Raw genomic sequence first — 54828 nt, 5'->3', positions numbered from 1 at the left:
GCAGTTCCACGCAGCGGTCGAGGTTCTCCCGGTAACGGCCGTCCGGGATGCGGTACATGCGGTGCATCAGCCGGTAGGAGTCGATCAGCGGCAGGTCCCACCACAGGGTGGTGCGCTGCCCGAAGACCACGCCGATGCGGTGCGCCAGGCGCCTGCGCTCACGGGACGGATCGACGCCGGCGACCCGCAGCCGGCCTCCGCTCGGCGTCAGGATCCCCGTCAGCATCTTGATCGTCGTCGACTTGCCCGCGCCGTTCGGCCCGATGTACCCGACCATCTCACCCCGCGCCACCGTGAAGGAGACCGAGTCCACCGCCCGCACCTGGCGCCGCTCCCGTTTCAGGAACCCGGTCTTCCTGCGCACGTCGAAGACCTTCTCGACACCGTCCACCTCAATGAACACGCACCCTCAACTCCCCGTACTCCGATACGCCCGAAGCCCCGCCCGCCAGGCCCAGCCCGCCAGCACCCCGAACCCGCCCGCCACCAGCGGCGGCGCGAACGCGGCCCACTCCGGCAGCCCCAGCGGATAGGGCCGCCCCAGCACATAGGACGCCGGTACCCAGTTGACGAAGGCGAGCGGCAGCACAAAGGTCACCCCGCGCACCAGATCCGTCCCGAACACCGTCGGCGGATACTGCAGCAGCGTGCCCCCGCCGTAGGTGAACGCGTTCTGCACCTCGGCCGCGTCCTGCGCCACGAACTGGAAGGCCGCCCCCGCCACGAACAGCGACCCGAAGATCACCGCCCCGCAGACCACCATCACCGGCACCAGCAGCACCTTCGCCGCCGTCCACTCCACGTCGACGGCCGCCAGCGCCCACCCCAGCACCAGCAGGCCCTGGGTGATCCGGCCCAGCCGGCGCAGCGCGAACCGGTCCGCGCCGACCTGGGCGAGCACCGGCGCCGGCCGCACCAGCAGCGTGTCGAAGGAACCGTCCCGGATCCGGCCGCCCAGCACGTCCATCGAGCCGAGCAGCAGATCGGCGAAGCCGAACGCGGTCGCCGACAGCCCGTACAGCAGGGCCACCTCGGGCAGCGTCCAGCCGCCGAGCGAGTCGACCTGCGAGAACATCAGCAGGATCGCGGCGAAGTCCAGCCCCGTGATCAGCAGATTCCCCACCACCGTGAGCGCGAAGGAGGTGCGGTAGGTCATCGTCGCGCGGATCCACATCCCGGCGATCAGCCCGTAGGCCCGCAGCCCCTCCCCCATCCGGGACGCCTCAGCCACCCTGCACCACCACCCGCCGCGTCGCCGCCGACTGCAGCAGCCTCCCCGCCGCCAGCAGCACCACCGCCCAGCCGGCCTGGAAGGCGTACGCGGACCAGGGCGAGACCTCCCCCATCAGCACATCCGCCGGCATCTGCAGCTGCGCCGCCCACGGCAGCGCCTGCACGATGTCCCCGAACGGGTCCGGGAAGGCGTTCAGCGGCAGCGTCATGCCGGAGCAGAAGATCCCGGCGATCATCATGGTCTGGGTGATGCCCCGGTCGTCCATGAGCCAGAACATCATCAGCGCCGCGAGATAGCGGATCCCGAAGCTCACGATCATCGCCAGCACCACCGCGGCCAGGAAGGCCGCCCAGGTGGTGACGTCCCCCGGCAGCGCCATCGGGAAGAACAGCGCACCGAAGGCGAACGGGATCACCCCGCGGCCCAGCAACTGGAACACCGACCGGCCCAAGTCGCTCGCCAGCCACCACAGTTGAAGATCGGCGGGCCGGTACAGATCGACCGCGATCTCCCCGGTGCGGATCCGCGCCATCAGGTCCTTCTCCGCGCCGCCGCCCTGGATCGCCAGAGTCGAGTACAGGGCCTGACCGAGCCACGCGTAGGTGACGGCCTGGGTCTGGTCGTACCCCCCGAGGTGGGGTCTCTCGTCCCACAGCGCCAGGTAGGTGTACACCAGGATGATCCCGAAGACCGTGTTGGTGAACACCCCGGCCGCGGTGGCCGCCCGATAGGTCGCGTACCGTCTGAATCCCCCCGCCGCGACGGCCGCGTACAACCGTCCGGAACCCACAGCCTCAGCCCTCCTCGGCCCGCCGCACACCAAAGCGCAGGAGCCTAGTGCGCAGGTGGTGACGCACGCCACGCATTTTCCGGTGCCGAAGCGTGCCGCGATCAGGGAACGGAACCCTTGGTGCGAGAGTCTTCAACAGGGGGCGCAGAACGCGTACGAGGTCGTACGGGAACGTACAACGCGAAACAGGAGTCCGTGCACGAGATGAGCGACGAGCCACAGCCGCAGCAAGACCAGCCGACCGAGCGGCCCAAGCGGCCCAAGCGCACCGGCTGGCGCCGGCTGATCCCGACCTGGCGGATGGTGCTCGGGACGTTCGTCGTCGGCGTACTGCTGCTGGCCGGCCTGTTCTTCCTCGGCTACTCCCTGGTCAAGATCCCGCCGGCCAACGCGCTCGCCATCAAGCAGAGCAACATCTTCCTGTACGCCGACGGCACCCAGCTCGCCCGCGACGGCGAGGTCAACCGGGAGAACGTCAACCTCGCGCAGATCTCCAAGGACGCCCGCAACGCCGTACTGGCCGCCGAGGACCGCGACTTCTACAGCGAGTCCGCGATCGACCCCAAGGCCATGCTGCGGGCCGGCTGGAACACCGCCACCGGCAAGGGCAAGCAGTCCGGCTCCACGATCACCCAGCAGTACGTGAAGAACTACTACCTGGCCCAGGAGCAGACCGTCACCCGCAAGGTGAAGGAGTTCTTCATCTCGGTCAAGCTGGACCGCACCGAGTCCAAGGACCAGATCCTCGAGGGATACCTCAACACCAGCTACTTCGGCCGCAACGCCTACGGCGTCCAGGCCGCCGCCCATGCCTACTACGGCGTCGACGCCGCCGAACTCACCGCCGCCCAGGGCGCCTACCTGGCCGCCCTGCTCAACGCGCCCAGCGAGTTCGACGTCGTCGCCCACCCCGAGAACAAGGCGGCGGCGCAGGCCCGCTGGACCTACGTCCTGGACGGCATGGTCAAGGAGGGCTGGCTCGGCGCGTCCGAGCGGGCGGGCCTGAAGTTCCCGATGCCCAAGGAGGCCACGGTCTCCACCAGCCTCTCCGGGCAGCGCGGTTACCTCGTGCGGATCGTCACGGACTACCTCATCGCCAACCGGATCGTCGGCGAGGACGAGCTCAACGCCGGCGGCTACCGCATCACCACCACCCTGGACAAGGCCAAGCAGGACGCCTTCGTCAAGGCCGTCGACGAGCAGCTGATGGACAAGCTCGACCCCAAGGCCCGCAAGGTCGACTCCTACGTCCGCGCGGGCGGCGCCTCCGTCGACCCCAGGACGGGCAAGGTCGTCGCGATGTACAACGGCATCGACTACGTCAAGCAGTACACCCCCAACGCCACCCGCCGCGACTTCCAGGTCGGCTCCACCTTCAAGCCGTTCGTGTTCACCTCGGCCGTCGAGAACGGCTCCACCACCCAGGACGGCCGGCCCATCACCCCCTACACCGTCTACGACGGCACCAACGAGCGCCCCGTCGAGGGCTGGACCGGCGAGACCTACGCCCCGGAGAACGAGGATTACGTCTCCTACGGCGACATCAGCGTCCGCGAGGCCACCGACAAGTCGGTGAACTCGGTGTACGCGCAGATGGCCGTGGACGTCGGCCCCGAGAAGATCGAGCAGACCGCGATCGACCTCGGCCTGCCCGAGGGCACCCCCGACCTGGAGCCCTACCCGTCGATCGCGCTCGGCACCGCCACCGCCAGCGTCCTCGACATGGCCGAGGCCTACGCCACGCTCGCCAACCACGGCAAGCACGGCACGTACACCATGATCGAGCGGATCACCAAGGACGGCGCCGACGTCATCGACCTGCCCGAGCGCAAGACCTCGCAGGCCGTCAGCCGGCAGGCCGCCGACACCACCACCTCGGTGCTGCAGAGCGTCGTCGAGTCCGGCACCGCCACCGCCGCCCAGGCCGCGGGCCGGCCGGCCGCCGGCAAGACCGGCACCGCGGAGGAGGACCGGGCCGCCTGGTTCGCCGGCTACACACCCGAACTCGCCACCGTCGTCGCCGTGATGGGCCAGGACCCGGTCACCGCCGAGCACAAGTCGCTCTACAACGTGATGGGCCTGCCCCGCGTCAACGGCGGCGGGGCGCCCACGGAGATCTGGGCGCAGTTCACCAAGGACGCCCTGAAGGGCGAGCCGGTCACCGACTTCGACCTGGAGCTCCAGGACGGCGCCGACGCCGTCCAGCCGCCGCCCGCGGAGCCGTCCGGCGATCCGACCACGGACGGGACGGAGAGCGACGGCCCGACACCGGGCGGCGAGACGCCGACGACCGGCGGCACCACGGGCGGGACGACCACCGGCGGTACCCCGACCACCGGGGGCGGCACGACCACCGGCGGCGGGACGACCGACGGCGGGACGACCACCGACGGGGGGACGACGGACGGCGGCACCACCGGCGACGACACCACGACCGGCGGCACCGCGGACGGCGGCACCACCGGTGACCCGACCGAGGGCGGTACGGCGGACGGCGGCACCACCGACGGGACGACGGCAGGCGCGATGTACTGGCCCCGGCGCAGCGACTGATCAGTGCCCGCTGGTCGCCTTGAGCCCCACCACGGCGACCAGCAGCAGACAGACGAAGAAGATCCGGGCGGCGGTCGCCGGCTCACCCAGCGCCACCATGCCGACCACCGCCGCACCGGCCGCCCCGATACCGACCCACACGCCGTAGGCGGTGCCGATGGGCAGGGAACGGGCCGCGTAGGACAGCAGCAGCATGCTGGCGACGATGCCGGCGCCGGTGAACAGGCTGGGCACGAGACGGGTGAACCCGTCGGTGTACTTCATCCCGACCGACCAGCCGACCTCGAGCAGACCGGCGACGACGAGCAGAACCCAGGCCATGGGGAAACCTCCGGGAGACGGAAACGGACGGACGTCGGTGCGTCGTCTTTTCCTTGGCCCGGTACGGCGCGTCTCGTCGGGGTTGCCTTCCAAGCTAGCAAAGGAACGGTGAAAGGGGCCGGTGACGATGGTCACCGGCCCCTTTCACCTGCGTAACTACAGGTACAGACCCGTCGAGTCCTCCGACCCCTCGAACCGGTCGGCGGCCACCGCGTGCAGATCGCGCTCGCGCATCAGCACATAGGCGATGCCCCGCACCTCCACCTCGGCCCGGTCCTCCGGGTCGAACAGGACCCGGTCACCCGGCTCCACCGTCCGTACGTTCTGACCCACCGCGACGACCTCGGCCCAGGCCAGCCGACGGCCGACCGCCGCGGTGGCCGGAATCAGGATCCCGCCACCGGAACGCCGCTCGCCCTCGCTGGTGTCCTGCCGCACGAGCACACGGTCGTGCAGCATCCGGATGGGCAGCTTGTCGTCATGGGGGGTGTCGTTTCTGTTGGCGCTCACGCCTCGAACCTACCTGCCTTCACCGCCTCCGTACGCCGCCGGGTCAGCGCTTGCGGCGCCGGGTGCCGACGGCGAGCAGGCCCACGACGCCGACGAGCAGCACCGCGACCGGCACCACCCGCTCCAGCCGGGGCGCGCCCTCCTCGTCGACGAACTGCGCCTTGACGTCACTGACGACCCGGTTGGCCTGGACATAGGCCCGCCCGAGGGTGTGGTCGATGTTGGAGACCACCTTGGCCTTGGCATCCCCGACGATGGTCTTCGGGTGGACCCGAACCCCGATCTCGTCGAGCGTTTCGGCCAGCACTTCGCGGCGGCGCCTGATGTCCGCCTCGATCTGCGCCGGGGTTCTCGTGTCCGACGTTTCCGCCACCGTACGGCCTCCGAAGTCCGCTGATACTGTTCCGGACAGTCTGTCAGCTCTCCGGGCCATCGCACTGTCAGGACCCCCGGTTACGCTAGCGAGATGAGCGAGCGACTCCAGCCCGGGGACGTGGCCCCCGCCTTCACCCTCCCCGACGCCGACGGCAACGAGATCTCCTTGTCGGACCACGAGGGACGCAAGGTGATCGTCTACTTCTACCCGGCGGCCCTGACTCCCGGCTGCACCAAGCAGGCCTGCGACTTCACCGACAACCTCGACGTCCTGGCCGGAGCCGGCTACGACGTCATCGGCATCTCCCCCGACTCCCCGGAGAAGCTGGCGAAGTTCCGCGACAAGGAGTCGTTGAAGGTGACGCTCCTGGCAGACCCGGAGAAGTCGGTCACCGAGTCCTACGGCGCCTACGGCGAGAAGAAGAACTACGGCAAGACGTACCTGGGCGTCATCCGCTCCACGATCGTCGTGGACGAGGAGGGCAAGGTCGAACGGGCCCTGTACAACGTCCGGGCGACGGGCCACGTGGCCAAGATCATCAAGGACCTGGGCGTCTGACCGCACTGCCCGGCCAGTAGCATGGCCGGGCAGTCTCCGGCGGCCGTGGTGGAATTGGCAGTCACGCTGGGTTTAGGTCCCAGTGGGGTAACTCCCGTGAGGGTTCGAGTCCCTCCGGCCGCACCGGTCCCTAACCGAGCAACTCGCGTACGACGGGCACCAGGCCCCGGAACGCCTTCCCCCGGTGGCTGATCGCGTTCTTCTCCTCCGGGGTCAGTTCCGCGCACGTGCGGGTCTCGCCCTCCGGCTGGAGGATCGGGTCGTAGCCGAAGCCGTTCGTGCCGGTCGGGGTGTGCCGCAGGACGCCCTTCAGCCGGCCTTCCACCACCCGCTCCCGCCCGTCCGGCAGCGCCAGCGCCGCCGCGCACGCGAAGTGGGCGCCCCGGTGTTCGTCGGCGATGTCGGACAGCTGGGCCAGCAGCAGCTCCAGGTTGGCCCGGTCGTCCCCGTGGCGGCCGGCCCAGCGGGCGGAGAAGATGCCCGGGGCGCCGTTCAGGACGTCGACGCAGAGGCCGGAGTCGTCGGCCACCGCGGGCAGGCCGGTGGCCTGCGCCAGGGCGTGGGCCTTGAGGAGGGCGTTCTCGGCGAACGTCACTCCTGTTTCCTTGACATCCGGAATGTCCGGGAAGGCGTCCGCGCCGACGAGGTCGTGGGGCAGACCTGCGTCGGCGAGGATGGCCTTCAGCTCGGTGATCTTTCCGGCGTTGCGCGTGGCGAGGATCAGGCGGGTCATGCCCCCAGTATCAGGGTGTGCAGACCTTGGTCAGTTCGCCGGCCGCGTCGGTGACCGGGGTGAGGTCGGGGGTCTCGTCGCCGTTGTTGATGGCCGTACGGACGTTGTCGACCGCGGCGGCGAGGTCGTCGACGGCCTTGTCGACGTCGGCGTTGTCGGTCTTGTCGCCGATGTCGTTGAGGTTCTGGTCGATGGAGTCGAGGGACTCGTCGACCTGCGTCGGGTCGTTCGCCGCGCTCTCGACGGCCTGCTGGAGGTCGGTCACGCTGTCGGCGACGGCCTCGGCGGTCTGGACGCAGTCCAGGGCCTTGCTGACGGCGTCGCAGCCGGTGGTCAGTCCGGTGGTCAGCCCGACCGCCGCCACCGCGGCGACCATGGCGATACGGCTCCGTCTGCGTCGGCTCGCGCCCATGCTGGTGTCCTCCCGTGCTCAGGCCTTCCACAGGCCCCCGTGCCTGGCCGGACGCACGACGGTGTGTCGTGCGCCCGTACCCCTAGTGACGCGGGGGCGGTCGGCGTGGTTGCCCGTGCCGGACGCCCTGCTTGGTGCGTCCTTTACTTTTCGAGGACGGTATCAAGGGCCTTGCGCTGCAGGACAGCGAGTTCGGTGCAGCCCAGGACCGCCAGGTCCAGCAGGGAGTTGAGCTCGGCGCGGTCGAAGGGCTGTGCCTCCGCGGTGCCCTGGACCTCGACGAAGCGGCCGTCGCCGGTGCAGACGACGTTCATGTCGGTCTCGGCCTTCACGTCCTCCTCGTAGCGGAGGTCGAGGAGCGGGACGCCGCCGACGATGCCCACCGAGACCGCCGCGACGGTTCCGGTCAGGGGCTTGCGGCCGGCCTTGATCAGCTTCTTGCCCTGGGCCCATGCCACGGCGTCGGCGAGGGCCACGTAGGCGCCGGTGATGGCCGCGGTGCGGGTGCCGCCGTCGGCCTGGAGGACGTCGCAGTCCAGGACGATGGTGTTCTCGCCCAGCGCCTTGTAGTCGATCACCGCGCGCAGGGAGCGGCCGATGAGGCGGCTGATCTCGTGCGTGCGGCCGCCGATCTTGCCGCGGACGGATTCGCGGTCGCCGCGGGTGTTGGTGGCGCGGGGCAGCATGGAGTACTCGGCGGTGACCCAGCCCTCGCCGCTGCCCTTGCGCCAGCGCGGGACGCCTTCGGTGACGGAGGCGGTGCAGAAGACCTTGGTGTCGCCGAAGGAGACGAGGACGGAGCCCTCGGCGTGCTTGCTCCAGCCGCGTTCGATGGTGACGGGGCGGAGCTGTTCGGGGGTGCGGCCGTCGATGCGTGACATGGCGATGAGCCTAGCGGGACATGCGGAAGGGGCCCCTCCCGCGGGGGGAGGGGCCCCTTCCGGGGTGAGCGGTGTGCTCACATCATGTCTTCGATCTCCGCCGCGATCGGGTCGGCGTCGGTGCCGATGACCACCTGGATCGCCGTGCCCATCTTGACGACTCCGTGGGCGCCGGCCGCCTTGAGGGCCGCCTCGTCGACGAGGGAGGCGTCGCCGACCTCGGTGCGCAGACGCGTGATGCAGCCCTCGACTTCCTCGATGTTCTCGATACCGCCGAGTCCGGCAACGATCTTCTCAGCCTTGCTGGCCATTTCGGTCTCCTCACGCACAGTTGGCCCAACTTTACGAGCGATTGCGCCGTACGTACCGAAAGATGACGTCACAGCAACCCAATCGTCGATAACTGGTCTACACCACCTGACAGGCGGTCGCCAACTGATGAATGCCCCCACCGAGATCTCTCCAGCACGTCGGCGGTGGCAGTCGGCGTTCCAGGGCCTGCAGAAGATGGGCCGCAGTCTTCAGCTCCCGATCGCCGTGCTGCCGGCCGCGGGCATCCTGAACCGGCTGGGCCAGCCCGATGTGTTCGGCGACGAGGGCCTCGGCTGGAACAACGTCTCCCGGGTGATGGCCGGGGCGGGCGGCGCACTGCTCGACGGCTCGCTGGGGCTGCCGCTGCTGTTCTGCATCGGTGTCGCGATCGGCATGGCGAAGAAGGCGGACGGCTCGACCGCGCTGGCGGCGGTGGCGGGCTTCCTCGTCTACTACAACGTGCTGCGCCAGTTCCCGGAGGACTGCCCGGACGGCACGGAGGCGGTCCCGAACGTCGGCTGCCGGGGGACCGTCGACGGCACGGTGCAGGCGTTCACCTACCAGAACCCCGGGGTGTTCGGCGGCATCGTCATCGGTCTGCTGGCGGCCTTCTTCTGGGCCCGCTACCACCGCACCAGGCTGGTGGACTGGCTGGGCTTCTTCAACGGCCGCCGGCTGGTGCCGATCATCATGGCGTTCGTCGCCATCGCCTTCGCCGCGCTGTGCCTGTGGGTGTGGCCGCCGATCGGTGACGCGCTGGAGAGTTTCAGCGACTGGCTGAGCGACGCGGGCGCCTGGGGTGCGGGCATCTTCGGCATCGCGAACCGGGCCCTGCTGGTGATCGGCCTGCACCAGTTCCTGAACGTGCCCATCTGGTTCCAGTTCGGCACGTACACCAAGCCGGACGGCACCGAGGTGCACGGCGACATCAACATGTTCCTGGCGGGCGACCCGGACGCGGGCCAGTTCACCTCGGGGTTCTTCCCGATCATGATGTTCGCGCTGCCGGCCGCGGCCCTGGCCATCACGCACTGCGCGAAGCCGCACCGCCGCAAGGAGGTCGGCGGTCTGATGCTCTCGGTGGCGCTGACCTCGTTCGTCACCGGGATCACCGAGCCGATCGAGTACTCGTTCCTGTTCATCGCGCCGCTGCTGTACGTGGTGCACGCGCTGCTGACGGGTGTGTCGATGGCGGTGACGTGGGGGCTCGGGGTGCACGACGGCTTCAGCTTCTCCGCCGGGCTCATCGACTACGTCATCAACTGGAATCTGGCCACCAGGCCGTGGGCGATCATTCCGATCGGCCTGGTCTTCGCCGTCGTGTATTACGTGATCTTCCGGTTCGCGATCACGAGATTCGATCTGAAGACGCCGGGACGGGAGCCGGAGGACGAGGTGGAGGACGTCACAAAGGTCTGACGAAAGCCTCGAATAACGGTTGCGCAACCCGCGGTTCCGGTGACGGAATCGCGGGTTCCTTATGTGCCCTTCATCGTGCTAGAACAGGTCTACACCACTGAGTGGTGTAGACCACCACCCGATGGAGGAAGTCTATGAGCACCGCCACCGCATCGGCGGCCCCCACAAAGAAGTGGGGATCCGGTCTGTTCCAGGGCCTGCAGAAGGTCGGCCGCAGCCTCCAGCTCCCGATCGCCGTCCTGCCCGCGGCGGGCATTCTGCTGCGCCTGGGTCAGGCCGACGTTCAGGAGAAGCTGAACCTGCCCGACAAGGTCACGGCGGTCTTCGCCACGGCCGGTGGCGCGATCTTCGACAACCTGCCGCTGCTGTTCTGCATCGGCGTCGCGATCGGCTTCGCGAAGAAGGCCGACGGCTCGACCGCGCTGGCCGCGCTGGTGGGCTTCCTGGTCTACAGCAATGTCCTCAAGGCGTTCCCGGTCACCGAGGCAAAGGTGCAGAAGGGCGCGGACATAGCCGCGACCTACAACAATCCGGGTGTCCTGGGCGGCATCCTCATGGGTCTGCTCTCCGCCGTGCTGTGGCAGCGCTTCCACCGCACCAAGCTGGTGGACTGGCTCGGCTTCTTCAACGGCCGCCGTCTCGTGCCGATCATCATGGCCTTCGTCGGCACCGTCATGGGTGTCTTCTTCGGCCTGGTCTGGGAGCCGATCGGTGAGGGCATCTCGGAAGTCGGCGAGTGGATCACCGGTCTGGGCGCCGCGGGTGCCGGTCTGTTCGGTCTGATCAACCGCGCGCTGATCCCGATCGGCATGCACCAGTTCGTCAACACCGTCTCCTGGTTCCAGATCGGTGACTTCACCAACGCCGCCGGCGAGGTCGTGCACGGTGACCTGAACCGCTTCTTCGCGGGCGACCCGGACGCCGGTCAGTTCATGTCGGGCTTCTTCCCGATCATGATGTTCGGTCTGCCGGCCGCCGCGATCGCGATCGCGCACGCCGCCCGCCCCGAGCGCCGCAAGGCCGTGATGGGCATGATGGTCTCGCTCGCGCTGACCTCCTTCGTGACCGGTGTCACCGAGCCGATCGAGTTCTCGTTCATGTTCATCGCGCCGGTGCTCTACGCGATCCACGCGGTGCTCACCGCCCTGTCCATGGCGATCACCTGGGCGCTCGGCGTCCACGCGGGCTTCACCTTCTCCGCGGGTGCCATCGACTACGGACTCAACTGGTCGCTGTCCACCAAGCCCTGGCTGATCATCCCGATCGGCCTGGTCTTCGCGGCGGTCTACTACGTCCTCTTCCGCTTCGCGATCACCAAGTTCAACCTTCCGACGCCGGGCCGAGAGTCCGACGAGGAGCTGGCGGAGCTGCAGAAGGCCGAGGCCAAGTAGCCCGTACGACAGGACGAAGGCCCCGGAACCGAGCCGGTTCCGGGGCCTTCGTGCACGTGGCCTTCAGATCTCGTACGTCCGCCGCGGCGCCGCCAGTTCCACCGGACCGTCGTAGACCGCGCGCGCGTCGGCCAGGTTGGCCTGGGGGTCGGTCCACGGGGGAATGTGGGTCAGCACCAGGCGGCGGGCGCCCGCCCGGGCCGCCGTCTCACCCGCCTCGCGGCCGTTGAGGTGCAGGTCGGGGATGGTCTCCTTGCCGTGCGTGAAGGCCGCCTCGCACAGGAACAGATCGGTGTCGCGGGCGAGTTCGTCGAGCGTGGCGGTGACACCGGTGTCACCGGAGTACGTCAGGGACCGCCCGCCGTGCTCGACGCGGATGCCGTACGCCTCCACCGGATGGGCCACCCGCTCGGTGTGCACCGTGAACGGGCCGAGCTCGAAGGTGGAGGGCTTGACGGTGTGGAAGTCGAAGACCTCGCTCATCGAGGAGGCCGAGGGGGTGTCGGCGTAGGCCGTGGTCAGCCGGTGCTCGGTGCCTTCGGGTCCGTAGACCGGGATGGGGGCGCAGCGGCCGCCGTCGTGCCGGTAGTACCGCGCGACGAAGTAGGCGCACATGTCGATGCAGTGGTCGACGTGCAGATGGCTCAGGAAGATCGCGTCGAGGTCGTAGAGACCGCAGTGGCGCTGCAGCTCGCCGAGGGCGCCATTGCCCATGTCGAGGAGCAGCCGGAAGCCGTCGGCCTCGACGAGGTAGCTCGAGCAGGCCGAATCCGCGGACGGGAACGACCCCGAGCAGCCGACGACGGTGAGCTTCATGAAGCAGAAACCTCCGCGGGCGGGGATGTCCGGACAGGGGGCGACGGGGGTCGTGCGGTTCGTCGAGCGTAAGGCGCGAAAGGGCCGGTCGCTCCTCCGCCAAGGGCTGTTGTGGGCGAACTCACCTGTGGTGTCACGCGTTCGGCTGGCAGTGGGGCGCCTGAGGCGCGGGAAGGGCGCGCGCAGGTGAGCGCGCGCCGGTAACGTCGTCGTATGGACACGTCATGGTGGCTGGCGCTCGCCGCGGTGGTGCTGCTCGCGCTCGTCGCCGCACTCGTGGACGGCTGGGGGCGCAGGACCTCCGGGCGGCTGGACCGGCGTGGGCCGGCCGTGCGGCCGCGGCCCACGGAGATCTGGTGGGCGAGCGTGCCGTTCGAGGACCGGCCGGGGGCGAAGGACCGGCCGTGTCTGGTGCTGGCGGTGCACGGCAGGCGGGTGCGCGTCGCGAAGATCACCAGCCAGTACCACGACGAGCGGTCGGGGGTGATCCCGCTGCCGCCGGGTGCGGTGAGCGACGCTCAGGGGCGGGCGAGCTTCCTGGAGACGGACGAGCTGCGCGAGGTGCCGGTGCGGGACTTCCGCCGCAAGGCGGGGGTGGTGGACCCGGTCCTGTGGGACCAGGTCCGACACCTGGCGGGCTGAGCGGCTACGCCCAGAGCTGTCCTTGCAGCGTCTCGATCGCTTCCTCGGTGGTGGCCGCCGTGTAGACGCCGGTCGACAGGTACTTCCAGCCGCCGTCGGCCACGACGAACACGATGTCGGCGGACTCCCCCGCCTTCAGCGCCTTGTTGCCGACGCCGATCGCGGCGTGCAGGGCCGCGCCCGTGGAGACGCCCGCGAAGATGCCCTCCTGCTGGAGCAGCTCCCGGGTGCGGGTGACCGCGTCCGCCGAGCCGACGGAGAAGCGGGTGGTCAGCACCGACGCGTCGTACAGCTCGGGCACGAAGCCCTCGTCGAGGTTGCGCAGGCCGTACACCAGGTCGTCGTAGCGCGGCTCCGCGGCGACGATCTTCACGTCGGGCTTGTTCTCGCGCAGGAAGCGGCCCACGCCCATCAGCGTGCCCGTCGTGCCGAGGCCGGCCACGAAGTGGGTGATGGACGGCAGGTCGGAGAGGATCTCGGGGCCGGTGCCGGCGTAGTGGGCGCCCGCGTTGTCCGGGTTGCCGTACTGGTAGAGCATCACCCAGTCCGGGTGCTCGGCCGACAGCTCCTTGGCCACGCGTACGGCCGTGTTGGAGCCGCCCGCCGCCGGGGAGGAGATGATCTGCGCGCCCCACATGCCGAGCAGGTCCCGGCGCTCCTGGGAGGTGTTCTCGGGCATCACGCAGACCATGCGGTAGCCCTTGAGCTTGGCCGCCATGGCGAGGGAGATGCCGGTGTTGCCGGAGGTGGGCTCCAGGATGGTGCAGCCCGGGGTGAGCCGGCCGTCCTTCTCCGCCTGCTCGATCATGTGCAGGGCCGGACGGTCCTTGATCGAGCCGGTGGGGTTGCGGTCCTCCAGCTTGGCCCAGATCCGGACGTCGGCGGACGGCGACAGCCGCGGCAGGCGCACCAGAGGGGTGTTGCCCACCGCGGCCAGCGGGGAGTCGTAGCGCATACGGGATCAGACCATGCCGCCGGCCACGGCCGGCAGGATCGTGACGCTGTCGCCGTCGGTGAGCTTGGTGTTGATGCCCTCGAGGAAGCGGACGTCCTCGTCGTTGAGGTACACGTTCACGAAGCGGCGCAGCTGCTCGCCGTTCGCCTGGTCGATGAGCCGGGCCTGGATGCCCGCATGACGGGTCTCGAGGTCGGTGAACAGGTCGGCGAGGGTGTCACCGCTGCCCTCCACCGCCTTCTGACCGTCGGTGTACTGGCGGAGGATGGTGGGGATGCGGACCTCGATGGCCATGGCAAGGGGCTCCTGTCGGAAAAGTGGTCTGGTCTCAGTGGGCGCGCGCGTCGACGGCGCGCCGCGGCGGCACGGCCGTACGGCTACAGCGGGACGGTCAACAGATGGCGCTGTTCAGCCTGCACAGGTCGACGTGCAGCCGCGCAACGAGCAGCGTGCCCGGCGCCTTGTCGCTCACGTCGAGAAGAACCATGGGCTCATCGTATCGATTCCCGGACCGGCTCCAGGAGTGTGATCTCACCATACGGACGTAAATCATCCACGATCCGAGATTGGCGGGATTCAGTAGGCCTCCACGACCCTGACCTCCTCCTCCGTGACCTCGCCCTCCAGGATCCGGAAGGAGCGGAACTGGAACTCCCCGAGGCCGTCGGTGTCGGCGGTGGAGACCAGGACGTAGTGCGCGCCGGGCTCGTTGGCGTAGGAGATGTCGGTGCGGGAGGGGTAGGCCTCGGTGGCCGTGTGCGAGTGGTAGATGACCACCGGTTCCTCGTCCCGGTCGTCCATCTCGCGGTAGAGCTTGAGCAGGTCGCCGGAGTCGAACTCGTAGAACGTGGGCGACATGGCGGCGTTCAGCATCGGGATGAAGCGCTCGGGGCGGTCGGCGCCGGCCGGCCCCGCGATGACGCCGCACGCCTCGTCGGGATGGTCCTTGCGCGCGTGCGCGACGATCTGGTCGACGAGGGCCTGGGTGATGGTCAGCATGCCCGCCAGGATAAGCAGAAGGGCGACTCCGTACCGAAGAGTGGTACGAAGCCGCCCACATGCTAGGACGGTGCTGGTCAGCCCACCTTCTCGAACTCCGCCTCACGGCGCCGCGTGACCTCGGGATTCCGGGACTTCAGCACGAGCCAGCCGATGCCCAGCGCCGCCGCCCAGCCCGCCATCACGTACAGGCAGACGCGGGAGTCGGGGTCCTTGGCGATGATGCCGGTGACGAAGAGCAGGAAGGCGATGGCGACCCAGCTGCACTTCGCGCCGCCGGGGGCCGGGAAGGACGAGGCCGGCAGCCGGCCCGCGTCGACCGCGCGGCGGTAGCGGACGTGGCTGACCAGGATCATCAGCCAGGTCCAGATGCCGGCCGCGGTGGCGACGGAGACGACGTAGCCGAAGGCCTTCTCCGGGACGATGTAGTTCAGGATCACGCCGATGCCCATGAAGAGCACGGAGATGGTGATGCCGAAGGCCGGGGTCTTGGTCGAGGAGAGCTTCTTGAAGACCGCGGGGGCCTCACCGCTGTCGGCCAGGTTCCGCAGCATGCGGCCCGTGGAGTACATGCCCGAGTTGCAGGAGGACAGGGCGGCGGTCAGCACCACGAAGTTGACGATGGCCGCGCCCGCCGGGATGCCGATCTTCGCGAAGGCCGCGACGAAGGGGCTGACGCCCTCGCCGAACTCGGTCCACTTGACCACGCACAGGATGACGGTGAGGGCACCGACGTAGAACAGGGCGATCCGCCAGGGCAGGGTGTTGATCGCCTTGGGGAGGGTCTTCTCCGGGTTCTCGGACTCGCCCGCGGTGACACCGACGAGCTCGACGGCGAGGTAGGCGAACATGACGCCCTGAAGGGTCATCAGGGACGAGCCGACGCCCTTGGGGAAGAACCCGTCGAAGGCCCAGAGGTTGGAGACCGCGGCGGTGTCACCGGCGGAGCTGAAGCCGAAGGTGAGCACCCCGAGACCGATCACGATCATGCCGATCAGGGCGGTGACCTTGACCATCGAGAACCAGAACTCGATCTCGCCGAACAGCTTCACCGAGATCAGGTTGGCGGCGAACAGCACCAGCAGGAAGACCAGGGCCGTGACCCACTGCGGGATCTCCGGGAACCAGTAGTTGACGTAGATCGCGGCGGCCGTCAGCTCGGCCATGCCGGTGACGACCCACATCAGCCAGTACGTCCAGCCGGTGAAGTAACCGAAGAACGGGCCGAGGAACTCGCGGGAGTACTCCGCGAAGGAACCCGAGACCGGGCGGTAGAGGAGCAGCTCACCGAGCGCCCGCATGATGAAGAAGATGATGACGCCGGCGAGGGCGTACATGAGGATGAGGCTGGGACCGGCCTTGGCGATGTTCGCCCCGGCGCCCAGGAAGAGGCCGACGCCGATGGCGCCGCCGATCGCGATCATCTGGACCTGGCGGCTGCCGAGGCCGCGCTCGTAGCCCTCTTCCGGAGCCTTCTCCGTGTCGACCTGGACGGAGGTCATGTGATTGGTGCGCCTTTCTCCACACCGACCCGGGCCTGACGTCGGCCGCGGACCGGATCTCGATCCCCCCCGGATTGACTGGAGCGTTCTGCCTGACCGGCGGTCTGCCGGTCGGTGGCGCACCCGGACGGAACATGGGTGGTGTTCGCCGGGCGGTCGTGAAGATCTATCACGGCCGCCATCGTGATCAGCGAGGCGATTTGTGGCGCATTGCACACGGAGAAGTGGGCAAAGAGGGCGCGAAAGGGACACAGTCGGCCGGGAGGGTGATGTGATCGTTATCCGGATTTGAGCGTCCGCTGAGCGAACACATCACCTGGGCGCGACCGTCACGATCAGGGCATGAGGGTGGAGACGAGGGTCTCCTGGAGCCCGCCCAGCCAGAGGTAGGCCATCACCATCGGCTTGCGCGGGTCCTCGTCCGGCAGCCGGTAGAGCAGGTCGGTGTCGTCCTCGTCGACGATGTCGAGGCGGGAGCCGATCGCCAGGCGCAGGTCGTTGAGGGCGCTCAGCCACTGGCGGGACTCCTCCGCCGACAGCTTCAGGACCGCCCCGCCCTCGCCCGCGGCGCTCAGCTCGTCCAGGGAGCGGATCACCGCGAGGGCGTTGTCCCGCTTGCCGGCGCGCAGGTCGTTCTCGGTGTAGCGGCGGAACTCCGCGGAGTACGCGCGCTGCTCCTCGGCCTGCTCGGGGCCGGGCGTGCCCTCGGGGTCGCCGTAGGCGTCCGGGAAGAGCCGGCGCAGCACGGGGTCGGCGGGCGGTTCGCTCGGGCCGTCGGCGAAGAGTTCGGCGAGCGGGTCCTCGGTGGTCTCCGCGCCGGGTCCGGGTCCGATCAGCTCCAGGAGCTGGACGGCCAGGGACCGGATGATGGAGATCTCGACGTCGTCGAGGGCGACGGCCGCGCCGCCGCCGGGGAGCGGTTCGAAGGTTCCTGGCATCAGCGGTCGTCGCTACTTCCGGTCCTGCTGGAGGGTGGCCCACAAGCCGTAGCCGTGCATGGCCTGCACATCGCGTTCCATCTCCTCGCGGCTGCCGCTGGAGACGACCGCACGGCCCTTGTGGTGGACGTCGAGCATGAGCTTGGTGGCCTTGTCCTTGGAGTAGCCGAAGTACGTCTGGAAGACGTACGTCACATAGCTCATGAGGTTGACCGGGTCATTGTGGACGATCGTGACCCAGGGGACGTCGGGCTCGGGAACGGCGGAAACCTCTTCCGCCGACTCGGTGCGTTCGATCTCTACGGGAGCGGGTGACGTCACATGGCCCATGCTGCCACGGGCACCAGAAATCGTCACACTGACGCGAAGTAGGGTAGAGTCCTCGTCATGAACACAGCGGACCTTGGGCTGCCGGTGGATGTTCCCTCGACGGCGCTCTTCACGGACCAGTACGAGCTGACGATGCTCCGGGCCGCCCTGAAAGCGGGCACGGCCGAGCGGCGGAGCGTCTTCGAGGTCTTCTCCCGCCGGCTGCCGGAGGGGCGCCGCTACGGCGTGGTCGCGGGCACCGGCCGGGTGCTGGACGCCGTGGAGAACTTCCGTTTCGACCCGGGCGTCCTCGGCTTCCTGCGCGAGCGGGCCATCGTCGACGAGGAGACCCTGGACTGGCTCGCCGGCTACCGCTTCAGCGGCGACATCTGGGGCTATCCCGAGGGCGAGGTGTACTTCCCGGGCTCGCCGATCATGCGGGTGGAGGGCTCCTTCGCCGAGTGCGTGCTGCTGGAGACGGTGATCCTGTCGATCCTCAACCACGACTCGGCCATCGCCGCGGCCGCCTCCCGGATGTCCTCGGCGGCCGGGGAGAGGCCGCTGATCGAGATGGGCGCCCGGCGCACCCATGAGCTCGCCGCGGTCGCCGCCGCGCGCGCCGCGTACGTCGGCGGCTTCACCACCACCTCCGACCTGGCGGCCGGTTTCCGCTACGGCATCCCGACCGTCGGCACCTCCGCGCACGCCTTCACCCTGCTGCACGACAGCGAGCGGGACGCCTTCCGGGCGCAGGTCGACGCGCTCGGCCGGGGCACCACCCTGCTGGTGGACACCTACGACGTCACCGAGGCCGTCCGTACGGCGGTGGAGGTCGCCGGCCCCGGGCTGGGCGCCGTCCGCATCGACTCCGGGGACCTGCTCCTGGTGGCCCACCGGGTGCGCCAGCAGCTGGACGAGCTGGGCGCCCGGGACACGAGGATCATCGTGACCTCGGATCTCGACGAGTACGCCATCGCCTCGCTGGCGGCGGCGCCGGTGGACGCGTACGGCGTCGGCACCCAGCTGGTGACCGGCTCCGGGCATCCGACCTGCTCGATGGTCTACAAGCTGGTCGCCCGCGCCGGGTCCGCCGACCCGCAGGCCCCGCTGGTGCCGGTGGCGAAGAAGTCCTCCGGCGGCAAGACCTCCATCGGCGGCCGCAAGTGGGCGGCGCGCCGCCTCGACCGGTACGGCATCGCGGAGGCCGAGGTCGTCGGCACGGACGCGGTCCCCGCGGAGCTGGCCGACCGCCAGCTGCAGGTGCAGCTGGTCAAGGGCGGCGAGGTGGTGGCCCGGGAGCCGCTGGACGTCGTACGGGACCGGCACATCGCCGCCCGCGCGGGGCTGCCGCTGTCCGCGACCCAGCTGTCCCGAGGGGAACCCGTCCTTCCGACGGAGTACCTCCCGGTGCGGTCGGGTAGCTAACTGCGGTGCCCCTCCCGCAGTGCCGTCCCAGTCTCTAGGCTCGTGAGTTCACCCATAGTCGAAGGACAGCCATCATGCGCCGCGCCTTGATCGTCGTAGACGTGCAGAACGACTTCTGCGAGGGGGGCAGCCTCGCGGTGGCCGGGGGCGCGGATGTCGCCGCCGCCATCACCGAGCTGGTCGGGCAGGCCGCCGGTTCCGGCTACCAGCATGTGGTGGCCACCCGCGACCACCACATCGCGCCCGGCGGCCACTTCGCCGACAACCCGGACTACGTCCACTCCTGGCCGGCGCACTGCGTCGCCGGCACCGAGGGCGTGGGCTTCCACCCGAACTTCGCCCCGGCCGTCGCCTCCGGCGCGATCGACGCCGTCTTCGACAAGGGGGCGTACGCGGCCGCCTACAGCGGGTTCGAGGGGGTCGACGAGAACGGCGTGACGCTCGCCGACTGGCTGCGGGACCGGGAGGTCTCGGAGGTGGACGTGGTGGGCATCGCCACCGACCACTGCGTCCGGGCCACGGCCGTGGACGCGGCCCGGGAAGGGCTCCGTACGCGTGTCCTGCTGGAGCTGACCGCGGGGGTCGCCGAGGAGACCACCGGCCGCGCCCTGGAGGAGATGCGCGAGGCCGGCATCGAACTGACCGGGAAGCCGGTCGTCGCGTAGGCCCGTGCCGGGCTAGGCCTGTGCCGTCGGTCTTCGCAGCAGGGCCCTGATCGGGCGCCACAGCTCCTGGGCGAGGTCCGGGGCCAGGGCGACACCGTTGTCAGGGGCCGTCCGCCATATCAGGCCGTCGGGGTGGTGCAGGACCGCGGTGATCTCGTCCGGGGTCGGCGGGGCGGCGTTGCCGCGCAGGTAGACCGCCCGCAGGCCCAGATTGCGGAGCCTGGTCAGGGCTCGCGCGCGGTTCTGGGCGTGCACCAGGAAACGGACCGAGCCGGTGCCGTGCGGGGTGGGCGTCGGCAGGTTCAGCGCCACCACCACGCTGCCGGTCGGCAGCTTGCAGAAACCTCCTGCGGCCATGCGGTCACATCCCCGGGTGCGTCGGTGTCAATAAGAGAGCCACAGGACGCACCTAAACACGGATCGGCGGCAACCCGCCAGGGGTCACCGCCGATACGCTTCTGACCTGCGAAAATGCCGCCTACTTCACCGCGGGCCCGACCTCGACCGAGATCGTCGAGCCGTTCTTGGCCTCCTTGACGATCTTGATCTTGGTGTTGGTGTCAGTGACGTTGACACCGGCGAGCGGGGTCGTCTCGTCGTAGTAGGTGTGGGTGTGGTCGTTGAAGACCGGCACCCCCTTCGACGAGGGGATCCTGGTCGCGACGTCCGCGTTGTGCAGCGTGATGCCGTCCGTGCGGTACAGGCTGAACGGCGAGTCGTAGGCCTGGATCCGGCTGCGCATCGGCGTGCCGTCGGACCACTTCAGCGCCGTCGGGTGCGAGTCGACCGGCAGGATCAGGCCGACGCCCGGGTGCTTGCTGGTGTTGTTGTCCGCCTGGGAGGTGTCCCACTTCCAGATCAACAGGCCGTTCTGGTACGGGTAGTGCTCCACCCAGCTCGGACGGGTCGTGGAGAAGCCGAAGTTGTACGGGCCGGCCTTCAGCGTCTCGTCGTACGACACGTACTGGCGGTTCTCGGCGATGTAGTACTGCGCGTAGTCCTTGGTGAACGACGCGCCCATGCGCTGGAAGCCGTTGGCCGTCCAGGCGGCGTCCGCCGTCTCGGCGTTGTCGGTGAACAGCGCGGTGCCTCCCCCAGAGGGGGTACCCCCAGCGGTGACCGAGATCCGGTCGGCCGCGAAGCCCTTCTCGGCCACGCCGCCGTCGGTGGCGTAGCGGAAGCGCAGGTCGATCTTCTTGCCGGCGTAGGCGTCCAGCGGGAAGGACAGCTTCTGGTACGTCTCCGAGAAGCCGCTGAGCGCGGGCTTGTCGCTGCCGTCGCGCGGGATGGCCCGGCCGTCCGCGGTGCCGTCCAGGGCGGTCCAGTTGGCGCCGCCGTCGGTGGAGACCTCGGTGTAGAGGTAGTCGTAGCCCGCCTCGATGGCGTACCAGCCGTCGAAGGCCAGCGTCGCCGACGCCTTGCCGGTGAGGTCGACGGAACGGGTCAGCGTGTTCTTGAGGTTGTCGCCGCTGCCGCTCCACCACTGGTGCGTGCCCTCGGCGGGGGCGACGATCTCGGTCGTCACCGCCTTCTTGGGCAGGTCGACGATGAGCGCCTGCTTGTTCTTGGTGTTGTACGCGGCGACGCCCAGCTTGTGCTTCGACTTGGTCGCGGCCTTCGCCTTGGCGTAGTCGAGCCAGCCCAGCTGGAGCTTGTCCCAGGAGGTCATGTCACCGGGCAGGTCGCCGATGGCCTCCTTGCCGGTGCCGAGCCAGGAGCCGGAGGACATGAGGGTCCAGAAGCCGGTGGAGTTCTCGCCGCCGCCGGTGGTGTCGTAGTGGTCCGGCAGACCGAGGTCGTGGCCGTACTCGTGGGCGAAGACGCCGAGTCCGCCGTTCTCCGGCTGGACCGTGTAGTCGCCGACCCAGATGCCGGTGGAGCCGATCTGCGCGCCGCCGAGCCGGTTGTCGTCCGGGCCGGTGGCGCCGGCGTCGGTGCCGAAGGCGTACCAGCGGTGGGCCCAGATCGCGTCCTCGCCCTGGGCGCCGCCGCCCGCGGACTCGTCCTCACCGGCGTGCACGACCTGGAAGTGGTCGATGTAGCCGTCGGACTCGTTGAAGTCGCCGTCGCCGTCGAAGTCGTAGCGGTCCCGCTGGTCGAACTGCTTGACGTCCGCCTGGATCTCGGCGTCGGTCCGCCCCGCTGCCTTCTGCTGGGCGACCCAGGCCGTCACACCGTCGCTGACGATGTTCCACACGCTCGGGCAGTTGGTCTCACCGCACTTGTTGTTGCCGTAACGGGCCTCGTTGTAGGGGACCTTGACCCAGTCGGAGACCTCGCCCTCGATGGAGTAGCGGCCCGAGGACTGCTTCTCGTAGTACTTCTTCATCGACTCGACACCCTTGCCGGTGCCGAAGTAGAGGTCCTCGAAGTGCTTCTGGTCGTAGTCCGCCTGCCAGGCCGTGCTGTTGTCCTGGGTGCGGTCCGGCTCGGCTACCTGGTTGTGCAGCGGGCCGGGGGTGCCGCCGAACTCGGGCTTGGTCTGCTCGCCGAACTCCACCAGGATGGTAAAGATCTTGTCGGTCTTCTCGCGGCCGAGCTCGACGTACTTGCTGTCGCCCTTCCTGCTCTTGAGCTCGACGACCTTCGAGCCCTCGCGCTCGGTCACCTCGGCCTTGCCGGATATGACCTGCTTCAGGGCCTCTTCGCGCTGGGCGTCCTGCGTCTTGCTCAGCGGGCCTTCGAGGTCGTGCTCGTGCTCGTGGTGCACCGGCGCCGGGTCGTGCCGGTCGATGGGGCTCGTGGCCGTGTCGTCGGCCTGGGCCATGGTGAACGCCGAGAGCGTGGCGGTGGCCGCCGCGAGCGCGACAGCCGTCGCGGCCGCTCTGAACGTCCAGGTCCTCTTCGTCACTTGAGATCCTCCCCCGCGTTCGAGCGCGCGCGACGGGAGGGTTCCTGGTCATGGATTTCGCGCGGGCGTGATCAACGCGTGTAGTCAAGTGACGACATTCGACTAGAGGTTCACCGGAAAAGACAGACCTTGACTTGAACAGGTCAACTGCACTATGCGGAGTCGAATTCCGCTTTACGGACACCCGCGCCCCGCTGGACAGGCGCGCGACGCCGTCCACTGGGTGGACGCCATGACTCCGTGCGCCCCCCGTGCACCGGTACTGTTGGTTAGGTCACGCTTACTGTTCGTTCCGCTCGGGCATGCACGCGATTAGAGTCGATTGGCGGAACGCCCGGAAGTTGGCGGAATGCCAGGTCCACACCCCCCGTGTACCCCCGAATCCGAGGACACGATGACCATGCCTCGTCCGACCGCCGCACAGCTCGCCTACGGTTCGTGCACCGTGCTCTTCTCGACCCTCGCCATGCTGCTGCTGTCACAGACGAGTTCGGGTGCGGGCATCGCACTCATCGCCGTCGCGGCACTCGCCCTCGGACTGCTGGTCGCGCTGACCGTGCCGAGGCCAAAGGCACGCGTGATCGCCCTGCGCAGGCCGGCCCAGGTCACCGCGCAGGGCGCGCCCGCCCCCGCCCCGGTACCCGAGCGCGCCGCTTCCTGACGTGCGGGCCTAGCGGGTGCTGACCACCACCGTCTTGGCCGCCTTGTCGTGCAGGCCCTGCTTGTAGGGCTTGTCGAAGAAGCTCCAGCCGCCGCAGATCGCGGTCCAGACGCAGGCGCAGCAGAAGGCGAACGGGATCCACAGCACCAACGAGCGGACCAGCGCGGTCTGCACGGAGGGCGTGGAGCCGTTGTCCAGGTTGGCCACCCGCAGGCCCAGCCACTTCTTGCCCAGCGTCTGCCCGGACTTGGAGATCATGAAGGTGTCGTAGCCGATGTAGAGCAGGGCGGCGATCAGGGACTGCCCGAAGGACTTGCCGTAATCGACGTCGTCGGCGTTCACGTCCAGCTCGCTGACCCGGAACGCCCAGGTGAGCAGCCAGACCACGACGGCCACCATCACCATGTCGATGATCCGCGCCAGCGTGCGCTTGCCGCTGTCGGCGAGCGGGGGCATGCCCGCGAGCGGATCGGCCGGGTAACCGCCGCCGCCGTAGGGGTCACCGCCGTAGGGCCCGCCGTACGGCGGCGGCTGGCCGCCCTGGCCCCCGGGCGGGGCGTCGTAGGGCGAGCCGGCGCCCGCACCGGTGTCCCCGGACGGGGGCTGCTTCCTGAACGGGTCGTCTTCCGGCGGCTGCTGACCGGATCCGGGGGGCGGTTCGCTGCTCATGGCCCGAGTCGACCGCGAACCCGGCGCCCGCGCATCCGGCGAGCGGCCGTCCGGGGTACGGCATCACCCCGGCGGTTCGCCGTGCCCCGTCATCCCGCGACGAACGTACGCGCGGCCTTGTCGTGCCAGCACTGGCGCCACGGCTTGTCGAACAGGCACCACAGGATGCCGACGACCCCGATGACGAGCAGTCCGGGGACGCTGTAGACGAGCCAGCGGCGCAGGGCCCCGCCGAAGGACGGCGGCTCGTGCGCCTCGATGTCGCGCACCTCCAGGCCGAACAGCTTCTTGCCCAGGGTGCGGCCCCACTTGGCGGTGGGCAGCGCCTCGTAGAGAGCGCCGAAGACCAGCAGGACGGCCAGCACGATGCCGAGGTACGCCGACGTCGTGCCGTCCAGCAGCCATACGGTGACGGTCTCGCCGGAGAGCTTGGCCGCCTCGATCTTCTCGTCGACGTGGTCGATCGCCTTGAGGCCGAGCGGTACGGCGGCCACGCCGGTGACGGCCGCGAGGACGACGGTGTCGAGCAGCCGGGCGGCGAACCGCTTGCCGAGGGAGGCGGGCCGCGCGGACGCCTGGCGCCGGGCAGCCGCCTGGAAGACGTCCTCGACCGGCGGCTTCCAGGGCGCGACGGGCTGCTCCTCGCCGGGTGCTCCGGCGAGCCGGTGCACCTGCTGCGCCCAGGAGGGCTGACCGCCGCCGGGGCCGCTGGTGACGGGAGTCGCGGCCTGGGCGCCGCCCTGGGCACCGCCTTGGGCGCCGCCTTGGGCGGGGACTTGGGCGCCGCCTTGGGCGGGGACCTGGGACGCGGGCTGCGGGCCGGGCTGCGGGCCCGACTGCTGGGGCACCGTCGAGGCCGCCTGCGGGCCGGAGAGGGCCGTGGGGGCGGCGACTTGGGCCTGCTGCGCGGCGGCCCGGTCCACGGCGGCCTTGCCCGCGGCGAACCCGGGCCCCTGGGCGGCGGGAGCGCCGAACCCGCCCGCACCGGCCGCGGCCCCCGGGGCACCCCCCGAACCGGCCGCACCCGCCGAGGCCGTACCGCCACCGGGCCGCGAACCGAACCCGCCCGAACCCGCCGCAGCACCCAGGGCACCCCCGGAACCGGCCGCACCCGCCGACGCCCCCGGGGCGCCCCCCGAACCGGCCGCGCCCGCCGACGCCGTGCCGGTGTCTGCTGTAACCGCCGCACCACTCGCCCCCTGGCCCGGAGTCGAGCCCGGTGTGCGCCCCTGGTGTGCCGCGGGCGCTCCGTCCTGGCTCCCCGTGCGCGGGGACACGGCGCGGAACGTCATGGTGCCCTGGTCCGTGTCGGGGGTGCCCTGGGCGGCGGGGCCCGGGGTCGGGCGGCGGAAGACGAAGGTGTTGTTGGAGGCCGCGTCCTCGGCCGGCGGGATCGTGGCCGTGCCGTCCGTGCTCGGGGTGGTGCCGTCGGCCGGGGCCGGGGTGCGCGGGTCGGGGGCGCCCCAGGCGACCCGGCGGTCCTGGTCGCCGCCGAAGCCGGACTGACGGGAGCGGTCGGCGCCCCACGCCACGGCCGGCTCGGGGCGGCTGCCGTGCTGGGACTGGCCCTGGGCCGGGGCGGGTTCGCCGGCCGGGTCCTCGTCGAAGAAGTGCGGGCCCGTCTCCTCGACCGGCGCCGGGGCCGCGCCGGGCGGCGGGGCGAGCGGTTCGCCGTCCGTGGGCGCCGGACGGCTGGTGCCCGGTACCCACGCGGCACCGTTCCAGTACCGGACATATCCAGGAATGGACGGGTCCGGGTAATACCCTTCGCGGGGCCTGTCGTCACCGGGGGCCGGGGTTGGGGCGCTCATGTCCGTCGTCCCGTATCTGCTCGGGGGTCATTTGGGGGGCTCCACATCTATCAGACGCGGGCCACCCCCACCGCCAGTCCCGCGGTACCCACCCCTTTCGGGAGACGGGAAAGAAAGTCCCGCTGACCCGCGTAATGCTCCGGGCCCACCCTTCTCTCCACTCGTACGGGCCCGCCGAAGGACCCGTACGAGAAGTCACCAGAGAGGACACCGGACGCCATGCACCCCACCGTGGTAGAGCGGGAGCTGGAGCTCAAGCTCGTCCTGTCGCCCGAGCGCAGCATCCCGGTCCCGGCCCGGCTGAGCTACCGCAGCGACGACCCGTACGCCGTCCACATCGCCTTCCACATCCACTCCGACCACCCCGTCCACTGGACCTTCGCCCGCGAACTCCTCGTGGAGGGGGTGTTCCGCCCCTGCGGCCACGGGGACGTACGGGTGTGGCCGACGAAGGTCGAGGGCCGCGGCGTCGTGCTGATGGCGCTGAGTTCACCCGACGGGGACGCCCTGCTGGAGGCCCCGGCCGCGCAGCTGTCGGCCTGGCTGGAGCGGACGCTGCGGGTGGTCCCGCCGGGCTCGGAGGCCGAGCAGCTCGGCATCGACGACGGCCTGGCCGAGCTGCTCGCCCCGACCCCGGCTGACGACCTGTGGCTGGGCGACCCCTGGCCGGGCGACGAGTCCGCGGACGGGGAGTGAGCGCCGGGAGGGGGTCAGAAGAGCTTTCCCGGGTTCAGGATGCCGAGGGGGTCGAAGACCTGCTTGATGCCGCGCTGCAGCACCACTCCCACCGGGCCGATCTCGCGCGCCAGCCACTCCTTCTTCAGGACGCCGACGCCGTGCTCGCCGGTGATGGTGCCGCCGAGTTCCAGGCCGAGGGCCATGATCTCGTCGAAGGACTCGCGGGCGCGCCGGGACTCGTCGGGGTCCTGGGCGTCGAAGCAGACCGTGGGGTGGGTGTTGCCGTCGCCCGCGTGCGCGACGACGCCGATGGTCAGCTGGTACTTCTCGGCGATCCGGTCGACGCCCTCCAGCATGTCGCCGAGCCGGGACCGCGGCACGCACACGTCGTCGATCATCGTCACGCCCCGCACGGCCTCCAGCGCGGTGAGGGACAACCGCCGTGCCTGCAGCAGCAGTTCGGACTCGGCGGTGTCCTCGGCGGGGACGACCTGGGTGGCGCCCGCGGCCTCGCACAGGGCGCCCACCGCGGCGAGGTCGGGCGCCGGGTCGGGGGTGTCGAAGGCGGCGAGGAGGAGGGCCTCGGTGGTCTCCGGGAGCCCCATGTGCGCCAGGTCGTTGACGGCCTTGACGGTCGTACGGTCCATCAGTTCGAGGAGGGACGGGACGTGTCCGCCCGCCATGATCCGGCACACCGCGTCGCAGGCCTCGGCCGCGGAGCCGAACTCGGCCGCCAGCACCAACTGCCGCGGCGGCTGCGGCTTCAGCGCCAGGACGGCCCGTACGACGATGCCCAGCGAGCCCTCGGAGCCGACGAACAGCCGGGTCATGTCGTATCCCGCGACCCCCTTCGCCGTACGGCGGCCGGTGGTCATCAGCCGTCCGTCGGCGAGGACGACGTCCAGGCCGAGGACGTACTCGGCCGTCACCCCGTACTTCACGCAGCACAGCCCGCCGGAGGCGGTGCCGATGTTGCCGCCGATCGTGCACTGCTCCCAGCTGGAGGGGTCCGGCGGGTAGTACAGGCCGTGTTCGCCGACCGCGCGGGACAGGGCGGCGTTGACGACGCCCGGTTCGACGACGGCGATGCGGTCGACCGGGTTGATCTCCAGGATCCGGTCCATCCGGGTCAGGGACAGCACGATGCAGCCGTCGCTGGCGTTGGCCGCGCCGGACAGGCCGGTGCGGGCGCCCTGCGGGACGACCGGCACGCGCAGCTCGGTGGCGGTGCGCATGACGTGCTGGACCTGCTCGACCGTCCGCGGCAGGACGACCGCGGCCGGGACGCCCGCCGGGCAGAAGCTGGCCATGTCGTGCGCGTAGGAGCCCGTGATGTCGGGGTCGGTGAGGACCGCCTCGGCGGGCAGCGCGGTGAGCAGACGGTTGACGAGGTCGTGGCTCATGATCACAGCCTGACACCGGGGGCCATCGGTGTGAACCCCGCCAGCGGGGGGCTTTCGGTACGGGAATGTGGTCGTCGTACTGACGCACAGTGAGCGCCATGGAGAACCAACAGGAGGAGCGGCGCCGGTGGGCCGGCCGGCGGGTGCTGGTCGGTTCGGTCGTGGGGTGTGCCGTGCTGGGCGGGGTGCTGACGCTGCTGCCGTGGGGGCCGCGGACGGGTGCGCCGCCCGCTCCGGCGCCGGGTGCGCAGGCGCTGGCCGCGGTCACCAGCGGCGTACCGGCCGCGCTGCCCGACCTGGCGGTGCTGATCGGTGAGCGGGAGGGCCATCTGCGCACGCACCCGAAGGACGCCCGGTCCTGGGCGGTGCTCGGGGCCGCCTATGTGGAGCAGGGGCGGCGGACCGCGGATGCGGCGTACTACCCGAAGGCCGAGCGGGCGCTGCGGACCTCCCTGAAGGTGCGGGCGAAGGGCAATGTGGAAGCGCTCGGCGGTCTTGCCGCGCTGGCCAATGCGCGCCGGGACTTCCCCGCCGCGCGGACGTGGGGCGAGGCCGCGCTGAAGCTGGACTCCAAGCGGTGGACGACGTATCCGCCGCTGATCGACGCCTACACCGGGACGGGCCAGTACAAGGCGGCGAAGCGGACCCTGGACCGGCTGCTGGAGCTGCGCTCCGGGCCCGCGGTGCTGGCCCGGGCCGGGGCCGTGTACCGGGACCACGGCTGGCGCGAGGACGCCGCGGCGGCCCTCTCCGACGCGGCGGCGGGCGCCGAGGCGCCGGCCGAACAGGCCGCGTATCTGGAGCGGGGCGGGCAGCTGGCCTGGGAGCGCGGCGACCGGGAGGGGGCGCTGCGTCACTTCCAGGAGGCGGTACGGCTCGACCCGGACCAGCGGGCCGCGCAGGCCGGGCAGGGCCGGGCGCTGGCGGCCCTCGGCCGCACCACCGAGGCGCTGAACGCCTACCGGGTGGCCCTCGCCAAACAGCCGCTGCCCGAGTACGCCCTGGAACTGGGCGAGTTGTACGAGTCCCTGGGTCTCGGGCAGGCGGCCCGGGTGCAGTACGACGTGCTGCGCGACCAGGTGCGCCGGGCGAGCGCGGGCGGGGCCGACGAGCAGGTGGTGCTCGGCCGGTTCGAGGCGGACCACGGCGATCCGCAGGCGGCGGTACGGCGGCTGCGGGCCGAATGGAAGCGGCAGCCCGGGATCGCGGTGGCGGACGCGCTGGGGTGGGCGCTGCACCGGGCCGGGCAGGACGAGGAGGCGCTGCGGTTCGCGCGGATCGCGACCGACAGGACGAAGGGGGGCGGGGTGCGCAGCGCGCTGTACGCGTACCACCGCGGGATGATCGAGAAGGACCTGGAGCGGTCCGGTCCCGCGCGGCGCCGTCTTCAGGAGGCGCTGCGGATCAACCCGTACTTCTCGACGCTGCACGTGGCGTGGGCTCGCCGGGCCCTGGACGAGCTGGGCGAGCCCGCGCCGGAGGCGCCCTAGAGGTTGCCGCGCTTGGCCTGCTCGCGCTCGATCGCTTCGAAGAGGGCCTTGAAGTTGCCCTTGCCGAAGCCCATCGAGCCGTGCCGTTCGATGATCTCGAAGAAGACGGTCGGACGGTCCTGGACCGGCTTGGTGAAGATCTGCAGCAGATAGCCGTCCTCGTCGCGGTCGGCGAGGATCTTCAGCTCGCGCAGGGTCTCCACCGGGACGCGGGTGTCGCCGACCCACTCGCCGAGGGTGTCGTAGTAGGAGTCCGGGGTGTCGAGGAACTGGACCCCCGCCGCGCGCATGGTGCGGACGGTGGCGACGATGTCGTTGGTGTTCAGCGCGATGTGCTGGACGCCGGCGCCGCCGTAGAACTCCAGGTACTCGTCGATCTGGGACTTCTTCTTGGCGATGGCGGGCTCGTTGATCGGGAACTTGACCTTGAGCGTGCCGTCGGCCACCACCTTCGACATCAGCGCGCTGTACTCGGTGGCGATGTCGTCGCCCACGAACTCCTTCATGTTCGTGAAGCCCATGACCTTGTTGTAGAAGCCGACCCACTCGTTCATGCGGCCGAGTTCCACGTTGCCGACGCAGTGGTCGATCGCCTGGAAGGTGCGCTTCGCGGGCGGCTGGACGAGCGGGGCGGCGGCGGCGTAGCCGGGCAGGTACGGGCCGTCGTAGCCGGTGCGCTCGACGAGGGTGTGGCGGGTCTCGCCGTAGGTGGCGATGGCGGCGAGGACGACCGTGCCGTGCTCGTCCTTCAGCTCGTAGGGCTCGGTGACGGAGCGGGCGCCGTGCTCCAGGGCGTAGGCGTAGGCGGCGCGGGCGTCCGGGACCTCGATGGACAGGTCGATGACGCCGTCGCCGTGCTCGGCCACATGCCGGGCGAGGAAGCGGCCCCAGTCGGTGGCGGGCTTGATCACCGAGGTGAGGACGAAGCGGGCGGAGCCGTTCTCCAGGACGTACGAGGCGGTCTCGCGGGTGCCGTTCTCCGGTCCGGAGTAGGCGACCAGCTTCATGCCGAAGGCGGTGGAGTAGAAGTGCGCCGCCTGCTTGGCGTTGCCCACGGCGAAGACGACCGCGTCCATTCCCTTGACCGGGAAGGGATCGGCCTGCCGGGCGGTGTCGGGAGTGTGGTCTGTGGTCTGCGTCATAGCCGAAGCGTGGCCCCACCTCGCAAGGTGCGCAATAGTTTGCGTATTCGCTGGGCAATGTGCGCAGCGTTACGCCCGTCTCGGCGGGCTTTCTGTACAGGATGACCACTGCCGGGAGGGGCCCATGGGGATCGATCGGCTGGACGGGCGCATCATCGTGCTGCTCGCGCGGGAGCCGCGGATCGGGGTGCTGGAGATGTCCCGGCGGCTGGGCGTGGCCCGCGGGACCGTGCAGGCGCGGCTCGACCGGCTTCAGTCGAACGGAGTCATCCGCGGTTTCGGTCCCCAGGTCGATCCGGCGGCGCTCGGCTATCCGGTCACCGCCTTCGCCACGCTGCAGATCCGCCAGGGCCAAGGGCCCGATGTCCGGGCGCACTTGGCGACGGTTCCGGAGGTGCTGGAGCTGCACACGACCACCGGTAGCGGGGACATGCTGTGCCGGCTCGTGGCCCGCTCGAACGCCGATCTGCAACGGGTCATCGACCGGGTTGTCGGTTTTGATGGGATTGTCCGGGCCTCCACCGCGATCGTGATGGAGAACCCTGTGCCGCTGCGGGTGATCCCGCTGGTGGAGCAGGCGGCGGAGGACCACCGGGAGCGGAGCTGACCGTCGAGCGGCTGGGGTGAGCGTGTGAACTTCTGGGAGTACCTGGGCACCCGCCACCAGCAGCTGCTCACCGACGCCTACCAGCACGCGAGCGCGGTGTTCCAGTGCATGGTCGTGGCGACCGCGCTGGGCGTGCTGATCGGGGCCCTCACCTATCGCAGCGAATGGGCCGGGAACCTCGCCACGACGACCACCTCGACCATCCTGACCATTCCGTCGCTCGCCATGATCGGTCTGCTCATCCCGATCGTCGGCCTGGGTGTCCCGCCCACCGTGATCGCGCTGACGCTGTACGGGCTGCTGCCGATCGTGCGCAACGCGATCGTCGGGCTGCGCGGGGTCGATCCCACCCTGGTGGACGCGGCCAGGGGCATCGGGATGTCCCGGCTGATGCGGCTGGCCCGGATCGAGCTGCCGCTGGCCTGGCCGCCGATCCTGACCGGCATCCGGGTCTCGACGCAGATGCTGATGGGCATCGCGGCGATCGCGGCCTACGCCTCGGGCCCCGGCCTGGGCAACGAGATCTTCCGCGGCATCGCCTCGCTGGGCAGCAAGAACGCGCTCAATCAGGTGCTCGCGGGCACGCTCGGGATCATCGTCCTGGCCCTGCTGTTCGACGCCGCGTACGTCCTGATCGGACGGCTGACCATTCCCAGGGGGATCCGTGCCTGAGTCCAGTACATCCGGTACGTCCGGCGCCTCGATCGAGCTGGAGAACCTGACCAAGCGGTATCCGGGCAATCCGAGCCCGGCCGTCGACAACGTCAACATGGAGATCCAGGCGGGCGAGATCGTCATCTTCGTCGGCCCGTCGGGGTGCGGGAAGTCCACGACGCTCAAGATGATCAACCGGCTGATCGAACCGACCGGTGGCCGGATCCGGATCGGCGGCGAGGACGTCACCGACATCGACCCGGTGAAGCTGCGCCGGAAGGTCGGGTACGCCATCCAGTCGGCCGGTCTGTTCCCGCACATGACGGTCGCGCAGAACATCGCGCTGGTGCCGAAGATGGTCGGCTGGTCCAAGGGGCGGATCAAGAACCGGGTGGAGGAGCTGCTCGACCTGGTCGGGCTCGACCCCGGGGAGTTCCACGGCCGCTATCCGCGCCAGCTCTCGGGCGGTCAGCAGCAGCGGGTGGGCGTGGCCCGGGCGCTCGCCGCCGATCCGCCGGTCCTGCTGATGGACGAGCCGTTCGGCGCGGTCGACCCGATCACCCGGGACCATCTCCAGGACGAGCTGATCAGGTTGCAGCACGAGCTGCACAAGACGATCGTCTTCGTCACCCATGACTTCGACGAGGCGATCAAGCTCGGTGACCGGATCGCCGTGCTGCGCGAGCACTCGCACATCGCCCAGTTCGACACCCCGGAGGCGATCCTCACCAACCCGGCCGACGACTTCGTCTCCGGGTTCGTCGGCGCCGGGGCGGCGCTGAAGCGGTTGAACCTGACCCGCGTACGGGACGTGGGGATCACCGACTATCCGACGGTGACCGTGGACGACCCGCTCCAGGAGATCTTCAACAAGCTCCGCTCCAGCGGCACCAACGAGATCCTGCTGCTCGACAAGCGCGGCCGGCCCTACAAGTGGCTGCGGCGCGGCGATCTGATGCGGGCCAAGGGCTCCCTGGCCCGGGCGGGCACGCTGGTGCACGACACGGTCACCCGGGACGCCACGCTGCGCGACGCCCTGGAGGCGGTCCTCACCGACAACGCGGGCCGGGTCGCGGTCACCGGGCGGCGCGGCGCGTACGAAGGCGTCGTGGACATGGAGACGCTGATGAACTCCGTGCACGAACTGCTGGAGGCGGACCGGCTGGAGGCGATGGAGCACCAGCACGACCTGGAGTCGGCGCGGGCCCCCCAGACGCACGCCGAGCAGGAGGGCATCGGAGGGGAGAAGAAGGCGTGACCACCTCCCCCGAGCAGCAGCGCCCCGAGGGCGAACACGAGGTCAAGGGGCTCGCCTTCCGTGACGAGGGCGAGGCCGAGGCCGAGCCGGCCGCACCCCCGCCGCCGGCGGTGACCGCACACCGGGTGACCTGGCAGAAGCTGACCTTCCTGCCGGCGCTGCTGGTGGCGGTGCTGCTGGCGACCTGGCTCTGGTTCCGGCAGGCGGACCTGGACTCGATCTCCGAGAACGCGCTCGCCGACGGCCAGGTGTCCAAGGCGCTGTGGCAGCACATCGAACTGACCGTGGTCTCCACCTTCTTCGTGCTGATCATCGCGATCCCGCTGGGGATCCTGCTGACCCGCACGGCGTTCCGCAAGGCGACGCCGGTGGCGATGACCGTCGCCAACATGGGCCAGGCCACCCCCGCGATCGGCCTGCTCGCCCTGCTGGTGATCTGGCTGGGCACCGGCACGAGGTCGGCCCTGATCGGCATCACCCTCTACGCCATCCTGCCCGTGCTGTCGAACACGATCGCGGGCCTGAAGGCGAACGATCCGACGCTGCTGGAGGCGGCGCGCGGCATCGGCATGTCCCCGCTCGGCGTGCTGTCCCGGGTCGAGCTGCCGCTGGCGGTCCCGCTGATCCTGGCCGGGGTCCGCACGGCCCTCGTCCTGAACGTGGGGACGGCGACGCTGGCGACCTTCGGCGGGGGCGGCGGTCTGGGGGTGCTGATCACCACCGGCATCACCAACCAGCGCATGCCGGTGCTGATGCTCGGCTCGATCCTCACGGTGGCCCTGGCCCTGCTGGTGGACTGGCTGGCCTCGCTGGCCGAACTGCTGCTCAGGCCGCGTGGACTGGAGGTGGGCACATGAGACGGGCGGCGTGTCTGCTGCTGACCGGGGCGCTGGTGTCGGCCTGCGGGCTGACCAGCGGCTCCCCCATGGTCGACGACGTCCGGCCCGGCTCGATCGGCCGGGGCGAGCCGCTGAAGGGCGCCGATCTGACCGTCACCTCCAAGGAGTTCAGCGAGCAGCTGATCCTGGGCGCGATCATGGGCATCGCCTTCGAGGCGGCCGGCGCCAGCGTCCTGGACCGCACCGGGATCCAGGGCTCCATCGGCTCGCGGGAGGCGGTCAAGAGCGGCGCGGCGGACGCGGACTACGAGTACACGGGCACCGGGTGGATCAACTACCTCGGCAACGCGGAGCCGTTGCCCGATCCGCGGGAGCAGTGGGAGGCGGTGCGGGACGCGGACCGCGAGAACGGGGTGACGTGGCTGGAGCCGTCGCCCCTGAACAACACCTACGCCCTGGCGATGAACCGGGCCAACTTCGAGAAGTACGGCACGAAGACGCTGTCGGACGTGGCGGAGCTGGCGAAGAAGGACCCGGGCGCGGTGACGCTGTGCGTGGAGAACCAGTTCGCCAACCGGATGGACGGGCTGCCGGGCATGGCGAAGGAGTACGGCATGGACATCCCGGCGAGGAACGTCACGCAGATGGACACCGGGATCATCTACACGCAGGCGGCGAAGGGCAGTTGCACCTTCGGCGAGGTCTTCACGACCGACGGCCGCATCAAGTCGATGGACCTGGTGGTGATGGAGGACGACAAGGAGTTCTTCCCCAACTACAACGCCGCCCCGATGGTCCACACCAAGACGCTGGAGGAGTACCCGGAGATCGCGGACATCCTGGCCCCCGTCACGAAAAGGCTGAACAACTCGGTGGCGCGGGAGCTGAACGCGAAGGTGGACGTGGAGGGCGAGGACCCGCACGAGGTCGCGCTGGAGTGGATGGTGCAGGAGGGGTTCGTCAAGGAGGGCTGAGCTGCCGTGACGCCGGGGTGAGCCAAACCGGAGGGCCTAGCAGCTCGGCACGTTGCCCTTGCCCTTCTCCAGGGCGATCAGGGAGTCGATGGTGCCCTGGAGGGTGGTGACCGGGATGAGGCGGAGGCCGTCGGGGAGTTCCGCCTTCGCGTCCGAGCACTCCGCCTTCGGTACGAGGAACACGGTCGCGCCGTCCCGGCGGGCGGCCTGGGTCTTCAGGGCGACTCCGCCGACGGCGCCGACCTTGCCGTCGGCGTCGATGGTGCCCGTACCGGCGATGCTGCGGCCGCCGGTGAGATCGCCGCCGCTGCCGTCGCCGTCCAGCTTGTCGACGATGCCGAGGGAGAAGAGCAGGCCGGCGCTGGGTCCGCCGACGTCGGCGAGTTCCAGGCCGACCTTGATCTTCCTGGCGTCCAGGTCGAGGTAGTTCAGGGCGGCCTCGGTGGCGGCGTCCTGGGACTTGCGCATCTGCTCGGTGTTGTACTTCTCGATCTCGTCGGTGCTCTTGTCGCTGGGGTAGACCGCGTCCCGGGGCATGACGGCGCGGTCGGTACGGAACCAGGAGTCGAGGATGTCCGCGAGGGACACGCTGGTGTCGGGGCCGGTGGCCTCGATGGTCGTCATGCGCAGCTGCCCGCTGGTCTCCCGGGTGGCCGCCCCGGAGATCGTGATGACCGGCTCGCCCTTGTTCTCCCCGAGCACGTTCGCCGTCATCCCGGGCTGTGTGAGGGAGAACGGCAGGGGTGCGAAGGCGGCCGAGGCCAGCAGCCCGACGACGGGCAGGGCGCACACGGCGAGGGCCCGGGGGCGAGAGAGACGAGAGAGGCGAGAGAGCACGGGGTCAATCTAACGTGACGCCGTACGGCTCGGGCCGACAGGCGACGTCAGCGCAGCGCCTCCGCCACCTCACGGGCCGCGTCCACCACCCGCGGGCCGACCCGCTCCGGTACCGCGTCCGCCAGCATGACCACGCCGACGCTGCCCTCGACGCCGGTCACCCCCAGCAGCGGCGCCGCGGCCCCGCTCGCGCCGGCCTCCAGCTCGCCGTGGGTCAGCGTGTACCCGGGTTCCTCCAGCGACTGCCGCCGGGCCGCGAGGATCGCCTTGCCCGCCGCCCCGCGCTCCAGCGGATGCCGGAAGCCGGCCCGGTACGCCACGTGGTAGTCCGTCCACGTCGGCTCCACCACCGCCACGGCCAGCGCCTCGGCCCCGTCCACCAGGGTCAGGTGAGCCGTCGCCCCGATGTCCTCGGCCAGCGAGCGCAGCGCCGGCAGCGCGGCCTCCCGGACCAGCGGATGCACCTGGCGGCCGAGGCGCAGCACCCCCAGCCCGACCCGGGCCCGGCCGCCCAGGTCCCGGCGTATCAGCGCATGCTGCTCCAGCGTGGCGAGCAGCCGGTACACAACGGTCCGGTTCACGCCCAGTTTGTTGGATAGCTCGGTGACGGTCAGCCCGTGGTCCGTGTCGGCCAGCAGCTTGAGGACCCGCAGTCCCCGGTCGAGCGTCTGAGAGGTCTCCGCGGTCACGACGCCCACTCCTTAGTGGTGAGGTCGACGGCCCCCTCGCGGCAGATGCGTCACCGAGTCCCGTCGGTGACGCGCTTCAGAGGCCGCCGATCGGCCGGCGGTCCGGCCAGTCCGGACCGCGTCGCTTCACGGCTGCGCTCCGCGGCGGCGCTGCCACGGGGCGTGTGCGTAGCGGGACAGTAGCGAAGCCGGTTCGCTGAGCGGAAGGCTCCGTCCAGAATCCGGGCACCGGCCGGTACGGCCTGCTTGTGTTTGTCCAGTTACGTACAGCACACGAATCTCCGGGCGCCGCGTGCGGTCTCACCGCATCCGGGTCGCCCACTCCTGGACCTTCGCGATGCGCTGCCGCAGCTGGCCCGCCGTCGCCTCCGCGCTCGGCGGCCCCCCGCACACCCGCCGCAGCTCGGTGTGGATCACGCCGTGCGGCTTGCCGCTCTGGTGGACGTACGCGCTGACCATCGTGTTGAGCTGCTTGCGCAGCTCCATCATCTCCTTGTGCGAGACGACGGGCCGCCGCTCGGCGGGCAGTTCGAGGAGGTCGGCCTCGGCGTCCGGCTTCTTGCGGCTGTGCGCGATCTGCCGGGCCTGCCGCTTCTGGAGCAGCAACTGGACCTGGTCCGGTTCCAGCAGGCCGGGGATGCCGAGGTAGTCCTGCTCCTCCTCGCTGCCCGGGTGCGCCTGCATGCCGAACTCGGCGCCGTCGTAGAGGACCCGGTCGAAGACGGCCTCGGACTCCAGTGCCTTGAAGGCGAACTGCTCCTGCTCGCCGGTGTCCTCGTCCTGCTCCCTGTTCGCCTCCTCCATCTCCTTCTCGGACTCGGCGTAGGGGTCCTCCTCGCCCTCCTTCTTCGGCTTGTCGAGGGCGTGGTCGCGCTCGACCTCCATCTCGTTGGCGAAGGTGAGCAGGTCGGGCACGGTCGGCAGGAAGACCGAGGCGGTCTCGCCGCGCCGCCGGGACCGGACGAAACGGCCGACCGCCTGCGCGAAGAACAGGGGGGTGGAGATGGTCGTGGCGTACACGCCGACGGCGAGCCGGGGCACGTCGACGCCCTCGGACACCATGCGGACGGCGACCATCCAGCGGTCGTCGCCGGCGCTGAAGGTGTCGATCCGCTTCGACGCGCCGACGTCGTCGGACAGCACGAGGGTCGCCTTCGTGCCCGTGATCTCGCGGATGAGCTTGGCGTAGGCGCGGGCGGAGTCCTGGTCGGAGGCGATGACGAGGGCGCCCGCGTCCGGGATGGCCTTGCGGACCTCGGTGAGGCGCTGGTCGGCGGCGCGCAGCACGCTCGGCATCCACTCGCCGCGCGGATCGAGCGCCGTGCGCCAGGCCTGCGAGACGGCGTCCTTGGTCATCGGCTCCCCGAGCCGGGCCGCGATCTCGTCGCCGGCCTTCGTCCGCCAGCGCATGTTGCCGCTGTAGGAGAGGAAGATGACGGGCCGCACGACCCCGTCCGACAGGGCCGATCCATAGCCGTAGGTGTAGTCGGCGGCCGAGCGCCGGATGCCCGCGTTGTCCTCCTCGTACGTGACGAAGGGGATCGGGTTGGTGTCGGACCGGAAGGGCGTACCGGTGAGCGCGAGCCGGCGGGTGGCGGGCTCGAACGCCTCCAGGCAGGCCTCGCCCCAGGACTTGGAGTCACCGGCGTGGTGGATCTCGTCGAGGATGACGAGGGTCTTGCGCTGCTCGACGCGGTTGCGGTGCAGCATCGGGCGTACGCCGACACCGGCGTAGGTCACCGCGACGCCCTGGTAGTCCTTGCCGAGGGGGCCCGCGCTGTACTCGGGGTCGAGCTTGATCCCTATCCGCGCGGCCGCGTCCGCCCACTGCTTCTTCAGGTGCTCGGTCGGCGCGACCACGGTCACCTGCTGCACGACATGGTGGTGCAGCAGCCAGGACGCCAGCGTCAGCGCGAAGGTGGTCTTGCCCGCGCCGGGCGTGGCGACCGCGAGGAAGTCACGCGGCTGCTCCTGGATGTACTTCTCCATCGCCCCCTGCTGCCAGGCGCGCAGCTTGCTGGCGGTACCCCAGGGGGCCCGGCCGGGGAAGGCGGGGGAAAGGTGGTGCGAGGAGGAAGCGGCGGTGGTAGTCACGGTCTCCGTGGGGGTCGGGCTACGTATGACAACCGGGCCACCCTACCGGCGCGCGGGTCGGGTCGACGTGCCGACGACGCCCGGCGACCGGCGGGTGGGACCCACATCACAACTGCCGCAACCGCCCCGCGATCACCGCGACGCCACTCTCTGCCAGGCGGTGCGCTGGTGGCCGTCGACGAGGGGGTGGTTCGTGGCGAGGGCGTGCGGGAGCGCGGCGGCCTCGGCGGCGCCCACCGGCGAGGCATCCTGCGCCACCCACTGCGCCACGGCGTCCGGCGCGATGTCCTCCGGGCGACGGCCGGTGGCGTCGGCGAGGTCGTCGAGCTGGTGGCGGAGGGTGGCCGGGAGGCGAAGTCTCAGCCGGTGCATGACGGGATCACTCCGCCACGACGGATATACGGCTCACGCCGCCGCCCAGCCGAGTCGTCACCCACACTCCCGCCAGCGCCACCGCCGCCATCGGCAGGAACACCGCGGCGAAGGCCGCCGGGTGCGAACCGGAGGCCGCGGCGACCGTATGGCCCGCCGTGCCGCCGCCGAGGGCGGCGAAGGCGGCGCCGCCCACGGAGAGCAGGACGACGTTGGACAGGGCGTCGGAGATCTGCAGGGAGGCGGAGTTGGTGCCGGCCTCCTCGGGCGCGGAGAGCTGCAGCAGCAGCACGCTGGCGGAGGAGATCACCAGGCCCATCCCGAAGCAGCCGAAGGCCCAGACGACGGCCAGGGTCCACACGGGCACGGCGTCGATCAGCACGCTCGGCGCGGCGGCGATGGCAAGCGCCACCAGCACCATCCCGAACGTGGTCAGCCGCTCCCGGTACGGCTCCAGGCGCGGCCGGGACTGCACCCAGGAGCCCGCCGCCCAGGTCCCGCCGCCGGCCGCGAGGGAGAACCCGGCCAGGGTCGGGGAGAGCCCTCGCTGGGTGACCAGCATCAGCGGTACGAACGACTCGGCGGCGATGAAGGAGCCCGAGGCGACCCCGCGCAACAGCACCACGGCCGGCAGGCCCCGGGCGGCGCGGTAGGTGCCGCGCGGGAGGAGGCCCAGGACGGCCGGGACGAGCAGCGCGGCGCCCACCAGGCCGGGCAGCGCGGAGAGCGGGCGCAGATCCTGGGCGGCGTACTGGAGGAGGCCCGCGCCAAGGGCGATCTGGAGGGCGAGCCGGATGCGGCGGCGGTCGAAGGCGGGGTCCACGCCGGGCACCGGCCCCGAGGCCCGGCGCCTTATCTGCGGCAGGGCGAGGGCGAGCGGGAACACGACGAGCACCGGGATGCCGAGGAACACCCACCGCCACCCGAGCTGCTCGGTCACCACGCCGGAGGCCAGCGGCCCGACGATCGACGGCACGACCCAGCTCGCCGCGAAGGCGGCCACGATGGCGGGCCGCAGCCGGTCGGGATAGGCCCGGCCGATCACCACGTACAGCCCGACGATGACCAGCCCGCCACCGAGCCCCTGCACGGCCCGCCCGAGCACGAACGCCCACATCGCGGTGGCCGTCCCGGCCAGCAGCAACCCGGCGGCGAGCGCCCCGATCCCGGCGGTCACCGGCCCCAGCGGCCCCCGCCGGTCCGCCCACTGCCCGGCCAGCACCATCCCGAACAGGGAGGTGGTGAAGAACCCGGAGAAGGCGAACGCGTACACCGCCACGCCGTCCAGCTCCCGGGCCGCGACCGGCATGGCCGTCCCCACCGCCGTCGCCTCGAACGCGATCAGCAGCACCACGGACACGATCCCGATGCTGAGCGACCGGTAGGACCGGCTCAGCACGGTGTCGGCTGCTTCGGAATCTTCGGATGTCTTCAGGACATCGGTGTCACGCGGATCAAGGGCGGCCATGCCCGCCAGTGTGCGGCCCCGGCCCGCCCCTGCCCCCTGCCGGAAGTCCCCCGCCCCTCAGACCTTGGTCGTACGACCCCCGGCTCCTGCCCCGTGCAGCAGCCAGAGGGTGAAGGCGAGGGTGGAGATGTCCGCGTCGAGGGGGTGGGGGATCTCGGCGGGTGTCCAGAGCAGGAGGGTGCCGGAGTCGCCGTCCAGGAGGAGGCGGTGGGGGTGGTCGAGGTGGCCGAGGAGTATCAGGCGGTCCGCTTCCGCGGGGAGGTCCGGGGCGGGCTCGTGCGCGTGGGCCTCCGTCAGGGTCGGCAGCACCGAGTCCGGGTCCAGGCGGAACAGGGCGTGTTCCTCCGGCAGGCCCGTCTCGCGCAGGAAGCGGCGGGTCGGTTCATGGGTGAGCGCCGCCGGGAAGTCGACGTCCTCGAAGCGCATCACCCCGGCCCGGCCGAACTCCTCGGCGAGCAGCCGCGGCGGGACCGAGACCGCGAGTCCGGAAGCCGTCCGCCCGGCCGGCTCCGGGCCCGCGACCAGTGCCAGGGTGCTGATCAGACGCCCGCCCAGCAGCAGCGGATCCGGCCTGGTGATCGTCGCGTTCATGGTGTCCCCCCGTACGTGTCCCAACACCTCGGAACACTACGCCGCACCACTGACAACGCCCGCCCGGCGGCTCACACGCCGCCCGTCACCACCGCCGCCTGGGGGCGGATCGGCAGCCGGTTCACGGGGCGGCCCGTCGCGGCGCGCACGGCCGAGGCGATGGCCGCGGGCGACGCGACCACCGGCACCGCGCTGACCGCCTTCGCGCCGAACGGCGCCACCACGTCCCGTTCCTCCACCAGCTTCACGATCTTGATGTCCGGCGCGTCCAGGGCCGTCGGCAGGGCGTACCCCGTCAGGTCCGGGTGCCGGATCGAGCCGCGGGCGGTGCGCAGGTTCTCCGTGAGCGCGATCCCGACGCCCTGCGTGACGCCCGCCTCGATCCGGGCCACCAGCTGGGCCGGGTTGAGGATCCGGCCGACGTCCTGGGCGAGCGCCAGCTCCACCACGCGCACCGACCCGAGTTCGATGTCGACGTCCACGACCGCGCGGATCGCGCAGAACGCCATGCCCACGAAGGCGTCGCCCTGCCCCGACTCGTCCAGCGGCTCGGTGGGATGCGGACGGCACTGCGCGGTCGCCCACAGCTCCTTGCCGTCCATCGCCTCGGCCACGGTGGTCGACAGGACACCGTCGTACGAGGTGATCTTGCCGTCGGTGATCTGGAGCAGCTCGGTGGACATGCCGAACTTGTGCGCCAGGGGCTGCAGCAGCTGGGTGCGGACCATCTTCGCCGCGCGCTCCACCGCGCCGCCCGACACCCAGGTGTGGCGTCCGCGGCAGCCCGCGCCCGCCGGGGGCTGGTCGGTGTCGACCGGGGCCACATGGACCTCGTCGATGCCGAGGGTGTCCTGGACGATCTGCCGGGCCAGCGTGGTGAAGCCCTGCCCGGTCTCGACCGCCGCGCACAGCACCGTGGCGACCCCGTCGTGGACCTTGACCGTGGCCGTGGAGACCTCGTCGGCGCCCTCCGCGCCCAGCATGTGCACCATGCCGAGCCCGTAGCCCACGCCCCGGCGCACCGCGCCCGGTTCACCGGCGCCCTCGGGTCCGCCGGGCAGCAGCCACTCGTCCTCGGGGGTGTCCTTGGGCAGCGGGGGAAGCGGGAAGTCGCGTACCGCCTGGAGGAGTTCGGCGACCGGCGCGGGGCAGGTCACCGTCTGGCCGGTGGGCAGGACGTCGCCGGTGGCGAGGGCGTTGCGCAGGCGCAGCTCGGCCGGGTCGACGCCGAGCTTCTTGGCCAGCTTGTCCATCTGCGCCTCGTAGGCGGCGGCCACCTGCATGGCGCCCTCGCCGCGGACGTGGCCGGAGGGCGGGTTGTTGGTGCGTACCGCCCAGCCCTCGATGAAGGCGTTGGGGACGACGTAGGGCCCGCAGGCGAAGGCCACCGCGGCCGCGAGCGCCTCCGAGGAGGTGTCCGCGTACGCGCCCGCGTCCAGCAGGATCTGCGCCTCGACCTTCACCAGCGTGCCCTCGGCGTCCGCGTGATGGCGGTATCTGAGCAGCGTGGGATGCCGGTGGACGTGGCCGAGGAAGGACTCCTCGCGGGTGGCGGTCAGCTTCACCGGGCAGCCGGTGCGCAGCGCCAGCAGGCCGAGCGGGAGCTGGAAGCCCTGGTCCTCGCGGTCGGCGGTGGCGCCGGGGACGCCGGTGACCACGACCTTGACCTGCTCCGGCGCCAGTCCGTAGCAGGCGGCGGCGGTGTCGCGGTCGGTGTGCGGGTCGGTGGAGGCCAGGTACAGCTCCACGCCGCCGTCGGGGCGGGGCACCGCGAGGCCCGCCTCGGCGCCGATGGGCGCCGGGTCCTGGCGGCCGATGCGGTAGAGGCCCTCGACGACGATCTCGCCGGCCGCGTCGGGGTCGCCGTGGCGCAGCGGGATGTGCCGGATCAGGTTGCCGTCGGGGTGCAGCGGTTCGGCCTCGAAGGCGTGCTCGGGGTCGGTGACCGGGTCGAGCACTTCGTACTCGACGATGACGGCCGCCGCGGCCATGCGCGCGGTGTCGGGGTGGTCGGCGGCGACGGCGGCGATGGGCTCGCCGTGGTGGCGTACCACCTCGGAGGCGAAGACCGGGCGGTCGGCCTTGCCGCGGCCGTGCACCGGGGTGCCTGGGACGTCCTCGTGGGTGACGACGGCGTGCACGCCGGGCATCTCGCGCGCGTGGGTGGTGTCGATCGACAGGATGCGCGCGTGCGCGTGCGGGGAGCGCAGCACGGCCGCCCACAGCAGGCCCTCGGCCCACAGGTCGGCCGCGTAGGGGAAGGTGCCCTCGGTCTTGGCCCGGGCGTCGGCGGCCGGCAGGGAGGCGCCGAGGCCGTGCGGGATCGGTTCGGGGGCGGGGGCTGTCTCCGCGGGGGTGGGCGCGGTGGCGGCTTCGTTGCTCACGCCTGGCCTCCGTCCTGTCCGTACGCCTGGTCATGCGGTGCCGAGCGGGGCTCGAAGGCCGACGGATGCACCCCGCCGCCCCCGGGGCCCGCCTGGTGCGGGATGCGTGCCTCGTCGGAGTCGCCGTCGCCGGCGCTGTGCGCCTCGCGTTCGGCGACGACCTCCTTGACCGCGTCGACGACGCCCCGGTAGCCGGAGCAGCGGCACAGGTTGCCGCAGAGCGCCTGGCGGGTCTCCAGTTCGGTCGGGGCGGGGTTGCCCTCCAGCAGGTCGTGCACGGTCATCGCCATGCCGGGCACGCAGAAGCCGCACTGCACGGCGCCGCACCGGGCGAGCGCGCGCTGCACGTCGGAGGGCTGCCCGTCGGCGGCGAGCCCTTCGACGGTGCGGACCTCGCTGCCGGCGGCGGTCACGGCGGGCACCAGGCAGGAGGCGACGAGCCGACCGTCGACCTGGACGTTGCAGGCCCCGCACTCGCCTTGCGAGCAGCCGTCCTTGGCGCCCGCGAGCCCGAGCCGCTCCCGCAGCACGTACAGCAGCGACTCGCCGATCCAGGCGTCGGTGACGGGCCGGTCGGCGCCGTTGACCCGCAGGACGTAGGAGGCGAGGGGGTGTTCCTCACCGGGCAGCGAGGACTCGGACGCCTCTACGGCGCTCTCGGCGGCGTTCCCGGCTTCCCCGGCCTCCTGGGCCTCCTCGTCGGCCCCGTCGGCCTCACGGGCCTCTGGAGCGTCCTGTGAGGCCCGCTGAGACTCCTCGGGGGCGTCGGGCGCGGGCTGTTCGGGTTCGGCCGTCTCGGCGTCGGCGGGCACGTGCGGGTGCGGGGCGTGCGGCTCGGCGGTGTGCTCGGCCGGTTCGGGCGGGCGCGGTCCCCACGGCTCGCCGATCGCCTGGGTCGCCCAGGGCGCGGCGGCGCCGCCGGGGAGGGTGGCCGGCGGGGTGCCGCCCCACTGCTCGACCAGGGCGGAGGTGGTGAACTCGCCCGATTCGTCCGGAAGGTCGCCGCCCGCGACGGGGATCGACCACTGGCCGGTGACGTCATGGCCGGGCGCGCTCCCGGCGGCCGGGGCGTCCTCGAAGGTCCACTGCCCGGTGGCGCCGGGGTTGTACGTGAACCGGTCGTTCTCGGCCTCCTCGGTGCCCGCGTTCGCGTCGGGCCACTGGACGCCGCCCGGGGGCATCGTCCAGCTCCCGGTGGCCGCGGGGTCGGTGCCCGCGGTGGTGGCGGGCGTGACCGTGATGGGCGGCGGCACATAGCCGTGGCCGGGGGCGGCCAGCGGACTGTCGGCGGAGGCCGGCAGGGCGTCGACGCCGCCCTCGGGCAGCTCCACGAAGGCGGTGGCCCCGTCGTCGTAGTCGCCCTGCGGCAGCGGGTCCCAGCGGCCCGCGCCCTGCGGGGCGCCCTCTCCGTGCCGTTCGTCGGTCACGACAGCGCCCTCCCCAGTGCTCGTCGGGCCAGCGCGGCGACGGTGCGCCGCAGGTGCAGTACGGCGGGCGGCAGCGGCTCCACGGAGCCGTCCTCGGCCGGGCCCGGTTCGGGGATGCAGGCCGCGGCGACGTACTCGCCGAAGGCGGCCAGCGCCTCCGGCACGATCGCGCGGTCGTTATCCCAGTCGATCAGCTGCGCGACCCACTGCTCGGCCTCCAGGGGCCGCAGCGGCATCGGCGCTATGGCGCCCACGGCGCACCGCACACCCCGCCGGGCGGGGTCGAGGACCAGGGCCACGGAGGCCAGGGCGCGCCCGGGTCCGGTGCGGCCGGTCGCCTTGAGGAAGACCTGGGGGGCGTGCAGCAGCGGCACGCGCACGTAGCCGATGAGTTCGCCGGCCCGCAGCATCTCCATGCCGGCCAGCAGATGCGACACCGGGATCTCCCGGCGGGCCCCGCCCGGACCGGCGATGATCAGCGTCGCCTCCAGGGCGGCCAGCACCGGCAGCGCGTCGCCGGTGGGGGCGGCGGTGGCGATGTTGCCGCCCAGGGTGCCGGCGTTGCGGATCTGCGGCGGGCCCGCGGCGCGCGCGGACGCGGCGAGCGCCGGGATGAGGGCGGCGAAGTCGGGGCGGCCGATGCGGGCGTGGGTGAGGCCGGCGCCGAGCAGGGCGTGGCCGTCCTGGTACTGCCAGCCGCGGATCTCGCTGATCTTGCCGAGGCCGACCAGCGCGGCGGGTCTGAGCTGCCCGGAGTTGACCGAGGTCATCAGATCGGTGCCGCCGGCCACGGGGACGGCGGCCGGCATGGCGGCGAGCGCCGCCACGGCCTCGTCCAGTGTCGTGGGCAGCGTGACGGCCTGCCCCGCCTGCGGTGCGTGCGTGGTCAAACCGGCTGCCCCTTCCCGCTGCCCCACCTGGTCCCACCTGTTGCTGCCGTACGGTACGTGCTGACAGGGCGGACGTGGCAACTCTGGCACATCTTCGCGGGGCCCGAACGCGGGGGTCCGCTAGGAGGCATTCGCCCACTTCACCGGGGAGATGGTCCGGTTTCTTCCGGCATCTCCGGTGCGCGCGAATTGCCTCTCTTCGGTGACCCTGCCGCGGTTTCTCCCCTACTTGTCCGGGGGCGGCCCGTCGAGCGGGCGGCCGAGCACTCCGGGACGCCGCTGCCACGGACGCGGCCCGGTGGGCGGGCGGTAGGCGACACCCAGGGCGTCGAGGCGGGCGTAATGGGCCGTCATCCGCCGCTCGAAGTCGGCGAAGTCCCGCTCGCCCGGGGCGGGCAGGCGGCTCCACGCCACCTCGGCGAAGGCCGCGAGCCGGGGAAACGCCTGGTAGTCCACGCGCGCGGGGTCCTCCATCACCTCGGTCCACACATTGGCCTGCGTCCCGAGCACATGCCGGGCCTCCTGCTCGGTCAGGGCGTCCGGAACGGGCTCGAACCGGTAGACGTCCTCCAGGGTGCGGACGTAGCCGATGGGCACCGGCTCGTCCTCGCCCGCGTCCTGGCGGTGGTCCAAGTACACGTACTGCTCCGGGCACATGACGACGTCGTGTCCCGCGCGCGCGGCGGCGATTCCGCCCTGGTAACCGCGCCACGACGAGACGGCGGCGCCCTTGGCGAGACCCCCTTCCAGGATCTCGTCCCAGCCGATGAGTCTGCGCCCGCGCGCGGAGAGCCAGGTGTCGAAGTGCCCGATGAACCACGCCTGGAGGCCGTCCTCGCCGCCGAGTCCGAGTTCCGCGATACGGGCCTGCGCGGCCGGTGACCGCCGCCACTGGTCCTTCAGGCATTCGTCGCCGCCGGCATGGATGAACTGCGAGGGGAACAGCTCCAGGAGTTCCTCGAACACCCCCTCGTAGAAGCGCAGGGTGTTGTCACTGGGGGCGAGTACGTTGGCGGTGATTCCCCAGGTGTCCCAGACCGTCAGGGAGGTGGTGTCGATGACGTCGGTGTTGCCGAGTTCCGGATACGCGGCGATGGCGGCCTGCGAGTGGCCGGGCACGTCGATTTCGGGGACGACGGTGATATGCCGCTCGGCGGCGTAGGCGACGATCTCGCGGATGTCGTCCTGGGTGTAGTAGCCGCCGTGCGGCTTCTCCTCCCACAGCGGTGAGGCGCGGTGGCCGAATTTCGTACGGGCCCGCCAGGAGCCGGTCTCGGTGAGCCGGGGGTACTTCCTGATCTCGACGCGCCAGCCCTGGTCGTCGGTCAAGTGGAAGTGGAGGACGTTGAGTTTGTGCGCGGCCATCAGGTCGAGGTAGCGCAGGACCCCGTCCTTGGGCATGAAGTGCCGGGCCACGTCGAGCATGAGGCCGCGCCAGCGGAAGCGGGGGGAGTCCTGGACGTGGATCAGGGGCACCTTCCATTGGCGTCCGGGCAGCGGGGCGCGCCGGAAGGCGTCCGGGCCGAGCAACTGCCGTAGCGTCTGGGCACCCCAGAAGAGACCTGCGGGGCCGCCGCCCACCACGTGCACCCCCTGGGGCATGACGTCGACGCGGTAGCCCTCCTCCCCGAGGTCCTTGGTGACCATCGGGTGGATGGACAGGCGGATGACGTCGTCCTCGTCGGCCTTCCCGGGTGCCAGCGGCAGGCCGCAGGCCGCGCCCAGCGTGGCGCGCAGCCAGCGTTCCGTCCGTTCCGTGCCTTCGCCCGCGGACATCCTCGTCGCCGGGCCCAACTCGTAGAAGTGCGCACCACAGGCGGTCACCCGACCCGGCACCGGAATCAGTTCAGTCACGTCAGTCCTTTACCGCTCCGCCCAGCCCCGAGACCAGCCGTCGCTGTACGAGTACGAAGAACACCAGCACCGGAATCGTCATCACCGTCGACGCGGCCATCACGCCGCCCCAGTCCGGCTCGTCCGGCTTGTAGAAGACCAGCAGGGCCATCGGCAGCGTGGACTGCGAGGTGTCGCTGATGATGAACGACTTGGCGAACAGGAAGTCGTTCCAGGCCGAGATGAAGGAAAACACGCTCGTGGCCACCAGCCCCGGCAGTACGAGCGGGAAAAGGATCTGCCACAGAAAGCGCGCCCGGCTCGCCCCGTCGAGGTACGCGGCCTCCTCCAGGGACTCCGGGACCGCTTTCACGAAACCCCGCAGCATCCAGATCGCGAACGGCAGCGAGAAGGCGATGTGCGGCAGGATCAGCGAGCCCAGCGTGTTCAGCTGACCGGCGTCCCGCATGAGGAAGAACAACGGGATGGTGAGGGCCTCCACGGGCACCGTCTGGGCCACCAGAAACATGATCAGCAAGGTGGTCCGGAAGCGGAACCGGAATCGGGTCACGGCGGTCGCCGCGAGAAACGCGATCAGCGCCGAGGCGATCACCACGGTCCCCGCCACGACAAGGCTGTTGAGGAAGTAGCGGCCGAATTCCTGCTGTTCGAACACGCGCCGGAAGGAATCCAGCGAGGGGGCCGTCGTCCAGGGCCGCGCCTCGGTCGACTCGATCTCGCCGGCCGGCTTGAAGGCGCTGAGCACCATCCAGTACAGCGGGAAGGCGACGACCGTCGCGACCAGCAGGGCGGTCGCTTCCGCGGCGAACCGCCACGGCCGGGCCACAAGGCCCCGAAGAAGTTTCACAGCTCCTCCCCCTGCCGGCGCAGCAGCCGCAGGTACCCCAGGGTCACGGCGAGCAGGATCAGCAGCATCACGACCCCGATCGCCGAGCCGAGGCCGTACTGCGAGGACGCGAACGCCTGCTGGTACGCGTACACGTTGAGCACCAGGTTCTGGCCCGCGATGCCGCCGCCGTTGGTCATGACGTAGATCTGCGTGAAGACCTTGAAGTCCCAGATGACCGACTGGATGGTGACGACGACCAGGATCGGGCGCAGGATCGGTGTGAGCACGGACCGCCAGATCCGCCACTGCGAGGCGCCGTCCAGGGCGGCGGCCTCCAGCACTTCGGCCGGTACGGCGCGGATGCCGGCGTAGACCGTGACCATCACGAACGGGAAGGAGCACCAGACCACTTCGAGCAGGACCAGGAGGAAGGCGCTGTACCGCCCGTACGTCCACGAGTGGTCGCCGAGGCCCAACAGCCGGTTCACCGGGCCGGATTCGGCGTCGAAGAGGAACAGCCAGACCGTGGAGCCGGTGACGGCGGGGGTGGCCCAGGCCCCCAGCGCCGCGAGCATCAGGGCGAGCCGGGGCACGGCACGCACCCGGGTGAGCAGGACCGCCAGCGCGCACCCGGCGGCGAGCGTCGACACGACGCACGCCGCGGCGAACACCACGGTCGCCAGCAGCACCTCCCAGAACTGGGAGTCCCCGAACAGCTCGGCGTAGTTCCCGAACCCTTCGAAGGTGGTCGGCTCTCCCCCGCTGACCTGGGCCTGGGTGTAGTGGAAGAGGGAGATGAGCCCGAGCTGGTAGATGGGGTAGGCGAGCAGGCCGCCGAGGACGACGAGCGCGGGGGCGAGGTAGAGCCAGGGCGTCCAGGTGGTGCGGTGGGTCACGGAGGTCACCCGACGGAACCGAACGCGTCGTTCATCTTCGCCGCCGCGTCCGCCGAGGCCTCGGCCACCGACTTCTTGCCGCTCACGATCTCCTGGAACATCGTCGGCAGGACGAGCGAGGAGTCGATCTGCGACCACGCCGGCGACGCCGGGACGAACTTCGCGCCGGCGCCCAGGGTCTCGACGAACGGCTTCACGAACGGCTCCTTCGCCGCCGCCCGCTGCCGTACGTCGGAGAAGGTCGGCAGGAAGCCCATCGCGTCGAACATGGCCGCCTGCGTCCGCTTGGACGCGAGCCGCTTCATCAGGTCGACCGCGAGGGTGCGGTGCGCGGTGCTCTTCAGTACGCCGATGTTGTTGCCGCCCGCGAAGGCGGGAGCGATGGAGCCCGCCTCCACTCCCGGCAGCGGCACGACCGCGTACTTGCCCTTGACCTTCCCCGCCTCCACGGCCGCATGGCTGAAGTCCCCGCCGATCGCCATCCCCGCCTTGCCGGAGGCGAACGCGGTCACCGTGTCGTTGCCGCCCATGCCGGCGCAGGTCGAGGCGGGGCAGTTGTCGTCGCCGAAGAGGGACGTGTACGCCGTGATGCCCTTCCGCGCGGCCGGGCTGTCGATGGCGGAGGCGTACGAGCCGCCCTTGCCCGTGGCGAGTTCGCCGCCGTGGGCCCAGACGAACGGCATGGCGCCGTAGGTGTAGGCGCCGCCGACCGCGAGCCCGTACATGCCGGGCTCGGCGGCCCGGATCTCCTTCGCGGTGGAGGCCAGTTCGGCCTGGGTCCGCGGTACGTCGAGCCCGAGCCTGTCGAAGACGTCCGTGCGGTAGTACAGCGCCCGTACGCCGACGAAGAAGGGCGCGCCGTACACCTTGCCGTCCACGGTGACCGACTGTCTCGCCGTGGGGTCGGTGTCCTCGGCCTCCGTCCAGGCGCCGAACTCCCGGGTGACGTCGAGGAGTCCGCCGTCCCGTACATAGCCGGCGGTGTCGGTGTTGCCGTACTCGATGACGTCGGGCGCGCTGGCGGGGTCGTTGAAGGCGGCCTTGATGCGCTGGGCGCGGGTCTCGACGGGGATGTACTCGACGGTGACGTCGGTGCCCTCGTGGGCCTTCTCGAAGGCGGCGAGGACGGAGTCGACGACCTTCTCCTTCGGCTTGTTGCCGACCTCCTGGAAGAGCCAGACCCGGAGCGTGCCGGTCTGCTCGTCCTTGTCGGAGGAGGAGTTGCCGGACGTCTGGGGAGCGCAGGCGGTGGCGGCCATGACGGCGAGGAGCACGGCCAGACGGGCGGGGAGCTTCATGGAGCAACCTCCGGGGTGTTGCAACATATGCAATGACTGTTTTGCTCTGCACAACAACACCCGGAGGTTAGGGACTACCCGAACAGCTCCACAAGAGGTCTCAACCACTTCGTGACAACGCGAAGGCCCCCGTGACGCGCCTCAGCGCGCCCCGGGGGCCTTCGAACGTCGGACGACCGCAGGGCCGGACGACGGGCGGTCTACTTCTTGTCGCCGCCCTTGCCCTTGCCCTTGTCGTCGCCGCCGGCGCCCATGGACTCGTAGATCTCCTTGCACATGGGGCACACGGGGTACTTCTTCGGGTCGCGGCCGGGCACCCAGACCTTGCCGCACAGCGCCACGACGGGGGTCCCGTCGAGGGCGCTCGCCATGATCTTGTCCTTCTGGACGTAGTGGGCGAAGCGCTCGTGGTCACCGTCGCCGTGGGACACCTGCGGCGTCGGCTCTACGAGGGTCCCCGTACCAGTCCCGCGCTGCGGCTGCGGCTGGGTCTCAGGCTCAAGAGTGCTCATAACAACCAAGAGTACTGAAGCTCACATGCGTCAGTTGAGCGAAGGGTCGTCCGGATACGTGGCCACCATCGCGAGTTCGTTGCGCTGGCGGCGCAGGACCTCGCGCCAGAGCCGCTCCGGCGCCGGGGACGACACGTCACCGGGCTCCGACTCCACGACGTACCAGGCGCCCTCCACCAGCTCGTCCTCCAGCTGACCGGGCCCCCAGCCGGCGTACCCGGCGAAGATCCGCAGCGAGCCGAGGGCCGAGGCGAGCAGCTCGGGCGGGGCCTCCAGGTCCACGAGCCCGATCGCGCCGTGCACCCGGCGCCAGCCCAGCGGCGCGCTCTCGCCGCTCGCCCCGCCGGGGATGACGGCGACGCCGAGGGCGGAGTCGAGGGAGACCGGGCCGCCCTGGAAGACGACGCCGGGTTCGCCGGCCAGGTCGCCCCAGCCCTCCAGGATGTCGCCCACGTCCACCGGGGTCGGACGGTTGAGGACGACGCCGAGGGAGCCCTCCTCGTCGTGGTCGAGGAGCAGCACCACCGCGCGGTCGAAGTTCGGGTCCGCCAGGGCGGGCGTGGCCACGAGCAGCCGCCCTGTGAGCGAGGACACCTCGGTCATGCCAGACATGATCCCGCATCTTCGCTTCGCGTGGGGAGGCAATGCGGGTAAGGGAGTGAACGCAGCTCAGCGACGGATCGAGCGCCCCCGGCGCGCACCGGCGCCCGGTGACCGCTCGTGCCCGGCGGCGAACCGTTCGTGTTGTGACACAGCTATGACGTATCCGGGCCGTACGCGGGCTTACAGAAGGGGGGCCCACGGCGATTACCCTGTTTCCTCGGCCCCTGCCCCACTCATCGGAACGCGAGATACATGACCGTCAACGACGATGTCCTGCTTGTCCACGGCGGAACCCCGCTGGAGGGCGAGATCCGTGTCCGCGGCGCGAAGAACCTCGTGCCGAAGGCGATGGTCGCCGCCCTGCTGGGCAGTGAGCCAAGCCGGCTGCGCAACGTTCCGGACATCCGCGACGTGCGAGTCGTACGCGGGCTGCTGCAACTGCACGGGGTGACGGTCCGTCCGGGCGAGGAGCCCGGCGAACTGGTGATGGACCCCTCGCACGTGGAGAGCGCGAACGTCGCTGACATCGATGCCCACGCGGGCTCCTCGCGCATCCCGATCCTCTTCTGCGGCCCGCTCCTGCACCGCCTCGGGCACGCGTTCATCCCCGGTCTCGGCGGCTGCGACATCGGCGGCCGGCCCATCGACTTCCACTTCGAGGTGCTGCGGCAGTTCGGGGCGACCATCGAGAAGCGGGCCGACGGCCAGTTCCTGGAGGCTCCGCAGCGGCTGCGCGGCACGAAGATCCGGCTGCCGTACCCGTCGGTGGGCGCGACCGAGCAGGTGCTGCTGACGGCCGTCCTCGCGGAGGGCGTCACCGAGCTCTCGAACGCGGCCGTCGAGCCGGAGATCGAGGACCTGATCTGCGTCCTGCAGAAGATGGGCGCCATCATCGCGATGGACACCGACCGCACGATCCGCGTCACCGGTGTGGACAAGCTCGGCGGCTACACCCACCGCGCGCTGCCGGACCGGCTGGAGGCGGCCTCCTGGGCGTCCGCGGCGCTGGCGACCGAGGGCAACATCTACGTCCGGGGCGCCCAGCAGCGCTCGATGATGACGTTCCTGAACACCTACCGCAAGGTGGGCGGCGCCTTCCAGATCGACGACGAGGGCATCCGGTTCTGGCACCCCGGTGGCCAGTTGAAGTCCATCGCGCTGGAGACGGACGTGCACCCCGGCTTCCAGACGGACTGGCAGCAGCCGCTGGTGGTGGCCCTCACCCAGGCGACGGGCCTGTCGATCGTCCACGAGACGGTCTACGAGTCCCGCCTCGGCTTCACCTCCGCGCTCAACCAGATGGGCGCCCACATCCAGCTCTACCGCGAGTGCCTCGGCGGCTCCGACTGCCGCTTCGGCCAGCGCAACTTCCTGCACTCCGCGGTCGTGTCCGGCCCCACGAAGCTCCAGGGCGCCGACCTGGTCATCCCCGACCTCCGCGGCGGCTTCTCCTACCTCATCGCAGCCCTCGCCGCCCAGGGCACGTCCCGAGTCCACGGCATCGAACTCATCAACCGCGGCTACGAGAACTTCATGGAGAAGCTCGTGGAACTGGGCGCGAAGGTGGAGCTGCCGGGCAAGGCGCTCGGGTAGCCGGGGCCCGTCGTACGAACGCCGATGGGGCGGTCACCCTGTTCAGGGTGACCGCCCCATACGCGTTCACTGCACGCCGGTCAGGGGCGCGGGGAACTGCGCGAGGAACCACAACGGGCCCGCAGTCGCCCACGGCGCCGAGCCGCCACGGCGAACAGGCGCCCTTACTTGCCCTTGGCGGCTTCCTTGAGCTTCGAGCCCGCGGAGACCTTCACGCTGTAGCCGGCCGGGATCTGGATCGGGTCACCGGTCTGCGGGTTGCGGGCGGTGCGAGCGGCACGGTGGGTGCGCTCGAAAGTCAGGAAGCCGGGGATGGTGACCTTCTCGTCGCCCTTGGCGACGATCTCGCCGACGGTCTCGGCGAACGCGGCCAGCACGGCATCGGCGTCCTTGCGGGTCACCTCGGCGCGGTCGGCCAGGGCGGCCACCAGCTCACTGCGGTTCATGTTGTTACTCCCGTGTTCTTCTTGCTGTTGAGGCGTGCCACGCGGCGGAGCCGCATAGTGGGCACAGCGAAGCCGATGCTGCCAGGGTCCTCGGACAGTCCCCGGACCCGGGTCCGTCGTCAGACCCTCGCGCCCAGAGACGCATCCTGCCCCTACCTGCGGCGGGAAAGCCAATCCGGCACCCGTCCGAGTCGTGAGAACACCCTTGGGAGTCACACGAAAAGAGGGCCTGAGCCTGGCCGTCACCATAAACGGATGCCCCAGGCCGCCGGTTCCACGACGCGCCGCGACAAAGACTTGCCGTGGCGATCGTCACGTCGTCAGACGCCGCCGGAGTGGTCGCCCGGCGCGAGCCCGGCCGCCTTCGCCGCTTCCCGCACCGCGCCCGCCACCGCGCCCGCGACCTTGTCGTTGAAGACGCTCGGGATGATGTAGTTCGGGTTCAGCTCGTCCTCGGTCACCACGGCCGCCAGCGCCTTCGCGGCCGCGAGCATCATGTCGGTGTTGACCGTACGGGACTGCGCGTCCAGCAGACCGCGGAAGACACCCGGGAAAACCAGCACGTTGTTGATCTGGTTCGGGAAGTCGGAGCGGCCGGTGGCCACAACTGCCGCCGTCTGACGGGCGATTGCCGGGTCCACCTCGGGGTCGGGGTTCGCGAGCGCGAACACGATGGCGCCCTCCGCCATCGCGGCCACGTCGGTGCCGTCGAGGACGTTCGGCGCCGAGACGCCGATGAAGACGTCCGCGCCGCGCACGGCCTCCTTCAGCGTGCCGGTCAGGCCCTCGGGGTTGGTGTTGTCGGCGATCCAGCGCAGCGGCGAGTCGGGGGCGGCGTCCACCAGGTCCGCGCGGCCCGCGTGCACCACGCCGTGGATGTCGGCGACGACGGCGTTCTTCACCCCGGCCGCGAGCAGCAGCTTCAGGATGGCCGTACCGGCCGCGCCGGCGCCGGACATGACGACCCGGATGCCCTCGATCGACTTGGCGGCCACCCGCAGCGCGTTGGTGAGCGCCGCGAGCACCACGATCGCCGTGCCGTGCTGGTCGTCGTGGAAGACGGGGATGTCCAGGGCCTCGCGCAGCCGCGCCTCGATCTCGAAGCAGCGGGGCGCCGAGATGTCCTCGAGGTTGATGCCGGCGAAGCCGGGGGCGATGGCCTTCACGATCTCGACGATGGCGTCGGTGTCCTGGGTGTCCAGGCAGAGCGGCCAGGCGTCGATGCCGGCGAACCGCTTGAACAGGGCCGCCTTGCCCTCCATGACCG

Annotated in this window: 57 protein-coding genes, 1 tRNA gene and 1 riboswitch (2 of these 59 only partly in view); of the genes, 17 read left to right on the top strand and 41 right to left on the bottom strand. The window is 70.8% G+C overall.

Annotated features, from left to right (window positions below; all coding sequences use genetic code 11):
• The 3 genes in view from ACWD1Z_RS16095 to ACWD1Z_RS16085 are tightly spaced (at most 6 nt apart) and all read right to left on the bottom strand, a layout consistent with a single transcriptional unit that may run on beyond the window.
• On the bottom strand, positions 1-403 hold the 5' portion of the coding sequence (locus ACWD1Z_RS16095; protein WP_451119102.1) for an ABC transporter ATP-binding protein. It extends 557 nt beyond the left edge of the window; 403 of the gene's 960 nt are visible here — the first part of the coding sequence; it begins with the start codon at positions 401-403; the stop codon falls past the left edge of the window.
• A gap of 6 nt (positions 404-409) precedes the next feature.
• Complete coding sequence (locus ACWD1Z_RS16090; protein ID WP_451119101.1) at positions 410-1231, bottom strand: ABC transporter permease; 822 nt, start codon at positions 1229-1231, stop codon at positions 410-412.
• Complete coding sequence (locus tag ACWD1Z_RS16085; protein ID WP_451119100.1) at positions 1224-2024, bottom strand: ABC transporter permease; 801 nt, start codon at positions 2022-2024, stop codon at positions 1224-1226. The genes ACWD1Z_RS16090 and ACWD1Z_RS16085 overlap by 8 nt, the downstream gene beginning before the upstream one ends.
• Before the next feature lie 204 nt (positions 2025-2228).
• Between ACWD1Z_RS16085 and ACWD1Z_RS16080 the strand changes: the two genes are divergently transcribed.
• On the top strand, positions 2229-4577 hold the full coding sequence (locus tag ACWD1Z_RS16080; protein ID WP_451119099.1) for a transglycosylase domain-containing protein: 2349 nt from the start codon (positions 2229-2231) through the stop codon (positions 4575-4577).
• Here ACWD1Z_RS16080 and ACWD1Z_RS16075 read toward each other — a convergent pair whose 3' ends face one another.
• The 3 genes from ACWD1Z_RS16075 to ACWD1Z_RS16065 form a co-directional block, all read right to left on the bottom strand.
• Positions 4578-4898, bottom strand: a complete 321-nt coding sequence (locus ACWD1Z_RS16075; protein ID WP_389415763.1) for a DMT family transporter — start codon at positions 4896-4898, stop codon at positions 4578-4580.
• A 36-nt stretch (positions 4899-4934) separates the two neighbouring features.
• Positions 4935-4998, bottom strand: a riboswitch (guanidine-III (ykkC-III) riboswitch).
• A gap of 56 nt (positions 4999-5054) precedes the next feature.
• Positions 5055-5408 (bottom strand): GroES family chaperonin, encoded by a 354-nt coding sequence (locus ACWD1Z_RS16070; RefSeq protein WP_250076311.1) that lies wholly within the window; start codon positions 5406-5408, stop codon positions 5055-5057.
• 43 nt (positions 5409-5451) lie between these two features.
• Positions 5452-5781 (bottom strand): DUF3618 domain-containing protein, encoded by a 330-nt coding sequence (locus ACWD1Z_RS16065; RefSeq protein ID WP_451119097.1) that lies wholly within the window; start codon positions 5779-5781, stop codon positions 5452-5454.
• A gap of 93 nt (positions 5782-5874) precedes the next feature.
• Here ACWD1Z_RS16065 and bcp point away from each other — a divergent pair, with 93 nt between their 5' ends.
• Positions 5875-6342, top strand: coding sequence for a thioredoxin-dependent thiol peroxidase (gene bcp / locus ACWD1Z_RS16060; protein WP_451119095.1), 468 nt, complete (start codon positions 5875-5877; stop codon positions 6340-6342).
• A 39-nt stretch (positions 6343-6381) separates the two neighbouring features.
• Positions 6382-6465: transfer RNA gene (locus tag ACWD1Z_RS16055), tRNA-Leu, on the top strand.
• Between the two features lie 7 nt (positions 6466-6472).
• Here the strand turns inward: ACWD1Z_RS16055 and rdgB are convergent.
• From rdgB to ACWD1Z_RS16035, 4 genes are all read right to left on the bottom strand, one after another.
• On the bottom strand, positions 6473-7075 hold the full coding sequence (gene rdgB, locus ACWD1Z_RS16050) for an RdgB/HAM1 family non-canonical purine NTP pyrophosphatase (protein WP_451119094.1): 603 nt from the start codon (positions 7073-7075) through the stop codon (positions 6473-6475).
• 10 nt (positions 7076-7085) lie between these two features.
• Positions 7086-7487, bottom strand: coding sequence for a hypothetical protein (locus tag ACWD1Z_RS16045; RefSeq protein WP_451119092.1), 402 nt, complete (start codon positions 7485-7487; stop codon positions 7086-7088).
• Positions 7488-7630: 143 nt separating this feature from the next.
• Positions 7631-8368: a ribonuclease PH gene (rph, locus tag ACWD1Z_RS16040; protein ID WP_451119091.1), complete on the bottom strand. Its 738-nt coding sequence runs from the start codon at positions 8366-8368 to the stop codon at positions 7631-7633.
• A gap of 77 nt (positions 8369-8445) precedes the next feature.
• On the bottom strand, positions 8446-8679 hold the full coding sequence (locus tag ACWD1Z_RS16035; protein WP_451119089.1) for a glucose PTS transporter subunit EIIB: 234 nt from the start codon (positions 8677-8679) through the stop codon (positions 8446-8448).
• Positions 8680-8806: 127 nt separating this feature from the next.
• On the opposite strand from ACWD1Z_RS16035, the gene ACWD1Z_RS16030 reads away from it, so the two are divergent.
• Together ACWD1Z_RS16030 and ACWD1Z_RS16025 are read left to right on the top strand one after the other, a co-directional pair.
• On the top strand, positions 8807-10099 hold the full coding sequence (locus ACWD1Z_RS16030) for a PTS transporter subunit EIIC (protein ID WP_451119088.1): 1293 nt from the start codon (positions 8807-8809) through the stop codon (positions 10097-10099).
• 134 nt (positions 10100-10233) lie between these two features.
• Positions 10234-11490 (top strand): PTS transporter subunit EIIC, encoded by a 1257-nt coding sequence (locus ACWD1Z_RS16025; protein WP_451119086.1) that lies wholly within the window; start codon positions 10234-10236, stop codon positions 11488-11490.
• A gap of 63 nt (positions 11491-11553) precedes the next feature.
• On the opposite strand, the gene ACWD1Z_RS16020 is transcribed toward ACWD1Z_RS16025, so the two are convergent.
• Positions 11554-12306 carry an MBL fold metallo-hydrolase gene (locus tag ACWD1Z_RS16020; RefSeq protein WP_451119085.1) on the bottom strand — a complete coding sequence of 251 codons (753 nt, stop codon included), beginning with the start codon at positions 12304-12306 and terminating at the stop codon, positions 11554-11556.
• A 213-nt stretch (positions 12307-12519) separates the two neighbouring features.
• On the opposite strand from ACWD1Z_RS16020, the gene ACWD1Z_RS16015 reads away from it, so the two are divergent.
• On the top strand, positions 12520-12948 hold the full coding sequence (locus ACWD1Z_RS16015) for a type II toxin-antitoxin system PemK/MazF family toxin (RefSeq protein ID WP_451119083.1): 429 nt from the start codon (positions 12520-12522) through the stop codon (positions 12946-12948).
• 4 nt (positions 12949-12952) lie between these two features.
• Here the strand turns inward: ACWD1Z_RS16015 and ACWD1Z_RS16010 are convergent, their stop codons facing one another.
• The 7 genes from ACWD1Z_RS16010 to clpS form a co-directional block, all read right to left on the bottom strand.
• Positions 12953-13903, bottom strand: coding sequence for a PLP-dependent cysteine synthase family protein (locus ACWD1Z_RS16010; RefSeq protein WP_451119082.1), 951 nt, complete (start codon positions 13901-13903; stop codon positions 12953-12955).
• A gap of 6 nt (positions 13904-13909) precedes the next feature.
• A complete protein-coding gene (locus ACWD1Z_RS16005) occupies positions 13910-14197 on the bottom strand; it encodes a MoaD/ThiS family protein (protein ID WP_451119080.1) in 288 nt (95 codons plus the stop codon).
• 97 nt (positions 14198-14294) lie between these two features.
• Positions 14295-14390, bottom strand: coding sequence for a putative leader peptide (locus ACWD1Z_RS16000; protein ID WP_019065921.1), 96 nt, complete (start codon positions 14388-14390; stop codon positions 14295-14297).
• A gap of 89 nt (positions 14391-14479) precedes the next feature.
• Positions 14480-14902: a Mov34/MPN/PAD-1 family protein gene (locus ACWD1Z_RS15995; RefSeq protein ID WP_250076341.1), complete on the bottom strand. Its 423-nt coding sequence runs from the start codon at positions 14900-14902 to the stop codon at positions 14480-14482.
• Positions 14903-14979: 77 nt separating this feature from the next.
• Entirely contained in the window at positions 14980-16404 is a 1425-nt protein-coding gene (locus ACWD1Z_RS15990) for an amino acid permease (protein ID WP_451119078.1), read from the bottom strand.
• Between the two features lie 335 nt (positions 16405-16739).
• Positions 16740-17342, bottom strand: a complete 603-nt coding sequence (locus ACWD1Z_RS15985) for a DUF2017 domain-containing protein (protein WP_451119077.1) — start codon at positions 17340-17342, stop codon at positions 16740-16742.
• Positions 17343-17354: 12 nt separating this feature from the next.
• The gene (gene clpS, locus ACWD1Z_RS15980; protein ID WP_389415744.1) at positions 17355-17672 is read right to left on the bottom strand and encodes an ATP-dependent Clp protease adapter ClpS; all 318 of its coding nucleotides are present in this window, start codon (positions 17670-17672) and stop codon (positions 17355-17357) included.
• A gap of 57 nt (positions 17673-17729) precedes the next feature.
• Between clpS and ACWD1Z_RS15975 the strand changes: the two genes are divergently transcribed.
• Both ACWD1Z_RS15975 and ACWD1Z_RS15970 read left to right on the top strand, forming a co-directional pair.
• Positions 17730-19076 carry a nicotinate phosphoribosyltransferase gene (locus ACWD1Z_RS15975; RefSeq protein WP_451119076.1) on the top strand — a complete coding sequence of 449 codons (1347 nt, stop codon included), beginning with the start codon at positions 17730-17732 and terminating at the stop codon, positions 19074-19076.
• A gap of 74 nt (positions 19077-19150) precedes the next feature.
• On the top strand, positions 19151-19741 hold the full coding sequence (locus ACWD1Z_RS15970; protein ID WP_451119075.1) for an isochorismatase family protein: 591 nt from the start codon (positions 19151-19153) through the stop codon (positions 19739-19741).
• A 12-nt stretch (positions 19742-19753) separates the two neighbouring features.
• Here ACWD1Z_RS15970 and ACWD1Z_RS15965 read toward each other — a convergent pair whose 3' ends face one another.
• Together ACWD1Z_RS15965 and ACWD1Z_RS15960 are read right to left on the bottom strand one after the other, a co-directional pair.
• A complete protein-coding gene (locus ACWD1Z_RS15965; protein WP_451119073.1) occupies positions 19754-20098 on the bottom strand; it encodes a hypothetical protein in 345 nt (114 codons plus the stop codon).
• A 121-nt stretch (positions 20099-20219) separates the two neighbouring features.
• Positions 20220-22592, bottom strand: coding sequence for an immune inhibitor A domain-containing protein (locus ACWD1Z_RS15960; protein ID WP_451119071.1), 2373 nt, complete (start codon positions 22590-22592; stop codon positions 20220-20222).
• Between the two features lie 400 nt (positions 22593-22992).
• Here ACWD1Z_RS15960 and ACWD1Z_RS15955 point away from each other — a divergent pair, with 400 nt between their 5' ends.
• A complete protein-coding gene (locus ACWD1Z_RS15955) occupies positions 22993-23253 on the top strand; it encodes a hypothetical protein (RefSeq protein ID WP_451119069.1) in 261 nt (86 codons plus the stop codon).
• Between the two features lie 9 nt (positions 23254-23262).
• Here the strand turns inward: ACWD1Z_RS15955 and ACWD1Z_RS15950 are convergent, their stop codons facing one another.
• Both ACWD1Z_RS15950 and ACWD1Z_RS15945 read right to left on the bottom strand, forming a co-directional pair.
• Positions 23263-23922: an RDD family protein gene (locus ACWD1Z_RS15950; RefSeq protein ID WP_451119067.1), complete on the bottom strand. Its 660-nt coding sequence runs from the start codon at positions 23920-23922 to the stop codon at positions 23263-23265.
• An 89-nt stretch (positions 23923-24011) separates the two neighbouring features.
• Positions 24012-25733 (bottom strand): RDD family protein, encoded by a 1722-nt coding sequence (locus tag ACWD1Z_RS15945; RefSeq protein WP_451119065.1) that lies wholly within the window; start codon positions 25731-25733, stop codon positions 24012-24014.
• Between the two features lie 219 nt (positions 25734-25952).
• Between ACWD1Z_RS15945 and ACWD1Z_RS15940 the strand changes: the two genes are divergently transcribed.
• Positions 25953-26429 (top strand): SsgA family sporulation/cell division regulator, encoded by a 477-nt coding sequence (locus ACWD1Z_RS15940; protein WP_451119063.1) that lies wholly within the window; start codon positions 25953-25955, stop codon positions 26427-26429.
• A 14-nt stretch (positions 26430-26443) separates the two neighbouring features.
• Here the strand turns inward: ACWD1Z_RS15940 and ACWD1Z_RS15935 are convergent, their stop codons facing one another.
• Positions 26444-27814 (bottom strand): FAD-binding oxidoreductase, encoded by a 1371-nt coding sequence (locus tag ACWD1Z_RS15935; protein ID WP_451119062.1) that lies wholly within the window; start codon positions 27812-27814, stop codon positions 26444-26446.
• 98 nt (positions 27815-27912) lie between these two features.
• On the opposite strand from ACWD1Z_RS15935, the gene ACWD1Z_RS15930 reads away from it, so the two are divergent.
• On the top strand, positions 27913-29304 hold the full coding sequence (locus ACWD1Z_RS15930) for a tetratricopeptide repeat protein (protein ID WP_451119060.1): 1392 nt from the start codon (positions 27913-27915) through the stop codon (positions 29302-29304).
• Here ACWD1Z_RS15930 and hppD read toward each other — a convergent pair.
• Positions 29301-30446 (bottom strand): 4-hydroxyphenylpyruvate dioxygenase, encoded by a 1146-nt coding sequence (hppD, locus tag ACWD1Z_RS15925; protein WP_451119059.1) that lies wholly within the window; start codon positions 30444-30446, stop codon positions 29301-29303. The genes ACWD1Z_RS15930 and hppD overlap by 4 nt on opposite strands.
• A 124-nt stretch (positions 30447-30570) precedes the next feature.
• On the opposite strand from hppD, the gene ACWD1Z_RS15920 reads away from it, so the two are divergent.
• Genes ACWD1Z_RS15920 through ACWD1Z_RS15900 form a run of 5 tightly spaced genes read left to right on the top strand, consistent with a single transcriptional unit; the run spans position 30571 to position 34778 of the window.
• Positions 30571-31053, top strand: coding sequence for an Lrp/AsnC family transcriptional regulator (locus tag ACWD1Z_RS15920; protein ID WP_389415732.1), 483 nt, complete (start codon positions 30571-30573; stop codon positions 31051-31053).
• A gap of 24 nt (positions 31054-31077) precedes the next feature.
• A complete protein-coding gene (locus tag ACWD1Z_RS15915) occupies positions 31078-31725 on the top strand; it encodes an ABC transporter permease (RefSeq protein ID WP_451119056.1) in 648 nt (215 codons plus the stop codon).
• Positions 31718-32965 carry a betaine/proline/choline family ABC transporter ATP-binding protein gene (locus ACWD1Z_RS15910; RefSeq protein ID WP_451119054.1) on the top strand — a complete coding sequence of 416 codons (1248 nt, stop codon included), beginning with the start codon at positions 31718-31720 and terminating at the stop codon, positions 32963-32965. The genes ACWD1Z_RS15915 and ACWD1Z_RS15910 overlap by 8 nt, the downstream gene beginning before the upstream one ends.
• Positions 32962-33822 carry an ABC transporter permease gene (locus tag ACWD1Z_RS15905; protein ID WP_451119053.1) on the top strand — a complete coding sequence of 287 codons (861 nt, stop codon included), beginning with the start codon at positions 32962-32964 and terminating at the stop codon, positions 33820-33822. The genes ACWD1Z_RS15910 and ACWD1Z_RS15905 overlap by 4 nt, the downstream gene beginning before the upstream one ends.
• Positions 33819-34778 carry a glycine betaine ABC transporter substrate-binding protein gene (locus ACWD1Z_RS15900; RefSeq protein WP_451119051.1) on the top strand — a complete coding sequence of 320 codons (960 nt, stop codon included), beginning with the start codon at positions 33819-33821 and terminating at the stop codon, positions 34776-34778. Before ACWD1Z_RS15905 ends, ACWD1Z_RS15900 begins: the two co-directional genes overlap by 4 nt.
• 36 nt (positions 34779-34814) lie before the next feature.
• On the opposite strand, the gene ACWD1Z_RS15895 is transcribed toward ACWD1Z_RS15900, so the two are convergent.
• The 15 genes from ACWD1Z_RS15895 to ACWD1Z_RS15825 form a co-directional block, all read right to left on the bottom strand.
• A complete protein-coding gene (locus ACWD1Z_RS15895) occupies positions 34815-35615 on the bottom strand; it encodes a YlbL family protein (RefSeq protein ID WP_451119049.1) in 801 nt (266 codons plus the stop codon).
• 47 nt (positions 35616-35662) lie between these two features.
• Positions 35663-36304 carry an IclR family transcriptional regulator gene (locus tag ACWD1Z_RS15890; RefSeq protein WP_451119048.1) on the bottom strand — a complete coding sequence of 214 codons (642 nt, stop codon included), beginning with the start codon at positions 36302-36304 and terminating at the stop codon, positions 35663-35665.
• A gap of 300 nt (positions 36305-36604) precedes the next feature.
• Positions 36605-38398, bottom strand: coding sequence for a DEAD/DEAH box helicase (locus ACWD1Z_RS15885; protein WP_451119046.1), 1794 nt, complete (start codon positions 38396-38398; stop codon positions 36605-36607).
• A 132-nt stretch (positions 38399-38530) separates the two neighbouring features.
• On the bottom strand, positions 38531-38770 hold the full coding sequence (locus ACWD1Z_RS15880) for a hypothetical protein (protein WP_451119044.1): 240 nt from the start codon (positions 38768-38770) through the stop codon (positions 38531-38533).
• 7 nt (positions 38771-38777) lie between these two features.
• Positions 38778-40238: an MFS transporter gene (locus tag ACWD1Z_RS15875; RefSeq protein ID WP_451119042.1), complete on the bottom strand. Its 1461-nt coding sequence runs from the start codon at positions 40236-40238 to the stop codon at positions 38778-38780.
• A 57-nt stretch (positions 40239-40295) separates the two neighbouring features.
• Positions 40296-40829, bottom strand: coding sequence for an SUKH-4 family immunity protein (locus tag ACWD1Z_RS15870; protein WP_451119041.1), 534 nt, complete (start codon positions 40827-40829; stop codon positions 40296-40298).
• A 71-nt stretch (positions 40830-40900) separates the two neighbouring features.
• Positions 40901-43213 carry a xanthine dehydrogenase family protein molybdopterin-binding subunit gene (locus ACWD1Z_RS15865; protein ID WP_451119039.1) on the bottom strand — a complete coding sequence of 771 codons (2313 nt, stop codon included), beginning with the start codon at positions 43211-43213 and terminating at the stop codon, positions 40901-40903.
• Complete coding sequence (locus ACWD1Z_RS15860) at positions 43210-44640, bottom strand: 2Fe-2S iron-sulfur cluster-binding protein (protein WP_451119038.1); 1431 nt, start codon at positions 44638-44640, stop codon at positions 43210-43212. The genes ACWD1Z_RS15865 and ACWD1Z_RS15860 overlap by 4 nt, the downstream gene beginning before the upstream one ends.
• Entirely contained in the window at positions 44637-45530 is an 894-nt protein-coding gene (locus tag ACWD1Z_RS15855) for an FAD binding domain-containing protein (RefSeq protein WP_451119036.1), read from the bottom strand. The genes ACWD1Z_RS15860 and ACWD1Z_RS15855 overlap by 4 nt, the downstream gene beginning before the upstream one ends.
• Positions 45531-45755: 225 nt before the next feature.
• Complete coding sequence (locus ACWD1Z_RS15850; protein WP_451119034.1) at positions 45756-47384, bottom strand: beta-N-acetylhexosaminidase; 1629 nt, start codon at positions 47382-47384, stop codon at positions 45756-45758.
• 1 nt (position 47385) lies between these two features.
• A complete protein-coding gene (locus ACWD1Z_RS15845) occupies positions 47386-48231 on the bottom strand; it encodes a carbohydrate ABC transporter permease (protein ID WP_451119032.1) in 846 nt (281 codons plus the stop codon).
• Positions 48228-49118, bottom strand: a complete 891-nt coding sequence (locus ACWD1Z_RS15840; protein WP_451119031.1) for a carbohydrate ABC transporter permease — start codon at positions 49116-49118, stop codon at positions 48228-48230. Before ACWD1Z_RS15840 ends, ACWD1Z_RS15845 begins: the two co-directional genes overlap by 4 nt.
• On the bottom strand, positions 49115-50407 hold the full coding sequence (locus tag ACWD1Z_RS15835) for an extracellular solute-binding protein (RefSeq protein WP_451119029.1): 1293 nt from the start codon (positions 50405-50407) through the stop codon (positions 49115-49117). Before ACWD1Z_RS15835 ends, ACWD1Z_RS15840 begins: the two co-directional genes overlap by 4 nt.
• 200 nt (positions 50408-50607) lie before the next feature.
• Positions 50608-50919, bottom strand: a complete 312-nt coding sequence (locus ACWD1Z_RS15830; RefSeq protein WP_389415712.1) for a DUF3039 domain-containing protein — start codon at positions 50917-50919, stop codon at positions 50608-50610.
• Positions 50920-50949: 30 nt separating this feature from the next.
• Entirely contained in the window at positions 50950-51522 is a 573-nt protein-coding gene (locus ACWD1Z_RS15825) for a YqgE/AlgH family protein (RefSeq protein ID WP_186287200.1), read from the bottom strand.
• 252 nt (positions 51523-51774) lie between these two features.
• Here ACWD1Z_RS15825 and murA point away from each other — a divergent pair, with 252 nt between their 5' ends.
• On the top strand, positions 51775-53115 hold the full coding sequence (gene murA / locus ACWD1Z_RS15820; RefSeq protein ID WP_451119027.1) for a UDP-N-acetylglucosamine 1-carboxyvinyltransferase: 1341 nt from the start codon (positions 51775-51777) through the stop codon (positions 53113-53115).
• 164 nt (positions 53116-53279) lie between these two features.
• Here murA and ACWD1Z_RS15815 read toward each other — a convergent pair whose 3' ends face one another.
• Positions 53280-53561 carry an HU family DNA-binding protein gene (locus ACWD1Z_RS15815; protein WP_007382399.1) on the bottom strand — a complete coding sequence of 94 codons (282 nt, stop codon included), beginning with the start codon at positions 53559-53561 and terminating at the stop codon, positions 53280-53282.
• A 320-nt stretch (positions 53562-53881) separates the two neighbouring features.
• A protein-coding gene (locus ACWD1Z_RS15810) for a malic enzyme-like NAD(P)-binding protein (protein WP_451119026.1) crosses the window boundary here: on the bottom strand, positions 53882-54828 show its 3' portion. It continues 490 nt past the right edge of the window; the window shows 947 of its 1437 coding nt (coding positions 491-1437); its start codon lies off the right edge, out of view; it ends in the stop codon at positions 53882-53884.

It is taken from the genome of Streptomyces sp. NPDC002784, assembly GCF_053592135.1.
The sequence above is the reverse complement of the archived record's forward strand: the minus strand, read 5'-3'. Positions and strand labels throughout refer to the sequence as shown.

Bases quoted from the DNA above. Each gene is read 5' to 3' on its own strand.
- rph (WP_451119091.1), bottom strand. From the start codon at position 8,368: ATGTCACGCATCGACGGCCGCACCCCCGAACAGCTCCGCCCCGTCACC.
- ACWD1Z_RS15875 (WP_451119042.1), bottom strand. From the start codon at position 40,238: ATGGCCGCCCTTGATCCGCGTGACACCGATGTCCTGAAGACATCCGAA.
- ACWD1Z_RS15870 (WP_451119041.1), bottom strand. From the start codon at position 40,829: ATGAACGCGACGATCACCAGGCCGGATCCGCTGCTGCTGGGCGGGCGT.
- ACWD1Z_RS16000 (WP_019065921.1), bottom strand. From the start codon at position 14,390: ATGGTTCTTCTCGACGTGAGCGACAAGGCGCCGGGCACGCTGCTCGTT.
- ACWD1Z_RS15880 (WP_451119044.1), bottom strand. From the start codon at position 38,770: ATGCACCGGCTGAGACTTCGCCTCCCGGCCACCCTCCGCCACCAGCTC.
- ACWD1Z_RS16020 (WP_451119085.1), bottom strand. From the start codon at position 12,306: ATGAAGCTCACCGTCGTCGGCTGCTCGGGGTCGTTCCCGTCCGCGGAT.
- ACWD1Z_RS15955 (WP_451119069.1), top strand. From the start codon at position 22,993: ATGCCTCGTCCGACCGCCGCACAGCTCGCCTACGGTTCGTGCACCGTG.
- murA (WP_451119027.1), top strand. From the start codon at position 51,775: ATGACCGTCAACGACGATGTCCTGCTTGTCCACGGCGGAACCCCGCTG.
- ACWD1Z_RS15935 (WP_451119062.1), bottom strand. From the start codon at position 27,814: ATGAGCCACGACCTCGTCAACCGTCTGCTCACCGCGCTGCCCGCCGAG.
- ACWD1Z_RS16035 (WP_451119089.1), bottom strand. From the start codon at position 8,679: ATGGCCAGCAAGGCTGAGAAGATCGTTGCCGGACTCGGCGGTATCGAG.
- ACWD1Z_RS15990 (WP_451119078.1), bottom strand. From the start codon at position 16,404: ATGACCTCCGTCCAGGTCGACACGGAGAAGGCTCCGGAAGAGGGCTAC.
- ACWD1Z_RS16025 (WP_451119086.1), top strand. From the start codon at position 10,234: ATGAGCACCGCCACCGCATCGGCGGCCCCCACAAAGAAGTGGGGATCC.
- ACWD1Z_RS15920 (WP_389415732.1), top strand. From the start codon at position 30,571: ATGGGGATCGATCGGCTGGACGGGCGCATCATCGTGCTGCTCGCGCGG.
- ACWD1Z_RS15930 (WP_451119060.1), top strand. From the start codon at position 27,913: ATGGAGAACCAACAGGAGGAGCGGCGCCGGTGGGCCGGCCGGCGGGTG.
- ACWD1Z_RS16015 (WP_451119083.1), top strand. From the start codon at position 12,520: ATGGACACGTCATGGTGGCTGGCGCTCGCCGCGGTGGTGCTGCTCGCG.
- ACWD1Z_RS16045 (WP_451119092.1), bottom strand. From the start codon at position 7,487: ATGGGCGCGAGCCGACGCAGACGGAGCCGTATCGCCATGGTCGCCGCG.
- ACWD1Z_RS15975 (WP_451119076.1), top strand. From the start codon at position 17,730: ATGAACACAGCGGACCTTGGGCTGCCGGTGGATGTTCCCTCGACGGCG.
- ACWD1Z_RS15940 (WP_451119063.1), top strand. From the start codon at position 25,953: ATGCACCCCACCGTGGTAGAGCGGGAGCTGGAGCTCAAGCTCGTCCTG.
- ACWD1Z_RS16005 (WP_451119080.1), bottom strand. From the start codon at position 14,197: ATGGCCATCGAGGTCCGCATCCCCACCATCCTCCGCCAGTACACCGAC.
- ACWD1Z_RS15825 (WP_186287200.1), bottom strand. From the start codon at position 51,522: ATGACCGAGGTGTCCTCGCTCACAGGGCGGCTGCTCGTGGCCACGCCC.
- ACWD1Z_RS15830 (WP_389415712.1), bottom strand. From the start codon at position 50,919: ATGAGCACTCTTGAGCCTGAGACCCAGCCGCAGCCGCAGCGCGGGACT.
- ACWD1Z_RS15970 (WP_451119075.1), top strand. From the start codon at position 19,151: ATGCGCCGCGCCTTGATCGTCGTAGACGTGCAGAACGACTTCTGCGAG.
- clpS (WP_389415744.1), bottom strand. From the start codon at position 17,672: ATGGGCCATGTGACGTCACCCGCTCCCGTAGAGATCGAACGCACCGAG.
- ACWD1Z_RS15900 (WP_451119051.1), top strand. From the start codon at position 33,819: ATGAGACGGGCGGCGTGTCTGCTGCTGACCGGGGCGCTGGTGTCGGCC.
- ACWD1Z_RS16075 (WP_389415763.1), bottom strand. From the start codon at position 4,898: ATGGCCTGGGTTCTGCTCGTCGTCGCCGGTCTGCTCGAGGTCGGCTGG.
- bcp (WP_451119095.1), top strand. From the start codon at position 5,875: ATGAGCGAGCGACTCCAGCCCGGGGACGTGGCCCCCGCCTTCACCCTC.
- ACWD1Z_RS15815 (WP_007382399.1), bottom strand. From the start codon at position 53,561: ATGAACCGCAGTGAGCTGGTGGCCGCCCTGGCCGACCGCGCCGAGGTG.
- rdgB (WP_451119094.1), bottom strand. From the start codon at position 7,075: ATGACCCGCCTGATCCTCGCCACGCGCAACGCCGGAAAGATCACCGAG.
- ACWD1Z_RS15965 (WP_451119073.1), bottom strand. From the start codon at position 20,098: ATGGCCGCAGGAGGTTTCTGCAAGCTGCCGACCGGCAGCGTGGTGGTG.
- ACWD1Z_RS16080 (WP_451119099.1), top strand. From the start codon at position 2,229: ATGAGCGACGAGCCACAGCCGCAGCAAGACCAGCCGACCGAGCGGCCC.
- ACWD1Z_RS15985 (WP_451119077.1), bottom strand. From the start codon at position 17,342: ATGCCAGGAACCTTCGAACCGCTCCCCGGCGGCGGCGCGGCCGTCGCC.
- hppD (WP_451119059.1), bottom strand. From the start codon at position 30,446: ATGACGCAGACCACAGACCACACTCCCGACACCGCCCGGCAGGCCGAT.
- ACWD1Z_RS15950 (WP_451119067.1), bottom strand. From the start codon at position 23,922: ATGAGCAGCGAACCGCCCCCCGGATCCGGTCAGCAGCCGCCGGAAGAC.
- ACWD1Z_RS15945 (WP_451119065.1), bottom strand. From the start codon at position 25,733: ATGAGCGCCCCAACCCCGGCCCCCGGTGACGACAGGCCCCGCGAAGGG.
- ACWD1Z_RS16010 (WP_451119082.1), bottom strand. From the start codon at position 13,903: ATGCGCTACGACTCCCCGCTGGCCGCGGTGGGCAACACCCCTCTGGTG.
- ACWD1Z_RS15995 (WP_250076341.1), bottom strand. From the start codon at position 14,902: ATGCTGACCATCACCCAGGCCCTCGTCGACCAGATCGTCGCGCACGCG.
- ACWD1Z_RS15835 (WP_451119029.1), bottom strand. From the start codon at position 50,407: ATGAAGCTCCCCGCCCGTCTGGCCGTGCTCCTCGCCGTCATGGCCGCC.
- ACWD1Z_RS16030 (WP_451119088.1), top strand. From the start codon at position 8,807: ATGAATGCCCCCACCGAGATCTCTCCAGCACGTCGGCGGTGGCAGTCG.